Annotated in this window: 56 protein-coding genes and 1 tRNA gene; 34 read left to right on the forward strand and 23 right to left on the reverse strand. The window is 56.0% G+C overall.

The features are described 5' to 3' along the window. Positions 1-77: 77 nt before the first annotated feature. Both N879_RS15390 and N879_RS15395 read right to left on the reverse strand, forming a co-directional pair. Positions 78-1,271 carry an acetyl-CoA C-acyltransferase gene (locus tag N879_RS15390; protein ID WP_009455514.1) on the reverse strand — a complete coding sequence of 398 codons (1,194 nt, stop codon included), beginning with the start codon at positions 1,269-1,271 and terminating at the stop codon, positions 78-80. 19 nt (positions 1,272-1,290) lie between these two features. Then, a complete protein-coding gene (locus tag N879_RS15395; protein WP_021447239.1) occupies positions 1,291-3,723 on the reverse strand; it encodes a 3-hydroxyacyl-CoA dehydrogenase/enoyl-CoA hydratase family protein in 2,433 nt (810 codons plus the stop codon). Positions 3,724-4,368: 645 nt separating this feature from the next. On the opposite strand from N879_RS15395, the gene N879_RS15400 reads away from it, so the two are divergent. The 23 genes from N879_RS15400 (at position 4,369) to tatC (ending at position 20,357) form a co-directional block, all read left to right on the forward strand. Continuing rightward, entirely contained in the window at positions 4,369-4,944 is a 576-nt protein-coding gene (locus N879_RS15400; protein ID WP_009455508.1) for a chromate transporter, read from the forward strand. After that, positions 4,941-5,471 (forward strand): chromate transporter, encoded by a 531-nt coding sequence (locus tag N879_RS15405; RefSeq protein ID WP_021447240.1) that lies wholly within the window; start codon positions 4,941-4,943, stop codon positions 5,469-5,471. Before N879_RS15400 ends, N879_RS15405 begins: the two co-directional genes overlap by 4 nt. Positions 5,472-5,657: 186 nt before the next feature. Further along, positions 5,658-6,482 (forward strand): ABC transporter ATP-binding protein, encoded by an 825-nt coding sequence (locus N879_RS15410; protein ID WP_009455504.1) that lies wholly within the window; start codon positions 5,658-5,660, stop codon positions 6,480-6,482. Further along, on the forward strand, positions 6,479-7,264 hold the full coding sequence (gene mlaE, locus N879_RS15415) for a lipid asymmetry maintenance ABC transporter permease subunit MlaE (protein WP_009455496.1): 786 nt from the start codon (positions 6,479-6,481) through the stop codon (positions 7,262-7,264). The genes N879_RS15410 and mlaE overlap by 4 nt, the downstream gene beginning before the upstream one ends. A 21-nt stretch (positions 7,265-7,285) precedes the next feature. Next, entirely contained in the window at positions 7,286-7,762 is a 477-nt protein-coding gene (gene mlaD, locus N879_RS15420) for an outer membrane lipid asymmetry maintenance protein MlaD (protein ID WP_009455494.1), read from the forward strand. A gap of 40 nt (positions 7,763-7,802) precedes the next feature. Next, entirely contained in the window at positions 7,803-8,582 is a 780-nt protein-coding gene (locus N879_RS15425; protein WP_051359147.1) for an MlaA family lipoprotein, read from the forward strand. 38 nt (positions 8,583-8,620) lie between these two features. Further along, entirely contained in the window at positions 8,621-9,292 is a 672-nt protein-coding gene (locus tag N879_RS15430) for an MlaC/ttg2D family ABC transporter substrate-binding protein (protein WP_009455492.1), read from the forward strand. Between the two features lie 186 nt (positions 9,293-9,478). After that, on the forward strand, positions 9,479-10,270 hold the full coding sequence (locus tag N879_RS15435; protein WP_009455490.1) for an ABC transporter ATP-binding protein: 792 nt from the start codon (positions 9,479-9,481) through the stop codon (positions 10,268-10,270). A gap of 95 nt (positions 10,271-10,365) precedes the next feature. Continuing rightward, complete coding sequence (locus N879_RS15440) at positions 10,366-11,124, forward strand: ABC transporter permease (protein ID WP_051359148.1); 759 nt, start codon at positions 10,366-10,368, stop codon at positions 11,122-11,124. A 4-nt stretch (positions 11,125-11,128) separates the two neighbouring features. After that, a complete protein-coding gene (locus N879_RS15445; protein ID WP_009455487.1) occupies positions 11,129-11,377 on the forward strand; it encodes a BolA family protein in 249 nt (82 codons plus the stop codon). Beyond that, a complete protein-coding gene (gene murA, locus N879_RS15450; protein WP_009455486.1) occupies positions 11,370-12,629 on the forward strand; it encodes a UDP-N-acetylglucosamine 1-carboxyvinyltransferase in 1,260 nt (419 codons plus the stop codon). The genes N879_RS15445 and murA overlap by 8 nt, the downstream gene beginning before the upstream one ends. Beyond that, on the forward strand, positions 12,629-13,303 hold the full coding sequence (hisG, locus tag N879_RS15455; RefSeq protein WP_009455485.1) for an ATP phosphoribosyltransferase: 675 nt from the start codon (positions 12,629-12,631) through the stop codon (positions 13,301-13,303). The genes murA and hisG overlap by 1 nt, the downstream gene beginning before the upstream one ends. A 129-nt stretch (positions 13,304-13,432) precedes the next feature. Next, the gene (gene hisD, locus N879_RS15460) at positions 13,433-14,737 is read left to right on the forward strand and encodes a histidinol dehydrogenase (protein WP_009455483.1); all 1,305 of its coding nucleotides are present in this window, start codon (positions 13,433-13,435) and stop codon (positions 14,735-14,737) included. Between the two features lie 25 nt (positions 14,738-14,762). Continuing rightward, positions 14,763-15,350, forward strand: coding sequence for an imidazoleglycerol-phosphate dehydratase HisB (gene hisB, locus N879_RS15465; protein ID WP_009455482.1), 588 nt, complete (start codon positions 14,763-14,765; stop codon positions 15,348-15,350). 20 nt (positions 15,351-15,370) lie between these two features. Further along, complete coding sequence (gene hisH, locus N879_RS15470; protein ID WP_009455481.1) at positions 15,371-16,018, forward strand: imidazole glycerol phosphate synthase subunit HisH; 648 nt, start codon at positions 15,371-15,373, stop codon at positions 16,016-16,018. Between the two features lie 77 nt (positions 16,019-16,095). Beyond that, complete coding sequence (gene hisA, locus N879_RS15475) at positions 16,096-16,836, forward strand: 1-(5-phosphoribosyl)-5-[(5-phosphoribosylamino)methylideneamino]imidazole-4-carboxamide isomerase (RefSeq protein WP_009455480.1); 741 nt, start codon at positions 16,096-16,098, stop codon at positions 16,834-16,836. Beyond that, complete coding sequence (hisF, locus tag N879_RS15480) at positions 16,833-17,624, forward strand: imidazole glycerol phosphate synthase subunit HisF (RefSeq protein ID WP_009455479.1); 792 nt, start codon at positions 16,833-16,835, stop codon at positions 17,622-17,624. Before hisA ends, hisF begins: the two co-directional genes overlap by 4 nt. Further along, positions 17,624-18,028, forward strand: coding sequence for a phosphoribosyl-AMP cyclohydrolase (gene hisI, locus N879_RS15485; protein ID WP_009455478.1), 405 nt, complete (start codon positions 17,624-17,626; stop codon positions 18,026-18,028). Before hisF ends, hisI begins: the two co-directional genes overlap by 1 nt. Further along, entirely contained in the window at positions 18,025-18,378 is a 354-nt protein-coding gene (locus N879_RS15490; protein ID WP_021447244.1) for a phosphoribosyl-ATP diphosphatase, read from the forward strand. The genes hisI and N879_RS15490 overlap by 4 nt, the downstream gene beginning before the upstream one ends. A gap of 83 nt (positions 18,379-18,461) precedes the next feature. Further along, positions 18,462-18,830, forward strand: a complete 369-nt coding sequence (locus N879_RS15495) for a histidine triad nucleotide-binding protein (RefSeq protein WP_009455476.1) — start codon at positions 18,462-18,464, stop codon at positions 18,828-18,830. A 12-nt stretch (positions 18,831-18,842) separates the two neighbouring features. Then, positions 18,843-19,076 carry a Sec-independent protein translocase subunit TatA gene (tatA, locus tag N879_RS15500; protein WP_021447245.1) on the forward strand — a complete coding sequence of 78 codons (234 nt, stop codon included), beginning with the start codon at positions 18,843-18,845 and terminating at the stop codon, positions 19,074-19,076. A 22-nt stretch (positions 19,077-19,098) separates the two neighbouring features. Next, complete coding sequence (gene tatB / locus N879_RS15505) at positions 19,099-19,593, forward strand: Sec-independent protein translocase protein TatB (protein ID WP_009455474.1); 495 nt, start codon at positions 19,099-19,101, stop codon at positions 19,591-19,593. After that, on the forward strand, positions 19,590-20,357 hold the full coding sequence (gene tatC, locus N879_RS15510; RefSeq protein WP_009455473.1) for a twin-arginine translocase subunit TatC: 768 nt from the start codon (positions 19,590-19,592) through the stop codon (positions 20,355-20,357). Before tatB ends, tatC begins: the two co-directional genes overlap by 4 nt. 279 nt (positions 20,358-20,636) lie before the next feature. Here tatC and N879_RS15515 read toward each other — a convergent pair whose 3' ends face one another. Further along, a complete protein-coding gene (locus N879_RS15515) occupies positions 20,637-21,809 on the reverse strand; it encodes a S1C family serine protease (protein ID WP_009455472.1) in 1,173 nt (390 codons plus the stop codon). 25 nt (positions 21,810-21,834) lie between these two features. Between N879_RS15515 and N879_RS15520 the strand changes: the two genes are divergently transcribed. Next, the gene (locus tag N879_RS15520; protein ID WP_009455471.1) at positions 21,835-22,611 is read left to right on the forward strand and encodes a Nif3-like dinuclear metal center hexameric protein; all 777 of its coding nucleotides are present in this window, start codon (positions 21,835-21,837) and stop codon (positions 22,609-22,611) included. Between the two features lie 181 nt (positions 22,612-22,792). On the opposite strand, the gene mscL is transcribed toward N879_RS15520, so the two are convergent. Next, positions 22,793-23,248: a large conductance mechanosensitive channel protein MscL gene (mscL, locus tag N879_RS15525; protein WP_009455470.1), complete on the reverse strand. Its 456-nt coding sequence runs from the start codon at positions 23,246-23,248 to the stop codon at positions 22,793-22,795. Between the two features lie 126 nt (positions 23,249-23,374). Here mscL and petA point away from each other — a divergent pair, with 126 nt between their 5' ends. The 5 genes from petA to N879_RS15550 all read left to right on the forward strand — a co-directional run bounded on the left by petA (position 23,375) and on the right by N879_RS15550 (position 27,499). Further along, complete coding sequence (gene petA / locus N879_RS15530; RefSeq protein WP_009455469.1) at positions 23,375-24,019, forward strand: ubiquinol-cytochrome c reductase iron-sulfur subunit; 645 nt, start codon at positions 23,375-23,377, stop codon at positions 24,017-24,019. A gap of 50 nt (positions 24,020-24,069) precedes the next feature. After that, positions 24,070-25,458 carry a cytochrome b gene (locus tag N879_RS15535; protein ID WP_009455468.1) on the forward strand — a complete coding sequence of 463 codons (1,389 nt, stop codon included), beginning with the start codon at positions 24,070-24,072 and terminating at the stop codon, positions 25,456-25,458. Positions 25,459-25,477: 19 nt separating this feature from the next. After that, complete coding sequence (locus N879_RS15540; protein WP_009455467.1) at positions 25,478-26,332, forward strand: cytochrome c1; 855 nt, start codon at positions 25,478-25,480, stop codon at positions 26,330-26,332. A 126-nt stretch (positions 26,333-26,458) separates the two neighbouring features. Next, positions 26,459-27,067, forward strand: coding sequence for a glutathione S-transferase N-terminal domain-containing protein (locus tag N879_RS15545; RefSeq protein WP_009455466.1), 609 nt, complete (start codon positions 26,459-26,461; stop codon positions 27,065-27,067). Positions 27,068-27,073: 6 nt separating this feature from the next. Beyond that, positions 27,074-27,499: a ClpXP protease specificity-enhancing factor gene (locus N879_RS15550; protein ID WP_009455465.1), complete on the forward strand. Its 426-nt coding sequence runs from the start codon at positions 27,074-27,076 to the stop codon at positions 27,497-27,499. A gap of 235 nt (positions 27,500-27,734) precedes the next feature. Here N879_RS15550 and cysW read toward each other — a convergent pair whose 3' ends face one another. The 3 genes from cysW to cysP are packed head-to-tail and all read right to left on the reverse strand — an operon-like array spanning position 27,735 to position 30,475. Beyond that, complete coding sequence (gene cysW / locus N879_RS15555; RefSeq protein WP_009455464.1) at positions 27,735-28,580, reverse strand: sulfate ABC transporter permease subunit CysW; 846 nt, start codon at positions 28,578-28,580, stop codon at positions 27,735-27,737. Beyond that, positions 28,577-29,467 carry a sulfate ABC transporter permease subunit CysT gene (cysT, locus tag N879_RS15560; RefSeq protein WP_051359144.1) on the reverse strand — a complete coding sequence of 297 codons (891 nt, stop codon included), beginning with the start codon at positions 29,465-29,467 and terminating at the stop codon, positions 28,577-28,579. Before cysT ends, cysW begins: the two co-directional genes overlap by 4 nt. Positions 29,468-29,470: 3 nt before the next feature. Beyond that, the gene (gene cysP, locus N879_RS15565; RefSeq protein ID WP_009455451.1) at positions 29,471-30,475 is read right to left on the reverse strand and encodes a thiosulfate ABC transporter substrate-binding protein CysP; all 1,005 of its coding nucleotides are present in this window, start codon (positions 30,473-30,475) and stop codon (positions 29,471-29,473) included. A gap of 247 nt (positions 30,476-30,722) precedes the next feature. Here cysP and N879_RS15570 point away from each other — a divergent pair. Further along, a tRNA-Thr gene (locus tag N879_RS15570) sits at positions 30,723-30,798 on the forward strand. A gap of 68 nt (positions 30,799-30,866) precedes the next feature. Here the strand turns inward: N879_RS15570 and N879_RS20115 are convergent. From N879_RS20115 to N879_RS15630, 13 genes are all read right to left on the reverse strand, one after another. After that, positions 30,867-31,265: a GFA family protein gene (locus tag N879_RS20115; RefSeq protein ID WP_009455449.1), complete on the reverse strand. Its 399-nt coding sequence runs from the start codon at positions 31,263-31,265 to the stop codon at positions 30,867-30,869. A gap of 52 nt (positions 31,266-31,317) precedes the next feature. After that, positions 31,318-32,451 (reverse strand): alpha-hydroxy acid oxidase, encoded by a 1,134-nt coding sequence (locus tag N879_RS15575; protein WP_009455448.1) that lies wholly within the window; start codon positions 32,449-32,451, stop codon positions 31,318-31,320. A gap of 279 nt (positions 32,452-32,730) precedes the next feature. Next, positions 32,731-33,681, reverse strand: a complete 951-nt coding sequence (locus tag N879_RS15580) for a 2-hydroxyacid dehydrogenase (protein WP_009455447.1) — start codon at positions 33,679-33,681, stop codon at positions 32,731-32,733. Then, on the reverse strand, positions 33,681-34,007 hold the full coding sequence (locus tag N879_RS15585; protein WP_009455446.1) for an NIPSNAP family protein: 327 nt from the start codon (positions 34,005-34,007) through the stop codon (positions 33,681-33,683). The genes N879_RS15580 and N879_RS15585 overlap by 1 nt, the downstream gene beginning before the upstream one ends. Before the next feature lie 15 nt (positions 34,008-34,022). Continuing rightward, positions 34,023-35,315, reverse strand: coding sequence for a TRAP transporter large permease (locus tag N879_RS15590; RefSeq protein WP_009455444.1), 1,293 nt, complete (start codon positions 35,313-35,315; stop codon positions 34,023-34,025). Then, positions 35,308-35,811 (reverse strand): TRAP transporter small permease, encoded by a 504-nt coding sequence (locus tag N879_RS15595; protein WP_039941447.1) that lies wholly within the window; start codon positions 35,809-35,811, stop codon positions 35,308-35,310. Before N879_RS15595 ends, N879_RS15590 begins: the two co-directional genes overlap by 8 nt. 68 nt (positions 35,812-35,879) lie before the next feature. Next, positions 35,880-36,920: a TRAP transporter substrate-binding protein gene (locus tag N879_RS15600; RefSeq protein ID WP_021447249.1), complete on the reverse strand. Its 1,041-nt coding sequence runs from the start codon at positions 36,918-36,920 to the stop codon at positions 35,880-35,882. Between the two features lie 53 nt (positions 36,921-36,973). Beyond that, on the reverse strand, positions 36,974-37,921 hold the full coding sequence (locus N879_RS15605) for an NAD-dependent epimerase/dehydratase family protein (RefSeq protein ID WP_009455435.1): 948 nt from the start codon (positions 37,919-37,921) through the stop codon (positions 36,974-36,976). 3 nt (positions 37,922-37,924) lie between these two features. Further along, positions 37,925-38,755, reverse strand: coding sequence for a hydroxypyruvate isomerase family protein (locus N879_RS15610; protein WP_009455434.1), 831 nt, complete (start codon positions 38,753-38,755; stop codon positions 37,925-37,927). Between the two features lie 14 nt (positions 38,756-38,769). Then, the gene (locus N879_RS15615; protein ID WP_009455433.1) at positions 38,770-39,666 is read right to left on the reverse strand and encodes an NAD(P)-dependent oxidoreductase; all 897 of its coding nucleotides are present in this window, start codon (positions 39,664-39,666) and stop codon (positions 38,770-38,772) included. Between the two features lies 1 nt (position 39,667). After that, a complete protein-coding gene (gene ilvD, locus N879_RS15620) occupies positions 39,668-41,380 on the reverse strand; it encodes a dihydroxy-acid dehydratase (RefSeq protein ID WP_031232959.1) in 1,713 nt (570 codons plus the stop codon). A gap of 35 nt (positions 41,381-41,415) precedes the next feature. Next, positions 41,416-42,108: a GntR family transcriptional regulator gene (locus N879_RS15625; RefSeq protein WP_009455428.1), complete on the reverse strand. Its 693-nt coding sequence runs from the start codon at positions 42,106-42,108 to the stop codon at positions 41,416-41,418. A gap of 170 nt (positions 42,109-42,278) precedes the next feature. Then, complete coding sequence (locus N879_RS15630; RefSeq protein ID WP_009455426.1) at positions 42,279-42,767, reverse strand: Lrp/AsnC family transcriptional regulator; 489 nt, start codon at positions 42,765-42,767, stop codon at positions 42,279-42,281. A 114-nt stretch (positions 42,768-42,881) separates the two neighbouring features. Here N879_RS15630 and N879_RS20490 point away from each other — a divergent pair, with 114 nt between their 5' ends. Genes N879_RS20490 through N879_RS15640 form a run of 3 tightly spaced genes read left to right on the forward strand, consistent with a single transcriptional unit; the run spans position 42,882 to position 44,834 of the window. After that, positions 42,882-43,061, forward strand: a complete 180-nt coding sequence (locus tag N879_RS20490; RefSeq protein ID WP_021447252.1) for a hypothetical protein — start codon at positions 42,882-42,884, stop codon at positions 43,059-43,061. A 19-nt stretch (positions 43,062-43,080) separates the two neighbouring features. Continuing rightward, the gene (gene kynA, locus N879_RS15635) at positions 43,081-43,953 is read left to right on the forward strand and encodes a tryptophan 2,3-dioxygenase (RefSeq protein WP_021447253.1); all 873 of its coding nucleotides are present in this window, start codon (positions 43,081-43,083) and stop codon (positions 43,951-43,953) included. Next, a complete protein-coding gene (locus N879_RS15640; protein WP_009455425.1) occupies positions 43,953-44,834 on the forward strand; it encodes an alpha/beta hydrolase in 882 nt (293 codons plus the stop codon). The genes kynA and N879_RS15640 overlap by 1 nt, the downstream gene beginning before the upstream one ends. A gap of 301 nt (positions 44,835-45,135) precedes the next feature. Here the strand turns inward: N879_RS15640 and N879_RS15645 are convergent. Next, positions 45,136-46,223 (reverse strand): IS3 family transposase gene (locus N879_RS15645; protein WP_128831596.1). Its coding sequence is split into 2 segments (ribosomal slippage): positions 45,136-45,977 and positions 45,977-46,223, totalling 1,089 coding nucleotides; the frame shifts between segments, so codons are not numbered across the junction. Positions 46,224-46,644: 421 nt separating this feature from the next. Between N879_RS15645 and N879_RS20495 the strand changes: the two genes are divergently transcribed. Further along, positions 46,645-48,060 (forward strand): hypothetical protein, encoded by a 1,416-nt coding sequence (locus N879_RS20495; protein WP_128831595.1) that lies wholly within the window; start codon positions 46,645-46,647, stop codon positions 48,058-48,060. An 857-nt stretch (positions 48,061-48,917) separates the two neighbouring features. On the opposite strand, the gene N879_RS15660 is transcribed toward N879_RS20495, so the two are convergent. Both N879_RS15660 and N879_RS15665 read right to left on the reverse strand, forming a co-directional pair. Next, the gene (locus tag N879_RS15660; RefSeq protein WP_009456820.1) at positions 48,918-49,883 is read right to left on the reverse strand and encodes a LysR family transcriptional regulator; all 966 of its coding nucleotides are present in this window, start codon (positions 49,881-49,883) and stop codon (positions 48,918-48,920) included. A gap of 64 nt (positions 49,884-49,947) precedes the next feature. Further along, on the reverse strand, positions 49,948-50,221 hold a 274-nt coding region (locus N879_RS15665; protein WP_200914609.1), incomplete at its 5' end, for a 3-methyl-2-oxobutanoate hydroxymethyltransferase.

The raw sequence follows: 50,221 nt of genomic DNA on the forward strand, positions 1-50,221 counted from the left end.
GCAGGGGACGCCCCAATAAAAAAGCCGCCCGAAGGCGGCTTTGTCCAGCAACGATAGAAACAGCAGCAGATCGGAAATTATGTCCGCTCGAAAATCCCGGCGGCTCCCATGCCTGTACCGATACACATGGTGAGCATGCCGTATTTCAGCTGACGACGCTGCAAGGCATGAACCACGGTGGCGGCACGCATGGCACCAGTCGCACCCAGAGGGTGACCCATGGCAATAGCACCACCCAGCGGATTGACGCGCTCGGGGTCCAGGCCCAAATCACGAATCACCGCCAGAGATTGAGCAGCAAAGGCTTCGTTCAGCTCGATCCAGTCCATCTGGTCTTGCTTCAGGCCAGCCAAGGCCAGCGCATGAGGCACGGCTTCTTTAGGACCGATACCCATGATTGCTGGCGGCACACCACGGACCGAGAAAGTCACGAAACGGGCCAGCGGAGTCAGATTGTGCTCGCGCAAGGCGCGTTCGGAAACAACCAGCAAGGCACCTGCCCCGTCCGAAGTCTGCGAACTGTTGCCGGCCGTGACCGAGCCACGCGCCGCAAATACGGGGCGCAGCTTGCCCAGCACTTCCAGGCTGGTATCAGGGCGTGGACCCTCGTCACGATCAACCACTTGAGTTTTGACGGAGATTTCCTGCGTGCTCAGGTTGGGTTGACGACGTGTCACCGTCACAGGCAGAACTTCGCCCGTGAACTCGCCCGATTCCCACGCCTTGACGGCTTTCTGGTGTGAGGCCAGGGCAAACGCGTCCTGATCTTCACGGGAGACTTTCCACTGACGCGCTACTTCTTCAGCGGTCAGACCCATGCCGTAAGCGATCCCGTAGTTCTCGTCCGAAGTGAAAATCTCGGGGCTGAACGTGGTATTCACACCCATCACCGGCACCTGACTCATGGATTCCACACCCGAAGCCACGATGATGTCTGCCTGGCCCGTACGGATACGGTCGGCCGCAATCGCAATGGCGCTCAAACCCGAGGCGCAGAAGCGGTTGACGGTCATCCCGGCCACGGTATGCGGCAGGCCTGCCAGCAAGGCAGAAATACGCGCAACGTTAAAACCTTGCGGGCCTTCGGGCAGGGCGCAACCGGCCACCACTTCTTCAATGGCGGCAGGGTCCAGTTTGGGCACATCGGCCAGCATGCCGCGAATGGCTTCCGCCAAGAGCTCGTCAGGACGGTAGGACGAAAACACACCGCGAGGCGCTTTTCCGATGGGCGTACGCTTGGCAGCGACGATATAAGCTTGTTGTACAGTCATGTCTACTCCTTGATCCGCTCTAGTTACGCACTGGCTTGCCAGTGGTCAGCATCCCAGTAATACGTTCCTGGGTCTTGGGGGAATTGAGCAGCTCCAGGAAGGCCTGCCGCTCTTGCGCCATCATCCAGGCTTCATCCACCAGCGAGCCAGGATCCACATCGCCCCCGCAGATCACGGTTACGACCTTCTCGGCAATATGGAAGTCATATTCCGAGATGAAACCACCTTCTTTCATGTTCACCAGTTGAGCTTTCAACGTGGCGATGCCATCGCGACCGGCAACCGGAAAGCGACGTGGCAATGGAGCACGCCAACCGGCGCTGGCCAGAGCCTGTGCCTGACGAACGGCCACATAAACCAGTTCCTGACGGTTCATGACGATGGTGTCGGACTCTTTCAGGAAGCCAAGCTGACGCGCATCCAGAGCGGAGCGCGACACCTGTGCACTGGCGATAGCCAGAGCAAAACGCTTCAGGTAGGCCAGCAACGGGGCATCAGGTGCACCCATGGCTTGCAGTTCAGCCGAGCGACGAGCCGAGTAAGCCAGACCACCTGCGCCTGGAACCAGACCCACACCCACTTCAACCAGACCAATGTAGGACTCGAAGTGAGCGACGCGGTGCGCGCAATGCACAGCCAGTTCGCAACCACCACCCAGAGCCAGACCGGCAACCGCAGCCACCACAGGCACCTGGGCGTAACGGATACGCAGAACCATGTCCTGCATGGCGCGCTCTACCGGCTCAACACCGGCCACGCCTTCTTTCTCGAACACGGGCAAAATGGCTTTCAGGTCAGCGCCAGCGGAGAATGGATCACCATCCTGGGCCACCACCAGAGCCTGATACGAGGCTTCAGCCAGCTCAATCGCCTTGAACATGCCATTGACCACACCAGGGCTCAGCGTGTGCATCTTGGTCTTGAAGGACACGATCAGCACGTCTTGTGGGTGCGGTGCGGGCAGCGTCCAGCAGCGAACCGACTCATCTTCGAAAACCGTGGTGGTTTCCAGAGACTCGACCTCGCCCACCAGCAAAGGTGTGCCAATGTGGCGCAGGTAAACAGGCAAATCGCTACGGCCTTCAAAGCGGCTTTGCGACGGATTCCAGGAACCGGCAGCGGTATGCACGCCTTGCGCTTCCCACACAGGACCACGAGTCGCCCAGTCTGGCAGCGGCTGGCTGCTCAGTGTCTTGCCGTCCTGAATGTCCTGATTGATCCAGTCGGCCACCTGCCGCCATCCGGCAGCCTGCCAGATCTCGAACGGGCCTTGCTTGTGACCAAAGCCCCATTTCAAGGCCAGATCCAGCTGACGGGCGTTGTCGGCAATGTCTTGCAGATGAATGGCACTGTAGTGGAAGGTGTCGCGCAGCACGGCCCACACGAATTGAGCCTGAGGCTTGTCGGACTCGCGCAGCTGGCGCAGGCGCTCAGCCGGGTCACGTACAGCCAGAATGGCGGCGACATCAGGATCGATTTTCTGGTCAGCAGCCACGTAATCGCGCTGTTGAGCATCGAAACGCTGGATTTCACGGCCCTTCTTGCGGAAGAAACCGGCACCGGTCTTTTGACCCAAAGCACCTGCATCAATCAGGCCCTGCACTTCTGGTGGCAGGCCAAAGTGTGCTTTGAAGCTGTCATCGGGCAGCTGATCCTGCATGGTGCGAATCACGTGTGCCAGAGTGTCCAGGCCAACCACGTCAGCGGTACGGTAAGTACCCGATTTGGCGCGACCCAGACGTGTACCCGTCAATTCATCAACCTGCTCGTAAGTCAGGGAGAAACGACGAGCCTGCTCGAACACGGACAGAATGCCAAAAACACCGATGCGGTTACCGATGAAATTGGGGGTATCTTTGGCGCGAACCACGCCCTTGCCCAGTTGCGATACCAGGAAGGTTTCCAGAACATCCAGCAGCTCTGGCTGGGTGTATTTCGTGGGGATCAGCTCCACCAGGCTCATGTAGCGTGGCGGATTGAAAAAGTGCACGCCGCAAAAGCGTGGACGCAGCGCTTCCGGCAAAACATCTGCCAGGGAAGTGATGGACAGGCCGGACGTGTTGCTGGCGATGATGGCATTAGGGTTCAGTGCTGGCCCGATCTTGCGGTAAAGATCCTGTTTCCAGTCCAGACGCTCGGCAATGGCTTCGATTACCAGATCGCAATCGGCCAGACGGTCCAGGTTGTCGTCGTAGTTGGCGGGCTCGATCAGGTCGGCCAGGTCTGGCGTACCCAAAGGAGCGGGATTCATTTTGCGCAGATTGGCAATGGCACGCAGGGCGATGCCATTTTTGGGCCCCTCGCGGGCGGGCAGATCAAACAGAACTACTGGTATGCCTGCATTCACGCAATGGGCGGCAATTTGCGCGCCCATGACGCCGGCACCGCACACGGCGACCCGACGCAAGGTACGGGCACTGCCCGTCACTGCACTGGCTGAACTAGATGTCATAGGTTTGTCTCCAGGAAACTGAAACCCCACGCAGCATAAGGTCCCAAACGGACGCTCTACGATGCGAGGCAATCGAATAATCGTACACGCACAACCGCTTTTACGACCATAAAGTCTTTTTTATTTTCAATCAAAGATGGGTATAGATCAAATCCATCTTCATGAAACTGTCCATGTTTGGATCCGGATCGGGCTGCTCAGCCGCTCCAGCAACCCACCATAAATTCAAACGATCGTTTCAATCTCTTTTATTTCAACAGATTGAACCCATAAAAAGCTCATTACACCCTTCATTAGCCGCCGGAAGCACCCGTCCCCTCAAGTGGGCATCACACATGGTTTCAAGTTATTTTTTTAATACTTTTCTTATTTATTTCAATTCATTTTTTATTTAATTTTTGCACCCATTTTAATTAATTTTTATCTTTAAATATTTCAAACAAAAAAGCAGCGCTTGAGGGTAGAAAAAAATTTGAACGACCGCTGCCCGACAGCCGTTTTCTTGCCAATAAAGGCCACGCCGCACCCCCAGCAAGAAGGATCAGGCGGCCACCCGAGCGCACAAGAGGGCAAGAACGGCTTAATTTGTATGCCAGAATGTTCAAACTTCCACTTTTGACAAGCTCTATCCGCCTTCATTGCTCTATGACCCGGTCTCAAGAAGCAGCCCCTTTATCCCTGAGCGCTCTATTTCTGATCTTTGCCCGCATTGGCCTGACCAGCTTTGGTGGGGGCTTGAGTGGCTGGTTAATGCGTGAGTTTGTTGTTCAGCGGCGCCTGATGAGCCAGGCAGATTTTCTTAGCGGTCTGGCGCTGTCCCAAGCACTGCCCGGCATCAATGTGGTGAACCTCTCTATATGGATTGGTTATCGTCTGCTGGCCGGGCCTGGGGCGTTAGTTGCCACGCTGGGCATGGTGCTTCCCCCGCTACTGCTGGCCATTTTGATGCTGATTGGTCTGGAACAACTGACGGGCTCTACCCTGGTGCCTCAAGTCATGGCCGGAATTGCCGCCGCCGCTATTGGCCTGTCTCTTGAAATGGGCGTACGCTCGGCGCGCAGCGCAGCCACCGGAATCGTGCCCATTGCCCTCATGTTGGCCGTTTTTGCCGGCATTTTCGTCATGGAATGGAGCCTGATCCCCGTTATTCTGATCTGTGCACCGCTGTCCGTCTGGTACGCCTGGCTGCAACTTGGAGACAAAACGGTGGAGCAACCATGATCACGGTTTTGCTCCAGCTCATGCGCGTCTTTGCACCCCTGTCTTTTCTGACTATAGGGGGCGGGCAAAGCATCATCCCGGAGATTCACCGGCAATCGGTAGAAATCCATGGCTGGCTCAGCAATCAGGAATTTCTGGATCTGTTCGCCCTGTCGCGCCTGACACCCGGCCCGAAATCCTTGCTTGTCACCCTGGTGGGCTGGAAGGCGGCTGGCTGGGCCGGTGCCCTGGCCGCATCCGTCGCCATTTTCCTGCCCTCTGCCCTGCTGATCTATTACCTGGCAACAATCTGGAAGCGCTATGAGGGCACACGCATCATCCGCGCCATTGAAATTGGTCTGCTGCCCATTGCCGCCGGCATGATCCTGGCCGCCAGCGGCACAATTCTGAAAGCGGCCCAGGGCGGCCTGTGGGCCTGGGGTACGGCTCTGGCCTGTACAGCCATTTTGCTGCTAAGTCGCATCAACCCTTTATGGTTGCTGGCAGGCGGCGGATTGCTGTTCGCCTTGATACAACCCGCTATCTAAAACAAATTCGACACAAAAAAGGGCGACTTCACCACCAAAGCCGGTTTGAAGTAAGTGGCTGTATCAAGAGCCACAAAATGGCTCATAAAAGCGCCACGATCCCGCCCCCATAGCGCGCAAGACATTGAGACGCCGGAGCTGCAAGCGGTACAATGGCAGGTCCTTTTATCCCCTTTTGCCCGCGACATGGTTGTAAATACTGACCGAGCCGTACTAAATCTGGACTCCGCCTCGCTGGGCTACGGTGCCTTTACCGTGCTCGCGGACGTGTCCATGACCGTTCAGAAAGGTCAGGTCGTCGCCATGATGGGGGGGTCAGGTTCCGGAAAAACAACACTTCTGCGTGCTGCGACCGGACAAATTCGTGCTCAGAAAGGGACTGTTACGGTTTTTGGCCAGGACTTGGCCAAGCTGGACGGCGAGGCTCTGCGCCAGACGCGCCAACGCATGGGTGTGCTGTTTCAACAGGGTGCCCTGTTTACGGACCTGAACGTGTTTGAAAACGTGGCGTTTCCCCTGCGGGAGCTGACGAACGACTCCGAAGCCGCCATTCAGGACCGTGTACTGGACAAGCTGGACGCCGTTGGCCTGCGCGCGGCTGCCCATTTGGGCATCAATGAAATTTCTGGCGGTATGGCCCGCCGGGTTGCCCTGGCCCGTGCCATTGTGCTGGAGCCCGAGCTGATTCTGTACGACGAACCCTTTGCCGGCCTGGACCCTATTTCCATGGGCATTACCGCGCAGCTGATTCGCGACCTGACCGACCGCCTGAACTGCGCTTCAGTACTGATTACGCACGATGTGGCCGAATCCTTTGCGATTGCCGACCAGGTTTATATTGTTGGCCAGGGACGTTTGCTGACCCAGGGCACGCCCACCGAGCTGCGCGCTTCCAAGGATCCTTATGTGCAGCAGTTCCTGCGTGGTGAACCCGATGGCCCTATTGCCTTTAACTATCCCGTCACCCCGGCTTTTGAAGCCTGGCTCCAGAATCGGACGACGCGCTCATGAATTTCATCACCGCCCCGATTAGCGCGCTAGGCGCTGCGATACGCAATAGCATCTACGGCCTGGGTGCCTTCAGCCGTTTGTTCGTGGCCTTGCTGGCCCGTTCCTCCTTGCTGTGGCGTCGCCCCCGTCTGGTTTCCCAGCAAATCCACTTTATTGGCAACTATTCGCTGCTGATCATTGCCGTTTCCGGGCTGTTCGTGGGTTTTGTGCTGGGCTTGCAAGGTTATTACACACTGAACCGCTATGGTTCCGAAGAGGCCTTGGGCCTGCTGGTCGCCCTGTCTCTGGTACGTGAACTGGGACCGGTCGTCACCGCCCTGCTGTTTGCAGGCCGGGCCGGTACATCGTTAACCGCTGAAATCGGCTTGATGAAGGCCGGTGAACAGATTGCCGCCATGGAAGTCATGGCGGTGGACCCCTTGCGCCGCCTGCTGGTACCGCGCTTTTGGGGCGGCATCATTGCCATGCCCATTCTGGCCGCCGTGTTCTCCATGGTCGGCATCCTGGGCGGCTATGTCGTCGGTGTGCAGATGATCGGCATTGATGCAGGCGCCTTCTGGTCGCAAATGCAAAACGGTGTCGATGTGATTGATGACGTACTCAACGGAGTGATCAAAAGCCTGGTATTTGGCCTGATCGTGACCTTGATTGCGCTGTATATGGGCTGGCATGCCAAGGCCACGCCCGAAGGCGTTTCTCGCGCGACCACACGCACGGTCGTCAGCGGCGCTTTGGCGGTATTGGGCACGGACTTCCTGCTCACCGCCCTTATGTTCAGTTAACTATTTAGGAATTGCTCAGCTATGAATCGCGAGAAAACCGATTTCTGGGTTGGCCTGTTTGTTTTGCTGGGGCTGGTCGCACTGGCATTCCTGGCCCTGCGTGCGGGTAACCTCAGTTCTTTTTCCTTTGCCAAGACCTACCAGGTATCGGCCAAGTTCGATAATCTGGGTGGCCTGAAACCACGCGCTCCCATCAAGGCCAGCGGTGTGGTCGTTGGCCGGGTTGGCTCCATTGGTTTTGACAACCAGGACTTCAAAGCCGTGGTCACCCTGGATATGGACGAGCACTACAAGTTTCCTGTCGACACCTCGGCCTCCATCCTGACGTCAGGCCTGCTGGGCGAACAGTACATTGGCCTGACTGCGGGTGGCGACGACAAGGACCTGCAAGGTGGCAGCACCATTACCTATACTCAAAGCGCGGTTGTGCTGGAAGAACTGATCAGCAAGTTCCTCTACAACACGGCCTCCAAGGACGGCGGCTCCAAATCGGAGTAAGCAAACCCGCCCGTTCATGCTCATTACAGACGACACAACCATGAATACAACAACTCGCCGCTCTTACTCCCTGCCTCGTGGAGTCCGTTTGAGCCTGATCGGTGCCAGTGCTGCGCTTGTGGCCGGTTGCGCCAGTGTGCCCAACCCCAACCCCCAGGACCCTTGGGAAGGCATGAACCGTGGCATCTACGCCTTTAACGAAACCGTGGACGGCGCGCTGATCAAACCGATTGCAGAAGGCTACAACGCCCTGACGCCGCAGCCTGCACGCACATGTATTAGTAACATTTTCAACAACCTGGGCGATGCCTGGTCGGCCGTCAACAGCTTCCTGCAAGGCGAGCACGTTGACTTCTTCAACACCCTGGGCCGAGTCCTGTTCAACTCGACCATGGGCCTGGGCGGTTGTATTGACGTTGCCACCATGAATGGCTCCAAGCGCATCCCCAACGACTTTGGTGTGACGCTGGGCGTATGGGGCGTCAAGTCTGGCCCTTACGTGGTTCTGCCCTTCTTTGGCCCCAGCACCGTTCGCGACGGTGTGGCACGTGGCACCAGCTTCCTGGAGGGCTTCTCCTCCACGGGTCCGATCATGGCGATCAAGGATGTACCGGTACGCAACAGCATCCTGGGTTTGTGGGCCTTGGATGCCCGTGCTGGCGTGCTGGATGCAGAAAAACTTGTTAACGACATCGCCCTTGACCGCTACAGCTTCATACGCGACGCTTACCTGCAAAGACGCCATGCGATGGTGCAAGCCCGCCGCACCGGTGGCGACACCAGCCAGGACCTACCTGACTACTCGGACGCAGACGAATAAAAACGCGCTGCCCGCAGAACATTCTTCTGGAGTTTTTTATGATTTCCCGTCCCGCCTTGGGCGGGACTGCTTTGCAGTCCTCCCCCTCTCGCCTGATTTCCTGGATCCTGACCGTCTGTGCGGCCCTGGCTCTGTGTTTGCACGCCATCGCAGCCCAGGCACAAGTTGCAGATCCCAAAGGGGAGCCCAACAAGTTTGTTGAATCGGTCGGCAATCAAGCCTTGCAAGTGGTCAAGGAAAGCGACGCCATCCGCAAGGGTGACCGCGCTGCCATTCTGGCTGCCGTGAACGAAAACATCATGCCCTACGTGAACCTGGAAAAGACGACACGTCTGTCCGCGGGCCGCTACTGGCGTCAAGCCAACCCCGAACAGCGTCAGAAACTGGTCGAAGCGTTCAAGGGCACCTTGGTTCGCACCTACAGTGGCGCCTTGTCCCGCGTGGATGACAAGACACAGCTGACCATCCTGCCTTTCCGTGGCGATTCCAATGCAGACGACGTGGTGGTGCGCTCCTCGCTGACTCAGTCCAACGGTGGCCCGGTCGGTGTGGATTACCGCCTGGAAAAAACACCGGAAGGCTGGAAAATCTACGACTTGAACGTAGAAGGCATCTGGCTGATTCAAAACTACCGCAACCAGTTTGCCCAGCAAATTGAGCAAGGTGGTATTGATGGCCTGATTCAGGCGCTGAACAAACAAAACAGTTAAGGCAGGCCGTGGCAAGCACGGGCGCTTTGGTCGGGCATTCTTAAGCAGACCAGAGTCGTACTCTATAATAAAGAGCCTGATCACCCCCAAACAGGTCTACGCCCATGCGTAGGCCTGTTTAGTTAACAAAGACGCTACAGCGACGACTTCCCCCGCCACACCCGCGTCAGGCCAACCCAAACTGCCATGTCCGCCTTCAAACTCGATAACGTCAGTAAACGCTTCGCTCCCCAAAGCCGGGGACTCAAAAGCCTGTTTTCCCCTCCCCGTTCCGATGCCGGTTTTCTGGCCGTCGATCAGGTCAGCCTGACTATCGAACATGGTGAATTTTTCGGCTTGCTCGGCCCTAACGGCGCCGGCAAAACAACCCTGATTTCCATGTTGGCCGGCCTGACCCGTCCCACCAGCGGCCAGGTCAGTGTCTGTGGTTACGATGTGCGCACCCAGTATCAAAAAGCCCGCCAATCGCTGGGCGTGGTGCCACAGGAAATTGTTTACGATCCCTTTTTCACCGTCCGTGAAACCTTGCGTCTGCAATCGGGCTACTTTGGCCTGAAAAACAATGACGACTGGATCGACGAGATTCTGGCCAATCTGGCCCTGAGCGACAAGGCCGATGTGAACATGCGCGCCTTGTCCGGCGGCATGAAGCGCCGGGTTCTGGTCGCCCAGGCGCTGGTGCACCGCCCCCCTGTCATTATTCTGGATGAGCCCACTGCCGGTGTGGACGTGGACCTGCGCCGCACGCTGTGGGAGTTCATCATTCGCCTGAATCAACAAGGCCACACCATCTTGCTGACCACCCACTATCTGGAAGAAGCCCAGGCCCTCTGTGGTCGCCTGGCCATGCTTAAAAGTGGCAAGATCGTCGCCCTGGATACCACGCAAGCCATTATGGAGCGCGCAGGCGGCCACGATCTGGAGGATGCATTTGTGCGCATCATGCACAACGAAGGAAAAATGGGAGTCGCACTGTGAACCAGAACAATTCTCCCAAACACTGGGGCGTACCTCAAAACACGGACGCCCCCGCTGCCAAGATCGGCACCCTGAGCCTGCCCCCTCAGCCCAAGATGGGCTCGGGCTTTCCTACGCTGCTGCGCAAGGAGCTGATGCGTTTCTGGAAAGTGGGCTTTCAGACCATTGCTGCGCCCGTTTTGACGGCGCTGATGTATTTGCTGATTTTCGCCCACGTCCTTGAAGGCCGCGTCACGGTATACGACTCCGTGCCCTACACCGCCTTCCTGATTCCGGGCCTGATGATGATGAGCATGTTGCAAAACGCTTTTGCGAACCCGTCCTCATCACTGATCCAAAGCCGCATTACAGGTAATCTGGTCTTTATCCTGCTGCCACCGCTCTCGCACCGCGAGATTTTCGCCGCCTATCTGCTGGCGTCCATCGCCCGCGGTGTCTGTGTGGGCCTCTGTGTGTGGCTGGTGTCGCTGTTCTTCGTGACCCTGCCTGTGGCCAAGCCTTTATGGGTATTGGTGTTTGCCGTCATGTCTTGCGGCATCATGGGAGCCTTGGGTCTGATCGCCGGCTTGTGGTCTGAAAAATTCGACCAGTTGGCGGCATTCCAGAACTTCCTGATCATGCCTGCTACCTTTCTGTCGGGTGTGTTCTATTCCATCCATAGCCTGCCACCCTTCTGGCAAACTGTTTCACACTGGAACCCGTTGCTCTATACCATTGACGGGTTCCGCTACGGTTTTTTTGCCGCCTCGGATATTTCTCCCTGGTTCAGCCTGACCGTTGTCGCCAGCGTCTTTGTTGCGCTGTGTCTGATTTCGCTACGCCTGCTTGCCTCAGGCTATAAATTACGGAATTGATTTCATGTTGCCGACCCCCGAACAAGTTCACCAATACATTGCCGACAACCTGCCCTGTGAACACTTGCAAGTGCAAGGCGATGGTTCGCACTTTGAGGCCCTGATCGTCAGCACCGCCTTTGAAGGCAAACGCCTGATTGCGCGTCACCAACTGGTTTACAAAGCCCTGGGCGACCGGATGAAAGCCGAAATCCACGCCCTGTCCATGCGCACGCTTACCCCCGACGAATACAAGGCCAATCCGAATGGATAAATTACGCATCACAGGCGGACAACGCCTGAATGGCGAGATCACCGTCTCTGGCGCCAAAAACGCCGCCCTGCCCATTCTGTGCGCCAGTCTGCTGGCTGCTGACACGGTGTACCTGGACAATGTCCCGCGTCTGCGTGACATCGACACTACTCTGAAGCTGTTGGGACAGTTGGGTGTCACCCAGAAGCGCAATGGCACACTGGAGCTGAATGCAGGCAACATCACCAATCTGGAAGCGCCCTACGAACTGGTGAAAACCATGCGCGCCTCCATTCTGGTGCTGGGCCCCCTGCTGGCGCGCTTTGGCGAGGCACGCGTCAGCCTGCCCGGTGGTTGTGCCATTGGCCAACGCCCTGTGGATCAGCACATCAAGGGTCTGGCGGCCATGGGTGCAGAAATCCATGTCGAGCACGGCTTTGTGAATGCCCGCGCCAAACGCTTGCGCGGTGCCGTGGTGCGCACGGATATGGTAACAGTCACCGGCACCGAAAACCTGATGATGGCCGCCGTTCTGGCTGAAGGCCAAACCATTCTGGAAAACGCAGCCCGCGAACCGGAAATTATTGATCTGGCCGAGCTGCTGATCAAAATGGGTGCCAAGATCCAGGGCCACGGTACCGACCGTATCGTCATTGACGGTGTCGAGCGCCTGCACGGTGCCAAACACACCATCTGCCCCGACCGTATTGAAGCCGGTACGTTCCTGTGCGCCGTTGCCGCTACCGGTGGCGAACTGACCTTGCGCAATACCGATGCTGACGCCATGGGCGCCACGCTGGACAAGCTGCGCGAAGCCGGACTGCAGATTGAAACCGGCTCGGACTGGATCAAGGCCAGCATGAATGGTCGCCCCAAGGCGGTCAGCTTCCGTACCAGCGAATACCCCGGCTTCCCCACGGACATGCAGGCTCAATTGATGGCACTGAACACCATTGCCGACGGCACCGCCTCGGTCGTGGAAACCATCTTTGAAAATCGCTACATGCACGTACAGGAACTGAACCGACTGGGTGCACAGATCGATATCGAAGGCCATATGGCCGTCGTTACCGGCGTTCCTTACCTGACTGGCGCCACCGTCATGGCAACCGACCTGCGTGCGTCAGCCAGCCTGGTCATTGCAGGCCTGGCGGCTCGGGGTGACACTACCGTCGAACGCATCTACCATCTGGACCGTGGCTACGACCGCATGGAAGCCAAGCTTCAAGCCGTAGGCGCCAACATCGAGCGAATCAGCAGCAAGGAAACCTAATGAGTCCCGCCGGTTTAAATCAACCTCTGACGCTGGCCTTGTCCAAAGGCCGGATTTTTGACGAAACCCTGCCCTTGCTGGAAGAGGCAGGCATCAAGGTGCTGGAAAGCCCCGAAACGTCGCGCAAACTGATCCTGCCCACCAATAACCCGGACCTGCGTCTGATTATTGTGCGTGCCACCGACGTGCCAACTTACGTGCAATACGGTGCCGCCCATATCGGGATTGCCGGCAAGGACGTGCTGTACGAGCACATGGAACAGCACCCCGGCGGTCTGTACCAGCCCGTGGACCTGAACATTGCCCGTTGCCGCCTGTGTGTGGCCGTGGCCGAAGGCTTTGACTACCATTCGGCCGTCAAGCAAGGTTCGCGCCTGCGTATCGCCACCAAATACACCCGCGCTGCCCGCGAGCACTTCGCCAGCAAAGGCGTATATGTGGACTTGATCAAGCTGTATGGCTCCATGGAACTGGCTCCGCTGGTCGGTCTGGCCGACGCCATTGTGGACCTGGTCTCCAGCGGCGGCACCTTGCGTGCCAACAAGCTGGTGGAAGTGGAAGACATCACCCCCATTTCCTCGCGCTTGATCGTCAATCAGGCTGCCATGAAGAACCGTGGTGCCCAGTTGCAACCCCTGATCGACGCTTTCTCTCGCGCTTCGGTAGACGAGTAAAACTTCCCCTGCCACGGGCGGGGGATAAACAGCCTGACAATCCTGCTTGCGCAAAAGGCGCAGACCGCCTTTTGCCTAAGCGAAATGTTATACACTGGCCTTTGAACCTTAGCTTTTTCCCATAGCGACATGTCACTGATCCATCGCCTGACCTCCCAATCCGCCCAGTTCGATGCCGAACTGCGCACTCTACTGGCTTACGAAGCGTCCGAAGACGCGTCTATCGAGCACGCTTGTGCCGAAATTCTGCATCGTATCCAGCATGAGGGGGACACGGCCTTGCTGGATTACACCCAGCGCTTTGACCGACTGGCTGTTGAACAGGCCTCGGCACTGGAAATCTCCAAAGAAGAACTGTTTGCGGCTCTGGACAGCCTGCCTGCCGATCAGCGCAAGGCACTGGAACAGGCCGCCGAGCGTGTGCGTCGTTACCACGAGCATCAGCGCACTGAAACCTGGACCTACACGGAAGCCGATGGCACCGTGCTGGGTCAGCAAGTTACCCCCTTGGACCGTGTGGGTCTGTATGTCCCCGGTGGCAAGGCCGCTTACCCCTCCTCGGTTCTGATGAACGCCATTCCTGCCAAAGTGGCGGGTGTTCCAGAGCTGATCATGGTCACGCCTACACCCGATGGCGTGCGCAACCCCATCGTGCTGGCGGCTGCCGCCCTGGGCGGTGTCGATCGCGTGTTCACTATTGGTGGCGCGCAGGCTGTAGGCGCTTTGGCTTACGGTACGGACACCATCCCGCCGGTAGACAAGATTGTCGGCCCCGGCAACGCCTATGTCGCCGCTGCCAAACGCCGCGTCTTTGGCGTCGTTGGCATCGACATGATTGCCGGCCCCTCCGAAATCCTGATCATCAGCGACGGCAGTGCTCCTGCTGACTGGGTGGCGATGGACCTGTTCTCCCAGGCTGAACACGACGAGCTGGCCCAGGCCATCTTGCTGTGTCCCGATGCGGACTTCCTGGACCAGGTTGAAGCGGCCATCGAACGTCTGCTCCCCACCATGCCACGCGCGGACATCATCCGTCGCAGCCTGTCTGGTCGCGGTGCCCTGATCCACGTCCGCGATCTGGACGAGGCCTGTAAGATCAGCAACCATATCGCGCCGGAACACCTGGAAGTCTCTACCCGTAACGCCCAGGACTTGTTGAGCAAAATCCGCCATGCTGGCGCCATTTTCCTGGGCCCTTACAGTTCCGAATCGCTGGGCGATTACTGTGCCGGGCCTAACCATGTCCTGCCGACGGCACGCACTGCGCGTTTCTCGTCACCTTTGGGCGTCTACGATTTCCAGAAACGCAGCAGCATTATTCAGGTTTCAGAATCAGGCGCCCAAACACTGGGACCCATAGCCGCTACGCTGGCACAAGGCGAGGGCCTGTACGCCCACGCTGCCAGCGCGCAATTCCGATTGAACCAATCCTGATACCGGCCTTGCCGCCGGCACTGATATGCGTACCGCCGAGATTACCCGCAATACCAATGAAACCCGCATCCGCGTGGCCGTTAACCTGGACGGCACCGGCCGTCACTCGCTCAACAGCGGCGTGCCCTTTCTGGACCACATGCTGGACCAGATCGCCCGCCATGGTCTGATTGACCTGGACGTGCACTGTGAGGGCGACACCCACATCGATGATCACCACACTGTCGAGGATATCGGCATTGCGCTGGGCCAGGCTTTTGCCAAGGCCGTAGGCAGCAAAGCCGGTCTGCGCCGCTACGGCCATGCCTATGTACCATTGGACGAGTCGCTCTCGCGCGTAGTGGTGGACTTCTCCGGTCGCCCCGGCCTGTTTTATTTTGTGCCCTTTACCCGCGCACGAATCGGCCAGTTCGATGTAGACTTGGCACGCGAGTTTTTCCAGGGTTTTGTCAATCACGCCCTGGTTTCTATGCACATCGATAACCTGCGCGGCGAAAACGCACACCACCAGTGCGAAACCGTGTTCAAAGCCTTTGGCCGAGCATTGCGTATGGCTCTGGAGCTGGACCCACGTAGCGAAGGCGTGGTGCCTTCGACCAAAGGGGTTCTGTAAACGTCCTTCGGACACACATCGTGACCACTATCGCTATTGTCGATTACGGTTCGGGCAACATTTTCTCGGTTGCCCGAGCACTGCATGCCGCCGCACCTGATGCGCGCATCGTTCTTGCTCAAACCCCTCAAGCCATTCTGGATGCGGACCGGGTTGTCTTACCCGGCCAGGGTGCCATGCCCGATTGCATGGCCCACCTGGACCAATCCGGTTTGCGCGATGCCTTGCTGACAGCCGCCCGCAACAAGCCCCTATTGGGCATCTGCGTAGGCGAACAAATGCTGTTCGATTCCAGTCAGGAAGGCAATGTCCCCTGTTTAGGTCTGATTCCCGGCCAAGTGCGCCGTTTTGAGGGCCCGAACTACAAAAGCAGCGACCACGCCTCCGGCCCCGGGCTGAAAGTGCCCCATATTGGCTGGAACCGCGTACACCAGACTCAGGATCATCCCTTATGGGCTGGCATTGAGGATGGCGCGTTCTTTTACTTTGTTCATAGCTACTTTGTCGATCCGCTGCATATAGATCAAACTTGTGGTTCGACGCACTATGGCCAACGCTTTACCTCGGCGATAGCAAACGCTAATATTTTTGCGTTGCAATGCCATCCTGAGAAAAGCGCAGACAACGGCCTGCAACTGTTCCGGAATTTCGCCAACTGGAAGCCATGATTTTTCAAGCAAGCTTCCCGGCGTTGTTCTGACTTTTTCCGACCCAGTATTTCTTACGTTTTTTACGGCTAAAGACCATGCTTTTGATTCCCGCCATCGACCTCAAAGACGGGCGTTGTGTGCGCCTTCGCCAGGGTGACCTGGACGATGCCACTATTTTCTCGGATGATCCGGCCAAAATAGCAACACAATGGCTGGAACAAGGGGCCCGGCGCCTGCATCTGGTGGACCTGAACGGCGCTTTTGCCGGTAAGCCCAAGAACAGCGAAGCCATCAAATCCATTATTGCTGCCATCGACGGTGAAATTCCCGTACAGATCGGCGGTGGTATCCGCGACCTGGATACCATCGAGCGCTACCTGGACGCTGGCATGAGCTATGTCATTATTGGCACTGCCGCTGTCAAAAGCCCTGGTTTCCTGCAAGACGCCTGCAGCGCCTTTCCTGGCAACATCATTGTTGGCCTGGATGCCCGTGACGGCAAAATCGCCACCGACGGCTGGAGCAAGCTGACCCGCCACGACGTACTGGATCTGGCCAAGAAATTTGAAGACTACGGCTGCGAGTCCATTATCTACACCGATATTGGCCGCGACGGCATGCTGACTGGCGTGAACATCGAAGCCACCGTCAAGCTGTCCCAGCACGTGAAGATTCCCGTCATCGCCTCCGGCGGTGTTACCAACCTGAAAGACATCGAAGACCTGTGTGCCGTAGAGCACGAAGGCATCGAAGGTGTGATTTTGGGTCGCAGCATTTACGAAGGCACCCTGAATTTTGCCGAGGCGCAAACCTTCGCTGACGAGTACCAGGCATGAGCCAGGACGTCACCAACGAATTAGCCTGCCGCATCATTCCTTGTCTGGACGTGACCGCTGGCCGTGTGGTCAAAGGCATCAACTTTGTGGATCTGGTCGATGCCGGAGACCCGGTCGAGATCGCCCGCAAGTACAACGACCAGGGTGCCGACGAACTGACCCTCCTGGACATTACGGCCACCTCGGACAACCGTGATCTGATCTTGCCCATCATCGAACAGGTGGCCAGCCAGATTTTCATCCCCCTGACAGTGGGCGGTGGTGTGCGTGAAGTGGCCGACATCCAGCGCCTGCTCAATGCCGGTGCGGACAAGGTGTCCATTAACAGCGCCGCCATCAGCAACCCGGACCTGGTGCGTGCCGCCAGCGATCACCATGGCAAGCAATGCATGGTCGTCGCCATTGATGCACGCCGTGTCAGCGCCGAAAACGAAGCACCACGCTGGGAAGTCTTTACCCACGGCGGTCGTCGTGGAACCGGCCTGGACGTGGTGGAATGGGCAGCCCGCATGGCCGAATACGGCGCCGGCGAACTGCTGCTGACCAGCATGGACCGCGACGGCACCAAATCCGGCTTTGATCTGGAACTGACTCGTGCCGTGTCCGAGGCGGTCTCCATTCCCGTTATCGCCTCTGGTGGAGTGGGCGGCCTGCAAGACCTGGCCGATGGCGTGATCAAGGGCGGCGCCAGTGCCGTACTGGCCGCCAGCATCTTCCACTACGGTCAACACACTATTGCCGAAGCCAAGGATTTCATGGCTGCGCAAGGTATTCAGGTGCGACGCTAATGGCTGACTTACCGGCCTGGCTGGCTGAAATCCGCTTTGATGAACAAGGCTTGATCCCCGCGATTGCGCAGGACCAGGCCACGGGCAAAATCTTGATGGTCGCCTGGATGAACCAGGAGTCCCTGCAAGAGACCGTCAGCACCGGCCGCGCCGTGTACTGGTCGCGTTCCCGCCAGCGCCTGTGGCGCAAGGGCGAGGAATCCGGCCACGTGCAGCACGTCAGCGACTTGCGCCTGGACTGTGATGGCGACGTTATTTTGCTTAGCGTGGAGCAGGTTGGCCAGATCGCCTGTCATACGGGTCGTGAAAGCTGCTTTTATCGCCAGCTGCAAGGCCAGAGCGATCAGGCACAATGGGTGGCGGTTGACCCCGTCCTGAAAGACCCGGAGCATATTTACCGATGAGCGAACAACCTACTGTCGAGACTATCCTTGATCATCTTGGCCGCACCCTGAAGTCCCGCCTGCCTGCACAAGGCGGGGACCCATCCTCTTCCTACGCCGCCAAGCTGCTGGCCAAGGGACCGGATGCATTCCTGAAGAAAATCGGGGAAGAAGCGACCGAGCTGGTCATGGCTGCCAAGGATGAAGAACGCGAGCGCATCGTCTACGAAACGGCAGACCTGTGGTTTCATAGCCTGGTGGCCCTGACTTACTACGGTCTGGAGCCCCGCGATGTCCTGACAGAACTGCTGCGCCGCGAAGGTACATCTGGGCTGGAAGAAAAAGCTTCGCGCCCTAAGGACCAGGTGTAATTCTGTCATTTAGACGCGCTACACTGTCCTGATACCTAGATTTTTTGCACTTGCCCAGCAAGTGCTTCGCTACCGAGGTTGCTATGAGCGAGAACTGTCTGTTTTGTAAAATTGCTGCCGATCAGATCCCGTCCAAAAAAGTGTACGAGGACGAGGACTTTCTGGCATTTCACGACATCAACCCAGCTGCACCTATCCATATCCTGGTAATCCCCAAGAAACACGTCGTGTCCATGCAGGACGTCTCAGGCCAGGATAGTGAATGGTTGGGTAAAATGATGGCTTTGGCACCTTCCCTGGCCGCACAGGCTGGTTGTCGCCCCGGCCCTGAAGGCGGTTTCCGCATTGTCATCAACAACGGTTTGGATGGCGGGCAGGAAATCAACCATTTACACATGCACATCTTGGGCGGTGAGCGCCCATGGCAACAACGCGCAGCCATGGCTGCTTAAGGGAGATACATTATGGGTAGCTTTAGCATTTGGCACTGGCTGATCGTTCTGGTCATCGTTGCCCTGGTTTTCGGCACCAAGAAACTGCGTAATATCGGCTCGGATCTGGGCGGTGCAGTCAAAGGTTTCAAAGAAGGCATGAAAGACGTGGGTGAAGAAGAAAAAACACCCGAAACCGTCAGCCAACGCGCTGCCGATCCTCAAACGATCGACGTGCAGGCCAAGGAAAAGTCCGATCGCGCCTGATCCCCTTCTTGTGTGAGTCTGAATGTTTGATGTCAGCTTTAGCGAACTGCTCCTGATTGGAGTGGTTGCCCTGATCGTCATCGGTCCCGAACGTCTTCCTAAAGTAGCGCGCACCGTCGGCCATTTGCTTGGCCGCGCGCAGCGCTACGTTAACGAGGTCAAGACCGATATTCAACGCGAAATCAATCTGGATGAGGTGAACAAGCTCAAAGACCAGATGGAGGACGCCGCGCGCTCGGTGCGCAGTTCGGTCGAGGACACGGGCAAAAGCATCAGCCAGCCTCTGACAGAAGCCCGCGACACCCTGCAAAACGCGTCGGAGTCCGCACGCAAGGCCTTCTCGGATACCGCCGAGAGCGCCAAGGCGAGCCCCGACGCCATCCCCGCGAAAGAATCGGCTGCCAGTCAGCCCGATACGGATGCAGCCGCCCAGCCAGCGCCCAGTGCGCCAGCCAGTGACGACGCTCCCCGTCCTACGGATGCTCCCGCCCAACCCTCTAAAGGACCGACGGCATGAGCACCGAAGCGCCTCAAGAAGATACCTTCATCTCCCACCTGGTCGAGCTGCGTACACGCCTGCTGCGCGCGGTCATTGCCGTGGTCGGGATTTTTATCGTGCTGTTTACGTATCCTGGCGCTTCGGCCATTTATGATGTGCTGGCCCAGCCCATGATGAGCTCTCTGCCCGAGGGTACGCGCATGATTGCCACCGGGGTGATTACCCCCTTCATGGTGCCGGTCAAAGTCACCTTGATGGCATCGTTCGTATTGGCCTTGCCTATCGTGCTCTACCAGGCATGGGCCTTTATTGCGCCAGGTTTGTACAACCACGAAAAGAAGCTGGCTCTGCCGCTGATCATGACCAGCACCTTGCTGTTCATTGCCGGCATGGCGTTTTGTTATTTCGTGGTGTTCCGCACCGTGTTTCACTTCATCGCCTCGTTTGCCCCGCAATCGATTACACCAGCACCGGACATCGAAGCCTATCTGGGCTTTGTCATGACCATGTTCCTGGCCTTTGGCATTACCTTTGAAGTGCCTATCGCCGTGATTTTGCTGGTGAAAACAGGCGTTGTAACGGTAGCCAAGCTGCGCGAAATCCGTGGTTATGTAATCGTGGGCGCGTTTGTGATCGCCGCTATCGTGACTCCGCCCGATGTGGTCAGCCAAATCTTGTTGGCCGCCCCGCTATGCCTGCTTTATGAATTAGGGATTCTGGCCGCCAGCCTGATCAAGAAACGGGAAGCGGAAAACAGCGAAGGCCGCGAGCTGGATCTGTAAAACGATCAAAGCAACACCTGTTTGTACGCGTCACATGGCGTGCAGACCCAAAAATGGCTCTCTTGCCTTGCTCCAAAAGGAGTAGCCCAGAGAGCCATTTTTTTAGATACCTTGCCAAGCCTTCGCGCCACTACGATCTGCAAAACAGCGTAGCCAAATGCAAATCGCCTGACCACGCAAGCATCACACACTACCCAAGAGCCTGTACGGCCTGCAAGGCCTTGAACGCACCGTTACGCCCTTTCAGTGAACTCCAGCGAAGAGGAGAAGCTGCCGGCCCTATTTGCGCACCTGAGGTCGCATACCGACCTTGACGGGAACGTCCAGCTCCTTGCCATCGCGCAACACGCTTAATGTCACGGTCTGCCCGGGTTGCACTGGGCCAATCTGATTGAGCAGGCCAATTGAATCGGCCACCTGCTGACCATTCAAGCGCAACACAATATCGCCCACCTGCAAATGCGCCTCGGCAGCCGGACCGTGACGTTGCACACTGGCAATAATCACACCTGCATCACTCTTTAGTTTGAAAGACTTGATCAGGTCCGGGGTAATGTCCTGTGGCTCCAGGCCCAGCCAGCCGCGCGTCACTTCACCATTACGGATAATTTCGTTCATGATGGCCAGCGCAGTCGAGGACGGAATGGCAAAACCGATACCCAGCGAACCGCCCGTTTCGGAATAAATAGCGGTATTGATTCCCACCAGACGGCCAACCGCATCCACCAGGGCCCCACCCGAGTTGCCGGGATTAATGGCGGCATCGGTCTGAATGAAGTTTTCGTAAATATTGATGCCCAGGCGATTGCGTCCCAAGCCGGAGACAATGCCCATCGTCGTGGTCTGACCCACTCCGAAAGGATTGCCAATGGCCAGCACCACATCGCCCACCTGCAACTGATCCTGTTCCTGGGTCTGGATCACAGCCAGCTTGGGCAGATCCACTTTCAGCACGGCCAGATCGCTTTCAGGGTCCGAGCCAATCAGACGCGCCTTGGCCTGACGTCCATCCGATAATGCCACCTCGATGGCATCAGCCGCTTCAATCACGTGGTAATTGGTCAGGATATAACCCTGCTCGTGTACGATCACGCCCGAACCCAGGTTGATTGTGGAGCGGCGACCCATCAAGTCGGGCAGTTCGCGAAACAGGCGCTGCAGATCAGGATCTTCCAGCAAGGGGGAATTGCCTTCCAAATGCTTGCTGGTGTACACATTAACGACCGCCGGCGCGGCGCTAGTGACAGCCGAGGCATACGACAGCGGGCCATCCTGCTCCATAGCAGCCGCGGGGACCAGGGGCGGAACCGGTGCAGGCAAAACCACCGTATTCGTAGAACGGACGGGAGCCTCGGGCGCGCCCACCCACTGCGGTCGCAGCGTCACTACAATAAAAAAGCCCGCCAGACAAATTGTCACCGCTTGAGCAAACACTAGCCACAATCGACGCATAGCACTCTTTCAGATAAGGATTTCCATGACTCAGGTTTCAACAGCCGAACTGGCCAGCTGGCTCAATAGCACCTTGGATGTCGCCCGTTTCAAGGACTATTGTCCCAATGGGCTTCAGGTCGAAGGCAAGCCCTATATTGGCAAACTCGTCACCGGCGTGACGGCCTCGCTGGCACTGATTGATGCCGCTATTGCCCGCCAGGCGGACGCAATTTTGGTGCACCACGGCTGGTTCTGGAAAAACGAAAACCCGTGCATTGTAGGCGCCCGAAAAACTCGTATCGAACGCGTCCTGACGCATCAGCTTAACCTCCTGGGCTATCACCTGCCCCTGGACGCTCACCCTGTCCTGGGCAATAACGCCCAGTTGGCTCGCCAGTTAGGCATCGAGGTGCTGCGCGACGCAGACGGCGTGGCACAAACCTGTGGTCCGGATGGACTGGTCTGGCTGGGTGAACTGCCAACCCCAGTTTCACTGGAAACATTCAGCCTGACAGTTTGCAATAATTTACAACGGCAGCCACTGGTTGTTGGCGATTTACAACGGAAAATCCGCCGAATAGCTTGGTGCACAGGAGGGGCACAGGGCTTTATTGATAGCGCCATCGCTGCGCAGGCCGATCTCTACATCAGCGGCGAGGCGTCGGAACAGACATTTCACAGTGCGCAGGAAAACAATATTGCCTTCATGGCAGCCGGCCATCACGCAACCGAACGCTATGGGGCCAAGGCTTTGGGCGAAGAAATCGCTCGCCAGTTTGGCATAGAAGTGGAGTTCATCGATCTGGATAACCCGATCTGATTTCATCAAAAACCCGCGCATATGACCTTGAACAAGCTTTAAAGCGCCACAGGCTAGACAAGCCCAGGCCCTGAAAGGCTAAAATCAGGCATCCGGCGCGGGCAAACTTGACCCTGCCGGTGGGTTTACATAAACAAAAAGGTGCCGAAAGGCACCTTAAAGCTTTGATAAGTCCGGGCTTTTATTTTTTCAGCGAATCCCTGATCTCGCGCAGCAAGATGACGTCTTCAGGGGTTGGTTCGGGTACGGCCTCAGCAGCTTCAGCCTTGGCCACGGTGGCACGCATACGGTTAATCATCTTGACCATGCAAAACACCACGAAGGCCAGCAAGATGAAGTTGATGAAAATGGTCAGGAAGTTACCCCACGACAAAACAACAGCACCGGCCGCATTCAGAGCTTCCAGGGTTTCTGGGCCGGTAAAGCCCTCTGGTGTACGCAAGACCGTGAACTGGTTGGTAAAATCCACTTCGCCGCCAAGGATGAAACTGATGACGGGCATGACGATGTCTTTTACCAGCGAGTCGATAATCTTGCCAAAAGCAGCGCCAATAATGACACCGACCGCAAGGTCCATCATGTTGCCCTTAACTGCGAACTCCCGGAATTCGTTCAGGAAACCTCGAGCCTTGTTCATATGTTCACCTTTGATCAAGTTATGCTGCGCTGGGTAACGCGTATAATGTGCGGTTGAATAATATACCCAGGCCCAAATCCGTAAATTGTGGTATTGCCCGAGTCGGGCAGGAATAAGGATACTAGAATGAGTCAGAATACGACACAGCCCGATGCCATAGGCGCGGTTGATTTCAATCTTCCGCCCGATCCTTCGCGCCGCACCTGGGTCGCCACCGCCTGTGCATTAGGTGGTGTCGCTGGTGTGGCGACAGCTGTTCCCTTTGTCAGCTCCTTTGCTCCTTCCGAGAAAGCAAAAGCGGCCGGCGCTCCCGTAGAGGTCGATATTTCCAGTATCGCCCCCGGTCAGATGCGCACCGTGGAATGGCGCGGGAAACCCGTCTGGATTCTGCACCGCACCAAAGAGCAGCTGGACGCACTGCCCAAGCTGGACAGCCAGCTGGCCGACCCTGACTCGGATCGCCCCGGTTACACCCCTGCGTACGCCAAGAACGAATACCGTTCGCGTCGCCCTGAAATCTTTATCTGTATCGGTATCTGCACCCACCTGGGGTGCTCCCCTACCCCGCATCTGGCTGCTGGCGCTGGCGCTGGTCTGCCCGGTGGTTGGGAAGGCGGCTTTCTGTGCCCCTGCCACGGCTCCACGTTCGACCTGGCCGGCCGCGTCTACAGCAACAAGCCTGCTCCAGACAATCTGGAAATCCCGCCCTACGAGTTCTCGGCTGACGGCACGATGGTTACCATCGGCGTAGACGAAAACAACAAGGCCTAAGGCGGCTGTAACCCAATACGTACTATTTAAAAAGATAAAGGAGCCGTTTCATGGCTGGCGAGAAAACCGTCGAAACGACAGGACTCTTGGGATGGATTGACAGGCGTTTCCCCCTGACATCCATGTACAAAGAGCACATGTCAGAATATTACGCGCCGAAGAACTTCAACTTCTGGTACTTCTTTGGCTCTCTGGCACTGCTGGTGCTGGTTATCCAGATCGTGACTGGTATTTTCCTGGTCATGAACTACAAGCCAGATGCCAAGCTGGCCTTTGAGTCGGTTGAATACATCATGCGTGAAGTGCCCGGTGGCTGGATCATCCGCTACATGCACTCCACAGGCGCTTCCATGTTCTTCGTGGTGGTGTACCTGCACATGCTGCGCGGCTTGTTCTACGGTTCTTACCGCAAGCCACGTGAACTGGTCTGGATCTTTGGCGTTGCCATTTTCCTCTGTCTGATGGCTGAAGCCTTCATGGGCTACCTGCTGCCATGGGGCCAGATGTCCTACTGGGGCGCCCAGGTGATTGTTAACCTGTTCTCGGCCATTCCTTTCATTGGTCCTGACCTGGCTATTTTCATCCGTGGTGACTACGTGGTGTCCGACGCCACCCTGAACCGCTTCTTTGCTCTGCACGTGATTGCGGTGCCTCTGGTCCTGCTGGGTCTGGTTGTGGCTCACCTGATCGCTCTGCACGAAGTGGGTTCCAACAACCCCGACGGTGTGGAAATCAAGAAAGGCCCCAAAGACGCTCAAGGTCGTCCTTTGGATGGCATCCCCTTCCACCCTTACTACACCGTGCATGACATCCTGGGTGTGGCGGGCTTCCTGATTGTGTTTGCCGCGATTGTGTTCTTTGCCCCTGAAATGGGCGGCTACTTCCTGGAGTTCAACAACTTCAGCCCTGCCGATGCACTGAAGACTCCTCCGCACATTGCTCCTGTCTGGTACTTCACGCCGTTCTACTCCATGCTGCGTGCCACGACTGCCGACTTTACCTGGGTTCTGGCCGGTGCTTCCGTGCTGGGTGCTCTGGTGCTGTTCGTCAAAGGCAAGCTGCCCGGTATCTGGCGCCTGGTCGTACCCGCTGTCCTGATCGCTGTTGCTGTGCTGCTGCGTGTTATCGACGCCAAGTTCTGGGGCGTGGTGGCCATGGGTGGTACGGTCGTGATCCTGTTCTTCCTGCCTTGGCTGGATAAATCGCCTGTGAAGTCGATTCGCTACCGTCCTACCTGGCACAAAGTGCTGTACGCGATTTTCATCATCAACTTCCTGATCTTGGGTTACCTGGGCACACAGGCTCCGAACGACTTGTTCAACCTGCTGAGCCAGATCGGTACGGTGATCTACCTGGCCTTCTTCCTGCTGATGCCAGTATGGAGCCGCATGGGTACGTTCAAACCCGAACCTGATCGCGTGACTTTCCGCCCTCACTAGGCCCCCAACACGAAACGGAATGACCATGATTAAGAAACTGCTTGGCGCTCTGGCCTTGTCCCTTACCTGCACGGTGGCTGGTGCCGCCGAAGGTGGCTATGCCCTGGAGCGCGCGCCCGACCGCATGAATGACATGGCGGCGTTGCAAAATGGCGCAAAACTGTTTGTGAACTACTGCCTGAACTGTCATAGCGCCAACTCCATGCGCTACAACAAGCTGACAGACATCGGCCTGACCGAAGAGGACATCAAGAAAAACTTGCTGTTCTCCTCGGACAAGGTGGGTGATCTGATGAAGATCGCCATGACCCCCGAAATGGGCAAGAAGTGGTTTGGCGCTGCTCCTCCGGACCTGTCCGTGATTGCGCGTGCCAAGTCCACCAACCTGGGCCCTAGCGGCGCGGACTACATCTATACCTACTTGCGCACTTTCTACCGTGATGCATCCCGCCCAACCGGCTGGGATAACCTGGTCTTCCCAAGCGTGGGTATGCCTCACGCCATGTGGGAGCGCCAAGGTGGCGTCACCTTGCACCGCACGACCGTGGCCCAGGAAGCCAAGGACGATGGCAGCAAGGAATGGGTCAAGACCACAGCCACCTACGATCCAGCCGGTTTCTCCGACGTCAAGAAAGAAGTATTGGCCGATTACACCGGTCACGCTACTGACACCGTCAAGCTTGAGCCTGTTAACGCCAAGGCTGCTGCCAAATACGACAGCGACGTGGCCGACCTGGCCAACTTCATGGACTGGATGGCCGAGCCTGTGCAGCTGGAGCGCAAGAAAATTGGCGTGGGCGTGATCCTGTTCCTGCTCTTGTTCTTTGCCGTTGCATGGCGCCTGAACAGCGTTTTCTGGAAAGACATCAAGTAAAACGCTATGCTAGACGGGCAGGCCTAACTAGCCTGCCCGGCTTTTTATTGTTAAAACCCCTTGCAGGGTTTTAAATTCTGAGCCGTGAGGCTCTTGTTTTTATTTCTACGACTGGAATCTCCTACCATGATGGTGCTCTACTCTGGAACAACTTGCCCATTCTCACAGCGCTGCCGTTTCGTGTTGTTTGAAAAAGGCATGGATTTCGAGATCCGCGACATCGACTTGTACAACAAGCCTGAAGATATCGCCGTCATGAACCCCTACGGACAGGTGCCGATCCTGGTAGAACGTGACCTGATCTTGTACGAATCGAACATCATCAATGAATACATTGATGAGCGTTTCCCGCATCCTCAGCTGATGCCTGCGGACCCCACCATGCGCGCCCGCACACGCCTGTTCCTGTACAACTTCGAAAAGGAACTGTTTGTACACGTGGCCGCCCTGGAAGACCGCCGCAACGCGGATGCCAAGGCACAAGAACTGGCCCGTCAGCAAATCCGCAACCACTTGTCGCAGCTGGCTCCCATCTTGCTGAAGAACAAGTACATGCTGGGCGAAGAGTTCTCCATGCTGGACGTGGCGATCGCTCCCCTGCTCTGGCGCCTGGACCACTACGGTATCGAACTGCCCAAGAGCGCCGCTCCTGTACAAAAGTACGCCGAGCGCGTGTTCTCGCGTCCTGCTTACATTGAAGCACTGACTCCTTCCGAAAAAGTCATGCGTCGCTAATCCACTATGCAAGAAACCTCGACCAAGCCTTACCTGCTGCGCGCGCTACATGAATGGTGTTCCGACCACGGATACACCCCACACATCGTGGTCACGGTAGACGCCAACACGGTTGTTCCACGCGGCCATATTCAGGATGGACAAATCACCCTGAATATCGGACATCTGGCCACCAATGGCCTGATCTTGGGCAACGACTACATTGAATTCCAGGCCCGCTTTGGCGGCGTCACGGAAGACATTTTCGTACCCGTGGCAGCTGTATCGGCCATTTACGCACGCGAAACAGGCGCTGGTATGGGTTTTGAGGTGGTGGAGTCCGAGCCTTACGCAGAAGGTGACACACCGGACGCCGCTCCTGAAGCTGCACCGGAAGCTCCCGCTGCCAAGAAAGACGCTGACAAGGTCTCGCACCTGAAGATCGTCAAATAAGGCGCGTTCGACGCAGACAAAAATAGAGCCCCGCATGGGGCTCTATTTATTTGGGTTCCAAGCTCGGCATTCACCCTAGCTTTGGCTTTAGCTTGGCTTGGCTTGGCTTGGCTTGGCTTGGCTTGGCTTGGCTTGGCTTGGCTTGGCAGATCAGTATCAGCTGCTTAAACCACCTCAGGGAATACTCAGCTACCTAACGCCACTGAAAATATTTCCCGAACCTCCAGCCCACCATCTACCCTTGTACTGCCTCCGCTTGATTACGGCGACGCCCAGACGCCACACGCCACTCCAGCAGGCTCTTGAGCATCACGGACACAATCGCGAACACCGCCAGCAGCGCAGCCGCTGTAAAGGCCGCTGCAGCCTTGTTATCGTTGTTCAGCTGATCCACCAGCAAGGACAAGGTCAAAGTCTGATTCATGATGGTGCCCGACACCACAGACACGGCCCCAAACTCCCCAATCGCACGGGCATTGGTCAACACTACTCCATAGAGCAAGGCCCATTTGATATCCGGCAGCGTCACATGCCAGAAGATCTGCCAACCGTTCGCACCCAGACTTAAAGCCGCCGCCTGTGCATCCGAACCCTGAGCCTGCATGACGGGAATCAGGATGCGGGCCACATAAGGCGTCGTCACAAAGATAGTGACCATCAAGATACCCGGCCAGGCAAACATTAATTGAATATCACGCGCGCTTAGCCATTGCCCCAGGGACGACTCCACACCGTAGACCACCAGGTAACACAGGCCCGCCACCACCGGAGAGACCGCGTAAGGCAAATCCACCAAGGTACTTAGCAGACGACGACCACGGAACTGGTAATGCGTCAGACACCAGGCCAGCAAGATGCCAAAGACCATATTCAGGGGCACCGTCAGCACCGCCACAAACAGAGTCAACCCGATGGCATGCAGCATATAGTCCTCTTGCAGATTGCTCCACAAGGCAGGCAAACCATCGCCCAAGGCTTTGGAGAAAATCAGTACCAAGGGGACTACCAGCAGCCCCAGCACCAACACAATGCCCAAGGCCAAAATCAGGCGGTCTGCCGTGCTTTTAGGTGTTTTTCTCATGGTGCCCTCCGCTGCCAGCCTAATAGACGATTCTGCACCATCTGCAAGGTGAACAAGAGCAGCAAGGATGCGATCAAGATCACCGAGGCAATCGCGGCAGCGGCCGGGTAATTGAACTCTTGCAGCCGCACAAAAATCATCAGGGACGACACTTCAGTTTTGAAGGGAATATTGCCCGCAATCATGATGACTGCGCCAAACTCACCCAGGCTACGAATAAAAGCTTGAGACGCTCCAGTCACCAGAGCAGGAATCAGCGGTGGGAACACCACCTTGCTAAAGGTCTGCCAGCCACTGGCACCCAAGGTGTGGGCAACCTCTTCATACTCGGCACCCAGCTCTTCAATCACGGGCTGCACGATACGCACCACAAAGGGCAAACTGGTGAACGTCATGGCCAAAACAATACCGGGGTATTGATAAGCAACCTTCCAACCCTCCGGCAGAAACTGGCCAAACCAGCCACCAGGCACAAATAGCGTCGCCAAGGTCAAACCTGCTACCGACGTTGGCAAGGCAAACGGCAGGTCCACCAAAGCATCAATCAGACGGCGCCCCGGAAACTCAAAGCGCGTGATAATCCAGGCAATGATGAAGCCCACCACACTGGCAATCACAGTGGAGTAAAAAGCGGCACTGATCGTGACCTGATAACTGCTGACAACGCGTTTATCAGTCACCGCACGCCAGTAATCGGCCAGACTCATGTCACTGACGTACATGAACAAGGCCGACAAAGGCAGCAGCACAATAATGGACAGGTACAGGACGCTAAAGCCAAAGCTCAGTCCAAAACCCGGCATGACGGGGCGGCGCAGAAAGAAGATGGGCTTTAGCGCAGCCTTCGCCCCGGAATCCTGCGCCCCGCCCACAAGAGTACGACTCATGAATTACTTGGCCAGCAACTGGTCCAACACCCCATTAGCAGCAAAATGGCGGCTCTGGATGTCAGTCCAGGAACCCAGAACATCAGTAGGATTGATCAGCTTGACCGGCGCGTACTTGGACTCGAACTCCTTGGCCACGGCAGGATCCGTCACACGGTAGTTGAAACCAGCCAGCAGGCGCTGAATCTCGGGGGTGTACTGGAACTTCAGGTATTCGGTTGCTTCCTTGCGAGTGCCTTTCTGGTCGACCACACGGTCCACCACCGCTACCGGGAACTCGGCCAATACGCTGACAGGGGGCACCACCACTTCCAGCTCGCTGCCCTTGAACTCATCGCTGGCAGCAATATTGATCACTTCGGATTCAAAGGTCAGCAAAACGTCGCCCTGACCATTCTGGGCAAACGCCACGGTCGCACCACGACCACCTGTGGGGAAGCTTTCTACATTCCCCAGCACCTTGCCGACAAACTCCTTGATCTTGGCTTCGTCACCGCCGAAAGCCTCATTGGCGTACAACCAGGACGCCAAATAGGTGTAGCGGGCATTACCCGAGGTCTTGGGGTTCGGGAACACCAGCTTCACATCGTCACGCACAAGATCGTCCCAGGACTTGATGTTCTTGGGATTGCCCTTGCGCACCAGAAAAGCGATGGTGCTGTAGTAAGGCGAGCTGTTGTTCGGGAACTTGCTGGCCCAATCCTTGGCAACCGCCCCGCGCTCGGCCAGGAATTCAATATCAGTAACCTGGTTGAAGGTGACAGTGTCTACTTTCTTGCCCTGGATAATGTCCTGGGCTTGACGAGAGGTCCCAGCAAACGACTGGTCAATCTTGATGTCTTCACCAGTCGTCGCTTTCCAGTGTTCAACAAACTTGGGGTTGATCGCCGCAAAGGTCTCTCGCGCCACGTCAAACGAGGCGTTCAGCAAAGAAACCTGGGCACTGACCGTGCCACCCAGCAAAGACGCCAACAACAAGGCAGAGCCAACAACAGACTTCAATTTCATGGTGTTCCCCAAAGGTCCCGGACGCGGCCTTCGGAGCCCGTCACTGATGTTCAATCGCGTGCTATCTATATAAGCGCAGCTTGGATAGATCAGATTATGGGTAGGGGAAAAGGCATTTAAAACGACATTTTCATCATGCTCTTATAACCAGAACCTATCTATTGGCTGGGCTGGCGTGGTGTGCACCACAGCAATATTTTTCTGATGATTGCTTCTTGGCGAAAAACCCGGCTATAATCGTCAATTCGCCGGCTTAGCTCAGTTGGTAGAGCAGCGCACTTGTAATGCGAAGGTCGAGGGTTCAACTCCTTTAGCCGGCACCACGAATAAAACAAAACGCCAAGCTTTTGAAAGCTTGGCGTTTTGTTTTTCTGCTGTCGGGATCTTGCCTTTACTCTGGCGGGAATGCTTCGTACTGAGACAGATCATCAGTAATCTCATGCCAAGATGCTTTCGAACCTACGAACACATGGCACGTGGGACGCGCACCAGGGTCATCATCCAATACACCTAGCGCCAAGCCTAGCTCCCCCGGCTTCTGATCAAACTTGGTCAAAATATTTGATCCACACCGAGAGCAAAAGCCACGGTGTTCCCCTGGCGAGGACTCATAAAAGCGCAACAGCTCCTGCCCGCGAAGCCAATGAAAGTCTTTAGTCTTTACCTTGCCCCGCGCCCTGAACGCAGAACCATGAGACTTGCGACACATACGGCAATGGCAATAGAGCAGATCCGTAATGGAGCCGGTGATATCAAAGACCACGCCTTGGCAAAGACAGCTTCCTTTCACAAATCCCCCCAGGTAAACTTCTCGATGCTGATTTCAGCAAGTATCTGACACCTTAGTCGGTAGAGGATACAAGACATTGGGCCAAATCTGCCGGACATGCAGCCCCCAACAGAATCATCGTTCGCTCCAGTTCCTGGGCGATCAAGCTAAGCACCTGTGCAACACCCTGTTCGCCACCTTGAGCCAAACCATAGGCAACGGCGCGCCCCAAGAATGCACCACTTGCTCCGCAAGCAACGGCTTTGGCGACATCCGAACCTCGCCGAAAACCACTATCAATAAACACTGGCATCTGCGTTTTGACGACATCCATGATTTGCGGGAGGACACTGATTGTTGAAGGTGCGCAGTCCAGTTGTCGACCTCCATGATTGGAAACGATCAGCCCATCTACTCCGTAGCGCAGGGCCTGCCGCGCGTCTTCAGGGTGCAGCACCCCCTTGATCAATAAGGGGCCATCCCATTTGGAACGCAACCAGGAGACATCGTCCCACACTAAGCGGCGGTCCATGCTCCGAGCCAGCAGTGCCGCCTGCGCCTGGGCAGATGTGGCTCCTTCCGTAGGCATCAGGTTGACGAACTGGGGTTGCCCGGCCAAGGCCTGACGCCACAACCAGCGGGGCTGCGACGCCATATCCAGCAACAAGCGGGGACCGGGACGAAACGGCAATTTGAAGCCATGGCGTATGTCCTTTTCTCTATACCCACCTACGGGCACATCGACGGTCAAAACCAGGGCCTCGAATCCAGCCTGGCGGGCACGATCCAGAATGGAATTGGCCATGCCCCTGTCTTGCATCACATACAACTGCATCCAGCATGGGCCTTCGCAGACTTCACGCACTTGCTCCAAGGGGCTGTTGGAGGCTGTAGACAAGATGTACGGCAAGCCAGCCTTGCCTGCGGCACGTGCAGCGTGCAGATCCCCACGAGGGCGCACGACATCGATCAGGCCAACAGGGGCTACGCCAAAAGGCGCTGACCATCGTCGCCCAAAGACCTCTATCTCTGTTGAAAGTGCCGAAGTGTCACGCAAACTGCGCGGCGATAAAGTCAGAGCCTGCAAATCTGCCTGATTACGAGTCAGACAAAGTTCGTCTTCTGCCCCGCCTGCAACATAGTCATAGACAAAACGGGGCAGGCTGCTTTGAGCCGCTAACTGAAAGTCCTGAATGCTGAGCCGCATGATGCAAGCTGTCTCCCCACCTGATGCCGGGCATTCAAGGCCCGATTCAATTTAATTGTTTAAGCATCAAGTATATGACTGAACGCATCGCTCCATACAAGGAAAATACATCTAATTGACGGGGAAGCTTGTGCCAAGACCAGGGGACCAGAGTAATACGCCATCACCCTGGTTGGCACCAGACGCCCTATTTACAGACTCAGCATTGAGTCATCATCTGAAAGCAGAGTTGTTGCTCCAAACCTGCCAATGCGTGGTCCTTTACGAACCCTAGACCCCTTATAGCCTCACCGGCGTCACCAGCTCCCCTTCCTTGACGAAGCGCTCCACATTCTTCAACACCAGCTCACACATGGCCGCCCGGGTTTCACGGGTTGCGCTCCCTACATGAGGCAATACCACGACCCGATCATTGCTCAGCAATTCGGCAGGCACTTCAGGTTCGTTCTCGAACACATCGAGCCCTGCTCCTGCCAATTGGCCGTTTTCAAGAGCGGCGACCAGTGCTTTTTCATCCACGACGGAGCCGCGGGCGACGTTGATGAGGTAACCATCAGGCCCAAGAGCTTTCAAGATCTCGGCAGACACCAGGTGATAGGTTTCCGGGCTGCCGGGGCACGCCACGATGAGGAAATCGCACCATTGCGCCAAGGCCAGCAGCGAAGGCTCGTGCTGCCAAGGCAACTCGGGTTTGGCGCTACGTGTGTGATAGCGGATCTCCATGTCAAAGCCGATCGCGCGACGTGCAATCACCTGTCCGACTCGGCCCATGCCCACCATGCCCAGACGCTTGCCGCTGACCCGCGTGCTTGGCATGGTGGGGCCGACACGCGGCCAGTCACCACGCCTAACGTGACGGTCAGAAGCAGAAATGCCCCGCACCGTATCGATTAGCAAGCCCATGGCCAAGTCGGCCACGCAATCGTTGAGAACATCCGGCGTATTGCTCAGCATCACCCCACGCGCACGGACGGCATCCAGGTCGATGGCATCGTAGCCAACGCCCAAGCTACAAATCGCTTTCAGGTTTGGCAAGGCATCAATCAGTGCCTTGTCTGCACCCTGCGTTCCGGTGGTGATCAGCACCGTGAATTCAGCTCCGTGCTCACGCAAGAACGCCGCTTGATCAGGCGCATCGCTCAGGGTTTCGACCGGGCACAAGGCGGGCAGTTTGCCCGCCAGCGGTGATGGCAAGGGGCAGGCTTGAAGAATTTTCTGGCTCATGGTCATCATTCGCTCGTAAAAACGTCGAAATCGACTTGTTTCAACAGTGCATTGCTCTGGCGTATGACATGCCCCGCAGCGGCGGCTTTACGGCGATAGGCCAACCAGCGGGGGTCAGCCTCCAAGGCATTACGACGGGCCTCTCGGTCAGCCATATCTTCGTATGCCCACAGGTGCACCACCTGATTCAACTCGCCCACTTCCGTGGTGTAGTAACCGTGGCAAGGGCCCAGATGCTCAATCTGTACGGCACGTCCTTCCGTCGCATACAAGGACAGGAAATCGCGCAGCAGGCCGGTGGGAATGGTGTAGGTTCTTTGGTCGATAATCATATTGCGATTCCGTTTTTATCCAAGGTATTTGGGCAAAAGCAGTGAGATGACCGGGAAGGCCAAAAGCACGGCCAGGCGGAAAACATCGGCTACCACGAAGGGAGTCACACCCCGATACAGCGTGCTCATCTTCACGTCGGGCAGCAGGCTTTTCAGGACCATCACGTTCATGCCCACGGGCGGGGTGATGAAGCTGATTTCCGTAACCACCACCACGATGATGCCGAACCAGATCAGGTCAAAGCCCAGGTGCTGCACCAAGGGGTAGAAAATAGGCACGGTCAGCAAGACCATGGACATACTTTCCAACACACTGCCCAGCACGATGTAAATCGCGCAAATCAGCAGAATCACCACGATCGGGCTCATGTCGAACTGTTGCACCCAATCCTGCAAATCGCCAGGCATGGAGGTGAAGTTGATGAAGCTGGAAAACAGCAAGGCTCCGATCAGCACCATGAACAGCATCCCCGTGGTACGCGCCGACTCGACCAGCACGTTGGAAAGCACTTGCCAGGTCAAACGGCCACGCAACAGCGCGAACAGGAAGGCACCACACGCACCAATCCCCGCCGCTTCGGTAGAACTGAAGATCCCGCCGTAAATACCGCCCATGACGATGATGAACAGCACCAGCACGCCCCAGACATCGCGCAACGCAAGCAAACGCTCTTTCCAGCTCATGCGCTCGCCGGGAGGGCCCGCATTGGGGTCACGCCAGATCGTCCAGCGCACCGCCAGAAGATAGAAAATAATGGCCAGCAGGCCTGGCAAAATACCGGCAGCAAACATCTTGCCTATGCTTTGCTCGGTCAAGATGGCATAGACCACCATGACAATAGAGGGCGGAATCAGAATGCCCAGCGTGCCACCGGCAGCGATGGAACCGGAAGCCAGCGCACGGCTATAGCCCAGTCTGCGCATTTCCGGATAAGCCACCTTGGACATGGTGGCCGCTGTTGCCAGGCTGGAGCCACACACCGCACCAAAGCCACCACAGGCCACCACCGTAGACATGGCCAAACCGCCTTTACGATGGCCTAGGAAGGCATACGCCGCGGCATACAGTTCTTTGGACAACTTGGCTTGAGTAATGAAATTACCCATCAAGATGAACAGCGGCAGTACGGACAGCAAGTACTGAAAACCGCTTTCACGCACGACCGAGCCGGTCATGGCATAGGCAGAGGGCCAATTGCGCATGATGCCAACGCCAATAAAGCCCACCAGGGCCATGGAAAACGCCACCGGTACCCGCAGGAAGATCAAGAGGAGCATGGCTGCAAAGCCAATCAGTGCTTCAGTCATTCTGTGCCTCTTCTTCCAGATGGGCGGTGTCTGCGTTCAGATCCCGGCGAAGCTGAGCCAGCTCCACGATGGTGTTGACGAACAGCATGATGCTCATGAAATAAACAACCGGAGCCAATGGCAGCCCCAGCAAAGTGGTCTGATCCAGGTATTCGGCCGCCGACTCGGCTTGTGTCCAGCTGACCATGGCCAGCAAGGCACTGATTCCAGCGGCCAGCAGGTGGCTGGTGACATGGACGACACGGACACCCTTCTCCCCACCAAGAATAGGCACTAAATCAACAACAACGTGTTCACGCTCCATGGTGGCAAACACGATGCCGCAGAAAATGACACCTACCATCAGTATTTCGGTCAGCTCTACCGCCCCCATGACCGATACGTTGAAAATGTAGCGCCCTAATACATCAGCCAGAGTCAGCAAGGCCAGCGAGACCATGCATAACTCGGTCAAACGTCGAAGACCCGCTCTTAATAAAGAGAGAATGGAGTTCATGCTTTGTAGCTCCGGGACTGCTGGCGCACGAGGCGCACAGCAGGTTCAAGACAGTCTGCGTGTGCTGATCAATTCGCGCTTTCCCGCTGCTTCAGGTCGGCACGGAACTCGGCCAGTACAGCAGGCCCGTCTATGCCCTTGGCCTTGGCGGCATCCAGCCATGCCTGCTCGAAGGATGCCGTGCGCTCTTTGACGGCGGCAATCAGCTCATCGCTGGCAGGGTGAAACTGCACCTTGTGCTCTTCCAGGATCTTCATGGCGGCCACGTCTGCATCCCCCCAGGCCTTGCCGCCCAGGCGAGCAATATGCTCACCGGACAGGCTCATCAGAATCTCGCGGTCTTTTTCAGACAAACGATCAAAGGCGCTCGGGTTCATGATGATGCCGTGCAGATCCGCATAGAGGCCACCGGGAAAAACCGTGGCGTGCTTGACCACCGTATCCAGGCGGAAAGAGGCCACAGACTCGGGCGGGAACAGCACGCCGTCCACCACGCCAGTGCTCAGCAGCTCATACGATTCGGAGGCGGGCTTCACAACCGCGTTCACCTTCAGGGCCTTGGACAAGTCGGCCTGCATGCCACCACCAATGCGCAGCTTCAGGCCCTCGAAGTCGGCAATGTTCTGTACCTGCTTGTCAGTGGTGTAGACGCTGCCTGGGCCATGACCATAAATGCCTAGCAATTTGATACCGCGATGCTCTTTGGCATCTTGCAGGTACTTGCTATAGATGTCCCAGGCCGCCAGCGAAGTAGACTCGGCGCTATTGCCCGAGAACGGCAGCATGGCAAACTTCATCAAATCAAAATTGCCGGGGTAATAGGAGTAGGAAATAAAGGCCAGATCCACAATCCCATTGCGTACCGCATCCAGGTGCCCAACCGGGTTGGTCACGGCCTTGGTCAGAAAGTTGATCTTGACGCGCCCTTCAGTGGCCTGCTCCACCTCTTTGGCCCAGGGCTTCATGAAGTTCGCCACCAGCACATGCGTTTGCGGAATCCAGGCAGAGAAAGTCAGCTCCACAGGCTTGTCCGCTTTTGCGGGACCAGCTGCCACTGCCAGGCTGGTTAAGGCCATACCCAACAGGCGAGAAATCCATCGGTTCTTCATGGGGAAATCCTTTTTTGGTGGTAGATCGTTATAGGTATAGTTAGCCAGGCCCGTCAGGAGACAAGGGCCTGCTCAATCAAGGTTTCGGCATCGCCGTCATGGTGCATACCCAACTGCGTGGCGATTGCCGTTGTCAAAGGCGGCCACTGGGCAAACTGCTGGGCAAACTGAGGGTTGGACTGAAAGCTCAATCCCGCATCGGCCCCCCGGCCATAGCGGAATTTGGCAGCCTGTACCAGGTCTGCCACCTGAAGACGCTGGGCGGGAAGATTCCACACCCGACCAGCGGGCAAGCGAGCGGCTTCCAGGCTCGCTGTTGTCAGAAGGTGCTGCACACAGGCGGGCAAGGAAAGCAGCCAGATCCAGCCTTGGGGGCCGATGGGACACTCGTAAGTGCTTCCAGCAGCCAAGGCATGGATCAAAGAGCTGGCAAATGAAGACAAGGCTGTTTCAGCAGTCATGGGGCGGGCAACCACAGTAGGCAAGCGAACCGAGCGGCCATCCAGAAACCCCCGGCGGCTGTAATCGGCAAGCAGCAGTTCCACCATCCGCTTCTGCGTCCCGTAACTTAAAGTGGGTGCGACGGGCGTGTTGTCATCCACATGCTGGGGCAGTGGCGTACCAAAGACACCGATACTGCTGGCATACACCACAACGGGACACTGGCCTTGCTGTCGCAGATGCTCAAACAAGCCTATCGTGCCGTCTATATTGACGCGCAAACCCAGTGCAAAATTCTCTTCAGCCAGCCGACTGGTCACCGAGGCCAGATGGAAAACCGTGTCGGGTGCTGGCGTTAGCACCGCCTCCAGCACGGCTTTATCGGACAAGTCACCACTAATGCAGCGCAGCCCAGGCAGATGGTGATAGCCTTGCTCTTCAAAATCCAGATCCGTCAGCGTCAGGCTTTGAATCTCTTTGGCTTCAAGCAGTTTGGCCGCCGCACGAGCAAGCGCTTGACCGATGTAGCCGTTGGCGCCGGTAATCAAGACGTGCTTCATGGCTTATCTCCCGGCAGCCTGCATGCAAGCAGCATCACGCTGACGTGGCGCAGCCAGCACACCACGATCACGCAAGGGCTGGCACCAAGCCAAACCTTCTGAAGGCAAGCCGCGAGGCTGATACTCGCAACCCAGCCAGCTGTCGTAAGCCAAGGCGGGCAAAGCGGCTACGCCTGCCAGCAAATCATGCTGTGCAAGATCAGGCTCGTAGCGACCATCGGCACCCGCGATCTGCACATAGCCAATCCAGGGAGCACAGACTGCCACGCTGGACGGGACATCCAGACTTTCTTTGACGCAGTGGTAGTAATCAAACTGCAGACGCAGGCGCGGGGAGTTGAAATGCTGGAGCACCTCAATGACCTGCTCGGGCAAATAATAGAAGTACCCGGCCATATCGCTCCGGTTGAGCGCCTCCAGCGTCAGCACCAGATCATCCGCTTCAGCCAGGGCCAAAGCCTGTTCCAGATTACTGAGCAGTGCGGCCCGACAGTCTTGCTGTGCAAAAAGGCTGACGTCACCCGCCATCACATGAATACGGCGGCAGCCGGTAGCCTGTGTCACAGCACGGGCGTGATCAAAGGCTTCCTGAAACTGCGCTTGTGCGCCGGGAATGGCCGCCCAGCCCAAACGGCCCTGCCCCTCGCCTATCGGCGTATTGATCAGTGTCAGTTCCAGCTTGGCGGCTTTCAACTGACTGGCGTACCAGTCGGGTGCATAGTCATAGGGCAGTAAAATCTCGACGCCCTGAAAACCGTCAGCCGCCGCAGCCTCGAAGCGTTCGCTCCAGTCCAGATGCCGATACAACCAGCTGAGATTAGCGGATAGTTGCATGGGAGCCGCCTGTCTTATGCGTCTATCTGGCGAAGGAAGGCGTCACGCTGCTCGGGCAGCACAACGCTGACCAAGGCAGACACTTCAGCCTGACCCAAACCCATGGCGCTTGCCACGCGCAACATTTGCTGCACGCTGGCCGCAACCGGCATAGGCGCACCGCTGTGTTGTGCATTGGCGATCAAGGTGTCGATATCCTTGAGCATGGTCGAGAGCGCACCGATGCTTTTCGCCTGGGCTTCTATCATGCGCGGGGCAAAGATCTGCAAGGGCTTGGAGTCCGCCCAGCCGCCCGCCAGCGCCGGGGCCAGCTTGTCCACATTGATGTTATTGCGCTGGGCAAAGCCAATGGCTTCGGCCAGCGCCGCAATCGAGGTCGCCACGATGGCCTGATTGCACAGCTTGGTCGCCTGCCCGGTACCGGAAGGCCCCATATGCGTAATATTGCCGGCATAGGCGCGCATGGCGGCCTCGGCTTCAGCCATATGGGTTTCACTACCGCCCGTCATGATGGCCAGGGTACCGGCCTCCACGCCGGGAATACCGCCAGACACCGGGGCATCAATCCAGTCCGCTCCGCAGCTTTCCAGCAAACGGGCGGCCAATTTGCGTGTGGCCTCGGGGTCGATACTGGAGTGATCCACCAGCCATTTAAGGCCCGTTGCCTGAGCAATCCCGTCCGCACCGAACACCACAGCCTCGGCAGCCTTGGCATCAAACAGGCATAACAAGACGCCGTCGGTGCCTTCAGCCGCTTCACGTGGCGTGCCCACAATCTGCGCGCCGAGCGCTGCCAGCGGCTCGGCCTTTTCCCTGGAGCGATTCCAGACTTTGACCTCGTGACCCGCTTTCAGCAGGCGCTGCACCATGGCAGCACCCATCAATCCCAAACCGCAAAAACCGAGTTTCATCTTATACGTCCTCAAGCTGCTCTTGCGGCCACTCGGCAGCACCCGAATGAGTCACTGCCCCTTCATTGGTCGGTCCAACCAGGCGTGCGTACTTCTCCAGCGCGCCAGCCAAACGATCTCGTACGAAGGGTTTCCATTGCTCTCTGCGTGCAGCCAGCTCCTCGTCGGACACATGCAGCTGCATGCTGCTTTGCGTGGCATCGATGGTGATACGGTCGCCGTCGCGCACCAAGCCGATGTTCCCACCGGCTGCCGCTTCGGGGCTGGCATAGCCGATACACATGCCGCGTGTCGCACCGGAGAAACGGCCATCGGTCAGCAGTGCCACTTTCTCGCCATTGCCATGGCCGTAAATAGCGGCGGTAACGCTTAACATCTCGCGCATGCCGGGGCCGCCTTTGGGTCCTTCGTTGCGGATGATCAGCACGTCGCCAGTCTCGTAGGCCTGCTTGGACACCACGGCCATGCAGTCTTCCTCGGTTTCAAAGACGCGAGCGCGGCCTTCAAAAACCAGAGACTTCAAGCCGGCAATTTTCAGCAAGGCGCCATCGGGGCACAGATTGCCCTTGAGCACGACCAGACCGCCCGACGCATGGATGGGCTGATCGCTGCTACGCACGATACGGCCATCCACATCGGGGAAGCTCTCCAGGGCTTCGGCCAAGGTTTCGCCGGTAATGGTCAACACATCGCCGTGTAGGTGGCCGCTTTTCAGCAGTGCCTTGAGCACTACAGGCACCCCGCCAATCACGTCCAGATCGCGAGCCAGATAACGGCCACCGGGCTGCAGGTCGGCAATCAGCGGCGTGCGGTTGAACACTTCGGCCAGATCGTCCATGGTGAAACGAATGCCCACTTCGTGCGCAATGGCAGGGATATGCAAGGCCACGTTGGTCGAGCCGCCAGTCGCTGCAACAGCCGCTGCGGCATTTTCCAGACTCTTGCGGGTGATGAGATCACGCGGTAAAGGACCACCGTTTTCCAGAATCTCCATCACGCGGCGACCGGCTCGGCGAGCCAGCGCATGTCGTTGGCTGTAAACCGCCGGGGTGGTCGACGAACCCAGGAAGGACATGCCCAAAGCCTCTGCCACCATACCCATGGTATTGGCAGTGAACTGACCCGGACAGGAGCCCACGGTCATGGCACAGGTGCGCTCAATGCCGTGCAGTTGCTCCAGGGAAATCGCCCCAGTCTGATAACGACCCACACCCTCAATGGCAGTCAGCACCGTGTTTTCAGTGCCATCGGGCGAGTAGCCTGGCAACATGGAGCCACCGTAAATGAAAACCGAAGGGACATTGAGGCGCGCCATGGCCATCAGGGTGCCGGGCAGCGTCTTGTCGCAACCGCCCAAACCAACCAGAGCGTCATAGGCATGGCCACGCACGGCTATTTCCATGCTGTCGGCAATCATCTCGCGCGAGACCAGGCTCATGCGCATGCCAGCGTGGTTCATGGAGGTGCCATCGGACACGGAAATCGTGTTCATCATGACGGGTACGCCACCACCTTGGGCTACACCCAGGCGAACGCTGTCTGCTTGTGGGCCCAGCGATTTGGAACAGGGTGTGTTGTCTCCGGCGGTTCCAATGATGGCGACCATCGAACGGTCCAGATCATCATCGTCCAGGCCTGTTGCACGCAGAAAGGCTCGGTGTGGGGTGCGAGTCACTCCCTCGGTCACTGCTTTTGATCTATGTTTTTTTAGCATGGTCTTTGGTGGTGATGAGTAGTTGAGAGATCGACTTAATCGGCCAGGTCCAAGCGGTCGAAGATCCAGGAAACATCTTCCTGAATGTATTGGCGCGCCTGGGCAAAATTGCCCGCGCGCAGCGCTTTGACGGTGGATTCGTGCAGGTGATCGGCAGAGTCTTCGTTGTGTAGCTGCTCGCGGGTTTCACGCAAGTAAGCGCCCGACTGCAGCCACAGGCTCTCGATCATGGCGAGCATGACGGGAGACTGAGCAGCTCCGTAAATCGTGAAATGAAAGATCCGGTTTTTTTCCAGACTGCTGGCCACGCCTTTGGGCGTGCGGCGCTCTTGGGTGATTTCTTGCGCCAGTTGTTCCAGCTGATCCAGCACGGACGGAGTCAGGAAAGGTCCCGCCCATTCGGTGACGGTGCCTTCGATCAAAACACGGGCGCGGCGAATATCGCTCAGGCAGGCTTTGGTAATCAAAGGGACACGGGTAGTGCCGTTAGGCAAAGGCTCCAGCCCCTGCTGTGCCACCAGACGGCGCAATGCTTCGCGCACGGGCATGGTGCTGGTGCCCAGCGCATCGGCCAGGTACTGAATGCCAAGCACTTGGCCCGCACGGTACTCACCGTGCATCAGCTTGTTACGTAGGGCTTGATAGACCGCTTCGTTGACGGATTGCCGAACGATGGGTTGAAAAGCTTCGAGCGGAGCGCTTGTGCTTGCAGCATCTGAATGTTTCATTAAATTCCGTCACAACGTGAATTCGAGCAAAGATTTGTGATTTTTGATCAATTCTAAGGACGGACTTCTACGACAACAAATCAGAGCTAACCCTTAGCCACCTGATTCGTGATGAGCGACTCGACACGCTTTGTGAGCGAGCCGCGCATCAGCTTTTGCAGAGCACTTGATCAGGCTGCAGAGCCGGCCATTGCTGGGATTGGCAGCGCGTTAAGGCCCTTGAATTCCTGCAAGGAAAAACTGGTCTGCGCTTGCCGAACACCGGGTAAACGATGCAATTTTCGTTGCAACAATTCCGAATAGCTGTCCAGATCCTTGGCCACGACCATCAGCAAAAAATCCGCCGGACCGGCAATGCCGTGGCACATCACCACCTCCGGAATATCGCGCACCGCCTCTACAAATTGCACCGAACGCTCTTCATTTTGAAAGTCCACACTGATGCTGACAAAGGCCACCACGCCATAACCCAGGCCACGACGATCCAGCCGGGCGTGGTAGCCTGAAATAAGCCCGGCTTCTTCCATGCGTCGAATCCGGCGCCAGCAAGGCGACTGCGATATGCCCACTTTTTGTGCCAGCTCGCTTGTTGTCAGCCGGGCGTTTCCTTGCAGCTCGGCCAGCAAACTGCCATCCACCTGATCCAGTTCTATTTGCATAAAAAAACCCGTTTTTTAAGTTTTTCAGAAAAAGTTATGCTTCTATAAAAAACAGCTTGGCGCAAGACCCTTAAATCCATAAGATCAACGCATAAATTTAAGTGGGATGAAATTATGAAACCACAGACCCATTTCAGCTTTACCCCTATGCCCGCCTACTCAGGTGACCGCATCCTGCCGCTGATGGAGACCTTCGGGCAAGATGCATTGCAAACTCCCCTCGGCGCGCAACGCGACTTTGATTTTCTATCGACCCACGCGACCTGTTCCACAGGTCGCGCAGATCATTATTAACGTACCGGGAACAGAACAAATGAATGCTTCCAAAGCATCGGCTGACAAGGGAATCAGCGAGACAGAGCGCATTGTTTCGGAAGAAAAAGCGCAGTTGGATTTCAGCCAATCCATGAGCTATGGCGACTACTTGCACCTGGACGAGGTGCTGGGCGCTCAACACCCGCTCTCGCCTGCCCACGACGAAATGCTGTTCATCATCCAGCACCAGACCAGCGAACTCTGGATGAAACTGATGCTGCATGAAGTGACCGCCGCCACTGCAGCCATCGCAGCCGACCGCTACGCCGACACCTTCAAGATGATGGCGCGGGTCTCGCGCATCATGGAGCAGCTGGTCAGTGCCTGGACCGTGCTCTCGACCATGACCCCGCCGGAATACACGGCGATGCGCCCTTATCTGGCCAGCTCCAGCGGTTTTCAAAGCGCGCAGTATCGCTGCATTGAATTTGCTCTGGGCAACAAGAATGCGGCCATGCTCAAGCCCCATGCCCATAGGCCAGACCTGCTCCAGATGGTCGACAAGGCGTACCGTGCCCCTTCGCTCTATGACGAGTCGCTACGCCTGCTGGCCCGCCAGGGCTTTGCCATTCCCGCCGATCACCTGGACCGTGACTGGACACAGCCCTACGAAGCCAGCCCCGAGGTGGAAGCTGCATGGTTGGAGGTCTACCGTGACCCGCATGCACACTGGGATCTATACCAGCTGGGCGAGAAGCTGACCGACATTGAGGACGCCTTCCGTCTTTGGCGTTTCCGCCATGTCACGACTGTTGAGCGCGTCATCGGCTTCAAACGCGGCACGGGCGGCACAGGCGGCGTCAGCTACCTGCGCAAGATGCTCGATGTGGTGCTGTTCCCTGAGATCTGGACTGTTCGGACCGCGCTGTAATGCAAGCCCCACATGACTTACTCTCCGCGCAGGAGCGCGAACGCGAATATTCGCCCAGCTCCTGCATAGGCGGGAACTACGCACCCTATATCGAGGACTACGCCACACTTAGCGCAGCAGCTTTGCAAAGCGGAGCTCGGCATGCCGAGCTTGCCTATGGCAGTGCCGCCGCGCATAAGCTTGACCTCTTTTTACCTGCACCCCGCGACTCGGAATCCCTCCCGCCGCTGCTGCTGTTTATTCATGGCGGCTACTGGCAGGAGCTTTCCAAAGCCTCCTCTTTATTCTCGGCCCCGGACTGCACCGAGGCCGGCATTGCCTTTGCCGCCATTGATTACACCTTGGCACCGCAAGCCTCTGTCCACGACATGGTGCTGGAGTGCCGCCAGGCTCTGCGCTGGCTGCATCAACATGGCGAAGAACTGGGCTTTGACCCGCAACGTATCGTCGTGTCCGGCAGTTCTGCCGGCGCGCATCTGGCGGCCATGTGCTGCTTGCGTGGATGGAAAGATGATGCCGATTTACCCGTAGGGGCACCCGCAGCGGCGGTACTGGTTTCAGGCATTTACGACCTGCAGCCCCTGATTGGCACCAGCATCAATGAGGCACTGTCTCTGGACACGGCGAGCGCACAGGCGATCAGCCCCCAACTGCTTGATCTGACGGGCTTTCCGCCCACCATCATCAGCTGGGGAGAAATCGAAACCTCGGAGTTCAAACGCCAGAGTCAGGCTTTTGCCGATGCGCTTGATGCATTGGGTGTCCGGTATCTGCCCCCCATCGAAATGCCAGCACGCAACCACTTCGATGTCATTCTTGACCAGGCTCGTCCCAACACCCGCTTGGGCGATGCAACGCAGGCGCTATTTTCTTCACTGTAGTAGCCCGTTACACCACCTAGTACCAAGCCGGTGGTTCGAGTGCTCAAAGAAGACGATAAAGCTGCCATACAAATAACGGTTGTTCAAGCGAGGAGCAAGCCAGTGAACAAGTATTAATCCCAAAGCCTAAAATCCCTGCAGCAAATCAACTACTCCCTATTACTGGAAAAAAACTTAAAAACCCCATAGATTTCAACGTCCTTAGGATCGTGGGTGAAATCTCAGAAGATTACTGGAAACATGCACTTAATAGCTTTCGAACGGTAATGCCCCCATTTTGCAAAGGTGCGAGAAGTAGAAACTAAGCGGCCATGGCCAGCCGCTGTATCGGTGTGATACCGCCCAGTGCCATGTGTGGGCGTTCGTGATTGTAGGACCACATCCAACGCGTGGCATGATTCTGGACGTGTGCGAGGTCTTCCCACTCGTACTGAGACAGCCACTCATGACGCGCCGTGCGGTTGAATCGCTCGATATAGGCGTTTTGCTGCGGTTTGCCCGGCTGGATATGTTCCAGACTGATACCTCGCTTGGCGGCCCACGTACTTAGCACCGTACCGACATACTCCGGGCCGTTGTCGCAGCGTATTGTCAGGGGCCGACCGCGCTGCTCAATGATCTGGGACAGCGCCCTGGTCACCCGCTCGGCAGGCAGCGAGAAGTCCACCTCGATACCCAGCGCCTCGCGGTTGAAATCGTCAATCACATTCAACGTGCGAATGCTGCGGCCATCGGCCAACTGATCGTGCATAAAATCCATCGACCAGACTTCGTCAATGCGAGCCGGTTGCGACAACGGTTCCGGCGCCTGCCGAACCAGCCGTTTGCGCGGCTTAATCCGCAGGTTTAGCTCGAGCTCGCGATAGATCCGGTATACCCGCTTGTGATTCCATCCCAAGCCGCGCACGTTGCGCAGGTACAGAAAACACAACATAAAACCCCACGTCCGGTGGTTATCCGTCAAACGCAGTAGCCAGTTCGCGATCTCATCATTCTCGGCCTTGTGTTTAGCCGCGTATCGATAGCACGACTCGCTGATGCTGAATATCTTACATGCCACACGAATGCAGGTCCGCTTGCCAAGGACCACTTCTTGGGCCATCTCACGCCGGCGAGATGGCCTTAGAATTTTTTTGCCAAGTACTCCGAGGCGATTTCGGCCTTGAGCTTTTCTTCGACGTACATCTTGCGTAGCCGCGCGTTCTCGGCCTCCAACTCCTTCATGCGCGTCATCAGGCTGGCGTCCATCCCCCCATATTTCGAACGCCACTTGTAGAACGTCGCCTGGCTGATCGCTAGCTCCCGGCACAGTTCCTGTGCCGTCACCCCTGATTCGACACGCTTGATCGCTTCAATGATCTGTGCGTCCGTGAATTTCGATCGCTTCATCTGTAGAACTCCTCTGTAGAGAAAATTCCACCTCTCACTCCCCTGGTTTTGCGGGGGCATTACCGATGACGCTTTCTATTTTGACCATGATATGCTGACTCGCATTATCCTTGATGACTATGACATGATGGGCAAGAAAGAACTGCTCATGTGCCCCGCAAGCTATAACTAATTGTCCATTCTTTTACTTAGCATGGAGCGCAATGTTATATATTATATAATTATTCTTATTGTTTGCATCCAAGTAGACATTATTTTATTAATAAAGCTCAGGTAACCAGACAGACAATTTATACTACTGAACTCAGTAGAAATGCCTGAATTTTTTAGGCTAGAAAATAACCGAAAAACCATATATCGATTTCTGAACAACACTTCAGTCTAATTCTGTTCATTTATAAACAATCAACTGGTGGCTAGTGTGGAATATAACAATTATTTTACTAGAGGTTTTTACTTTTCTAAAAAAAGGAGGATAGACAACTGCCTTGAAGGCTGGTCTTGCCTTCATGTCGGTGGATATGTTTTTCAGTTTCACCCTAAGACTAGTTTTCAAATAGCTCAAAGTTCGTCGGGGGAAAGCAGTGTTGTAATAATTGGCTTGCCTGTAGATCTTGAAGATTTTAGCGCAAAGCCAGAAAAAATAGTCAATAAATCTTCAAATCTATTAGAGAGCGACGGTTTTGAAAAATTCCAAAGATACATTGCATATCTTGGAGGTAGATTTATAGCGATTGCCATTAAACATGCAGAAAATATTATTGTAATCCCGGACTGCCATGCAACATATGCGTGTTATTACACCGAGAAAAACGGAGGGGCATTTTCATCCCACATTAATCTTTTAGGAAAAGTAGAAGAACTTAACGTTAACGAGACAGCGCGAAGCGTAGTAAATTCTACTGATTATAAAGCACCGGGTGGAAAATACTACCCCGGCCTTATGCTTCCGTATGAGGAAGCATTGACATTACTTCCTAACTGTCGGCTAGAAAATCAATTTCAATCATCAATTATCGCAAACAAAAGATTTTATCCTTTTACCGACCTAGAACTTTCTTGCAGCCTTTCAAAAAAAAATTTAGTATCCAAGTTCAATTATTTACTCTATTCAAACATTAAAGGAATTGTAAAAGATCAAGATTTTTACGTATCGCTTACAGGAGGAATGGATAGTGGCGTAGCCCTTTCCTCAATCATTAAGGGAGGCCTTGATAAAAAAGCTAAAGCATTTACTTATTTCAATGCCACCTCTGTACAAAGTACGGCCATAAAAGATGTAATGGCGGCTTCGCAAAGAGCTTTTTCTAGCAACATCCCCCATAAAATAGTAGACCTCAAACCACTTGAACTAGGCTCACACTTCCACCAGATGTATTCAATGTCATTTAGGTATGGAGCCAGATTCCCGAGCTTAGCAAGAGCTTACTATGAAGAGCTACCTCATGATATTTTGAGTTTGGTGTCAACCTGCTCGGAAACAGGTACATGCTTCTATAGTAGCAGACCGGAAAAAAATATTTCCGTAGATCTTTTAGCTGAAAAATTTAGCAATTCCGAGATTAAAAAAAACACAATTGTCTTAGAAAGTTTTGAAAACTATATCGAGTATGCAAGCTTTAAATCTAGCTTATTAGGCCCTTTAGATTTTTATGATGTTTTTTATTGGGAACATAGAAACGCAAAATGGGCCTCTCTCTGGTATTCTGAGTCCGACCTTTCTCATTTTACAGTTGTACCATTTAACCAGAGAAGCATCATTGAAACCATGCTTTCCTTACCTTTTGAAGATAGATTAAATAAGTACATACTACAGGAATCTTTAGTTAACTTCTAACACTTAAGTCGCTATTTCTTTAAGGCCCATATGCTCTATTTTTAAAAAAACGCTACCCAAACCCCCATGCCCCCATGCCCCCATGCCCCCAGTATGACTAACCCGTATCTTCTATACCGCCAAAAAATATCAAAAAGTAATTGATAGCTTTAAAAATATTGATATTTCTGGAGATAAAACGTCAAGGACAATTTGGATACCATGCAAATCACTTAAATAGACTAGATAATCCCCTGTCCGTCAACATAGTTACCATGCAAACGCATTGAGCGATTATCAACGCAAGTACGTATGGGACAGAAAGACTGGTGCGCCATTGTCGACGCTACGATAATGGCGGTTGCCCTTCCCCAGCAAGAACAAGGCCAAGAAACGCAATCCAGAACTGCAGCGAGCCGAGAACACCAGCAGTATTATTTCAACATAAAAGCAAACATAGGTGTCTATACAATTATCAGATTAGCCCACAGTGTCTCCCCACCCCAAGTTAATGTTAACAATGTAATCATGGATGACCATTTAGTCCGTAAAAATAACCCAAGAATATGTAACAACGCGAGTTGTCCAGGCATGTGAAAGTACCTAGACGCAAGAACGAATGACTCGGACTCCCAACGATACGTTACTGCCAAGCAATGTTGCATAAAGCATTAAGCCGGACAATTCGACGAAAATGCTGTTGCTAGAGATCAAGGCCCCCTTTGGCTACAGGCAGGAACGATACAAAACACTGGTCAGGAACCACGTACAGTTATTCAGCCAGCTCAGTGTAACCATTGGCCCTTGCAATACAATGCGAGGAACCAAGCGCACATAAGAAACAATAGTGACCCAACACACCAACCCGAGCAGTGTAATTACAGCGAGTCAAACGGATCCTGAGTGCTGGGCAAGCCCGTATCATCTCCCAATACAAATCGTGGGATGAACTGCAGCACATACTGCCGCATGGCTTCGACCAGGCGCTGCGCATCCGGACGCAGTTCGCGGGATCGCAAGGACACCACACCGACCATATAAGGCACGTGGATATCAATCGGGCGCAGCACGACGTTGGGCAGTGGCAGGCCGTGGGCGGTAAAGGGGTCAATCAAGGACACGCCTACCCCTTGGCTGGCCAGAACCAGGCCCTCCAACGAGGAGGCAACCTCGATATGACGGATATCTTCCGGGGCTTCCGGACTGGCACGCAGCAAGGCGGTTGCCAGGGTATGGCGCAAGCGGTGGCGGTTCTGGATGGAAATCAGGGGGGTGCCCTGAATATCACTGAGACGCACCAGTTCCTGTTTGGCCAGGGGATGATTGACGGCCATGCCCAGCAGGCAGGGGCTTTGACCTGACCAATGCAAGGTGCAGCCATCAATGTCCAGCGGCAAACTGGTCACCGCCAGATCGGCCCGTCCTTCGTCAATGGCTTGCACCACTTCTTCCGGCTTTACCGTATCAATAATCAGCTTTTGCTTGAAGGCCGGATCGTGCTGCTCCATGATGCCCAGCGCTTGCGGCACCAAGCCAATCGCCAAGGCGTGAGTAGTCACAATGCGCAGAGGTCGCAGGCCCCCACGGGCGATTTCCAGAGCGCGGCTTTGCAGCACCTCCAGATTCATCAGCACGGGCCGGGCTTCCAGATAGAACTCGCGCCCTTGTTCAGTCAAGGTGACCTGCGGACGGGTGCGGGTAAAAAGCCTGAAGCCCAGTTCCTGTTCCAGCTCCTGGATCTGGCGGCTAACCACTGGCTGAGAGCGGTCCAGCAGTCTGCCAGCAGCGGTAACACTGCCAGCAGACATCACCGCTGCAAAGGCTTCTAATTGGCGAATTTCCATGTCGTTCTATGTGAATGCCGCATTTATCAACACGGAATATTCTAATGCGGAATAGTTAGCCGGACTAGCGTTTCACACCGAAACATTGATCCAGCGTGGGGAAAGAACCATCACGCACTTCAGCCGCGTATTGACCGGCTGCCTGGGAGATCAAGGCACCCACATCCGCGTAGGGTTTGGCGAATTTGGGGATCTTGCCATTGGTCAGACCCAGAATGTCTTCCGTCACCAGAACCTGGCCATCACATGCGGGGGACGCACCGATACCGATGGTCGGAATGGCGATGGTTTCAGTAATACGGCGACCCAGACCTTCTGCCACCCCTTCCAGCACCACA

This window comes from Alcaligenes sp. EGD-AK7 (assembly GCF_000465875.3).
In the GTDB taxonomy this organism is placed as follows: Bacteria; Pseudomonadota; Gammaproteobacteria; order Burkholderiales; family Burkholderiaceae_B; genus Alcaligenes; species Alcaligenes phenolicus.

Bases quoted from the DNA above. Each gene is read 5' to 3' on its own strand.
- N879_RS15390 (WP_009455514.1), bottom strand. From the start codon at position 1,271: ATGACTGTACAACAAGCTTATATCGTCGCTGCCAAGCGTACGCCCATC.
- N879_RS15395 (WP_021447239.1), bottom strand. From the start codon at position 3,723: ATGACATCTAGTTCAGCCAGTGCAGTGACGGGCAGTGCCCGTACCTTG.
- N879_RS15400 (WP_009455508.1), top strand. From the start codon at position 4,369: ATGACCCGGTCTCAAGAAGCAGCCCCTTTATCCCTGAGCGCTCTATTT.
- N879_RS15405 (WP_021447240.1), top strand. From the start codon at position 4,941: ATGATCACGGTTTTGCTCCAGCTCATGCGCGTCTTTGCACCCCTGTCT.
- N879_RS15410 (WP_009455504.1), top strand. From the start codon at position 5,658: ATGGTTGTAAATACTGACCGAGCCGTACTAAATCTGGACTCCGCCTCG.
- mlaE (WP_009455496.1), top strand. From the start codon at position 6,479: ATGAATTTCATCACCGCCCCGATTAGCGCGCTAGGCGCTGCGATACGC.
- mlaD (WP_009455494.1), top strand. From the start codon at position 7,286: ATGAATCGCGAGAAAACCGATTTCTGGGTTGGCCTGTTTGTTTTGCTG.
- N879_RS15425 (WP_051359147.1), top strand. From the start codon at position 7,803: ATGAATACAACAACTCGCCGCTCTTACTCCCTGCCTCGTGGAGTCCGT.
- N879_RS15430 (WP_009455492.1), top strand. From the start codon at position 8,621: ATGATTTCCCGTCCCGCCTTGGGCGGGACTGCTTTGCAGTCCTCCCCC.
- N879_RS15435 (WP_009455490.1), top strand. From the start codon at position 9,479: ATGTCCGCCTTCAAACTCGATAACGTCAGTAAACGCTTCGCTCCCCAA.
- N879_RS15440 (WP_051359148.1), top strand. From the start codon at position 10,366: ATGGGCTCGGGCTTTCCTACGCTGCTGCGCAAGGAGCTGATGCGTTTC.
- N879_RS15445 (WP_009455487.1), top strand. From the start codon at position 11,129: ATGTTGCCGACCCCCGAACAAGTTCACCAATACATTGCCGACAACCTG.
- murA (WP_009455486.1), top strand. From the start codon at position 11,370: ATGGATAAATTACGCATCACAGGCGGACAACGCCTGAATGGCGAGATC.
- hisG (WP_009455485.1), top strand. From the start codon at position 12,629: ATGAGTCCCGCCGGTTTAAATCAACCTCTGACGCTGGCCTTGTCCAAA.
- hisD (WP_009455483.1), top strand. From the start codon at position 13,433: ATGTCACTGATCCATCGCCTGACCTCCCAATCCGCCCAGTTCGATGCC.
- hisB (WP_009455482.1), top strand. From the start codon at position 14,763: ATGCGTACCGCCGAGATTACCCGCAATACCAATGAAACCCGCATCCGC.
- hisA (WP_009455480.1), top strand. From the start codon at position 16,096: ATGCTTTTGATTCCCGCCATCGACCTCAAAGACGGGCGTTGTGTGCGC.
- hisF (WP_009455479.1), top strand. From the start codon at position 16,833: ATGAGCCAGGACGTCACCAACGAATTAGCCTGCCGCATCATTCCTTGT.
- hisI (WP_009455478.1), top strand. From the start codon at position 17,624: ATGGCTGACTTACCGGCCTGGCTGGCTGAAATCCGCTTTGATGAACAA.
- N879_RS15490 (WP_021447244.1), top strand. From the start codon at position 18,025: ATGAGCGAACAACCTACTGTCGAGACTATCCTTGATCATCTTGGCCGC.
- N879_RS15495 (WP_009455476.1), top strand. From the start codon at position 18,462: ATGAGCGAGAACTGTCTGTTTTGTAAAATTGCTGCCGATCAGATCCCG.
- tatA (WP_021447245.1), top strand. From the start codon at position 18,843: ATGGGTAGCTTTAGCATTTGGCACTGGCTGATCGTTCTGGTCATCGTT.
- tatB (WP_009455474.1), top strand. From the start codon at position 19,099: ATGTTTGATGTCAGCTTTAGCGAACTGCTCCTGATTGGAGTGGTTGCC.
- tatC (WP_009455473.1), top strand. From the start codon at position 19,590: ATGAGCACCGAAGCGCCTCAAGAAGATACCTTCATCTCCCACCTGGTC.
- N879_RS15515 (WP_009455472.1), bottom strand. From the start codon at position 21,809: ATGCGTCGATTGTGGCTAGTGTTTGCTCAAGCGGTGACAATTTGTCTG.
- N879_RS15520 (WP_009455471.1), top strand. From the start codon at position 21,835: ATGACTCAGGTTTCAACAGCCGAACTGGCCAGCTGGCTCAATAGCACC.
- mscL (WP_009455470.1), bottom strand. From the start codon at position 23,248: ATGAACAAGGCTCGAGGTTTCCTGAACGAATTCCGGGAGTTCGCAGTT.
- petA (WP_009455469.1), top strand. From the start codon at position 23,375: ATGAGTCAGAATACGACACAGCCCGATGCCATAGGCGCGGTTGATTTC.
- N879_RS15535 (WP_009455468.1), top strand. From the start codon at position 24,070: ATGGCTGGCGAGAAAACCGTCGAAACGACAGGACTCTTGGGATGGATT.
- N879_RS15540 (WP_009455467.1), top strand. From the start codon at position 25,478: ATGACCATGATTAAGAAACTGCTTGGCGCTCTGGCCTTGTCCCTTACC.
- N879_RS15545 (WP_009455466.1), top strand. From the start codon at position 26,459: ATGATGGTGCTCTACTCTGGAACAACTTGCCCATTCTCACAGCGCTGC.
- N879_RS15550 (WP_009455465.1), top strand. From the start codon at position 27,074: ATGCAAGAAACCTCGACCAAGCCTTACCTGCTGCGCGCGCTACATGAA.
- cysW (WP_009455464.1), bottom strand. From the start codon at position 28,580: ATGAGAAAAACACCTAAAAGCACGGCAGACCGCCTGATTTTGGCCTTG.
- cysT (WP_051359144.1), bottom strand. From the start codon at position 29,467: ATGAGTCGTACTCTTGTGGGCGGGGCGCAGGATTCCGGGGCGAAGGCT.
- cysP (WP_009455451.1), bottom strand. From the start codon at position 30,475: ATGAAATTGAAGTCTGTTGTTGGCTCTGCCTTGTTGTTGGCGTCTTTG.
- N879_RS15575 (WP_009455448.1), bottom strand. From the start codon at position 32,451: ATGCGGCTCAGCATTCAGGACTTTCAGTTAGCGGCTCAAAGCAGCCTG.
- N879_RS15580 (WP_009455447.1), bottom strand. From the start codon at position 33,681: ATGACCATGAGCCAGAAAATTCTTCAAGCCTGCCCCTTGCCATCACCG.
- N879_RS15585 (WP_009455446.1), bottom strand. From the start codon at position 34,007: ATGATTATCGACCAAAGAACCTACACCATTCCCACCGGCCTGCTGCGC.
- N879_RS15590 (WP_009455444.1), bottom strand. From the start codon at position 35,315: ATGACTGAAGCACTGATTGGCTTTGCAGCCATGCTCCTCTTGATCTTC.
- N879_RS15595 (WP_039941447.1), bottom strand. From the start codon at position 35,811: ATGAACTCCATTCTCTCTTTATTAAGAGCGGGTCTTCGACGTTTGACC.
- N879_RS15600 (WP_021447249.1), bottom strand. From the start codon at position 36,920: ATGAAGAACCGATGGATTTCTCGCCTGTTGGGTATGGCCTTAACCAGC.
- N879_RS15605 (WP_009455435.1), bottom strand. From the start codon at position 37,921: ATGAAGCACGTCTTGATTACCGGCGCCAACGGCTACATCGGTCAAGCG.
- N879_RS15610 (WP_009455434.1), bottom strand. From the start codon at position 38,755: ATGCAACTATCCGCTAATCTCAGCTGGTTGTATCGGCATCTGGACTGG.
- N879_RS15615 (WP_009455433.1), bottom strand. From the start codon at position 39,666: ATGAAACTCGGTTTTTGCGGTTTGGGATTGATGGGTGCTGCCATGGTG.
- ilvD (WP_031232959.1), bottom strand. From the start codon at position 41,380: ATGCTAAAAAAACATAGATCAAAAGCAGTGACCGAGGGAGTGACTCGC.
- N879_RS15625 (WP_009455428.1), bottom strand. From the start codon at position 42,108: ATGAAACATTCAGATGCTGCAAGCACAAGCGCTCCGCTCGAAGCTTTT.
- N879_RS15630 (WP_009455426.1), bottom strand. From the start codon at position 42,767: ATGCAAATAGAACTGGATCAGGTGGATGGCAGTTTGCTGGCCGAGCTG.
- N879_RS20490 (WP_021447252.1), top strand. From the start codon at position 42,882: ATGAAACCACAGACCCATTTCAGCTTTACCCCTATGCCCGCCTACTCA.
- kynA (WP_021447253.1), top strand. From the start codon at position 43,081: ATGAATGCTTCCAAAGCATCGGCTGACAAGGGAATCAGCGAGACAGAG.
- N879_RS15640 (WP_009455425.1), top strand. From the start codon at position 43,953: ATGCAAGCCCCACATGACTTACTCTCCGCGCAGGAGCGCGAACGCGAA.
- N879_RS15660 (WP_009456820.1), bottom strand. From the start codon at position 49,883: ATGGAAATTCGCCAATTAGAAGCCTTTGCAGCGGTGATGTCTGCTGGC.